Below are 57032 nucleotides of genomic sequence, written 5' to 3'. Positions count from 1 at the left end.
ACGTGCTCGAAGTGCGGGCGGAGATAGGCGTTGACGGGGTTCATCTTCGCGACGACGACCCGGCCCTCGACGATCAGCTTGTGCAGGATGTCGAGCGCGGTGATCGCCGCGACGTTCCCGGCGCCCAGCACCAGGGCGACGCCGGGGCGGCCCGGGCGGCCGCGGTACTCCCCCGCCGCCCGGTCCAGCACCTGGCGCGGCGTGGTGCCCGGCCGCGTCCACACCTGGGCCGTGAACCCGTTCAGCAGCAGCCGGTCCCACCCCGTGGCGGGGAAGACGTCGACGAGGGTGCGTCCGTCCCGCTCGTGCACCGCGCGCGCCTCGACGGGGTCCTTGCCGGCGGCGATCCGGCGCAGGACGTGCAGGTACGCGCCGGTCCCCTGGGCCAGCGCCCAGGGGGCGCCGATCCAGTCCTCCGCCGCCCACGGCGACGTGGCGTCGTACCCCTTGGCCGCGGCGGCGTCCGCCGCCATGGCCGCCGCCCGGTCGGCGATCCGCGGCAGCAGCCGCTCCAGCAGCGCGATCCGCTCGGCGAGCGGGGTGCGGGTCCACGACTCGGCGCCGTCGCGCAGCTCGGTGACGGTGCGGTCGAGCGCCGCGGTGTCGACGGTGGGGGTGGCGGTCATGGGGTCGTCTCCTGATGTCGGCTGCGGTGGCGGGGCGTTCGGGCGGGCGCGGCGGTGTCAGGCGTTCAGCCCGGGCGCGTCGGCGTTCAGGCGTTCAGTTTCGCGCGGTCGCGGGCCGGGTTGACCAGCGTGGTGGAGACGAGACCGCCGACGACCAGCAGGACGCCGGTGGCGATGATGGCGTTCTGGTAGCCGGTGTCGCCCTGCTTGTCGACCATGACGCCGACGACGGCGGGGGCGATCAGACCCGCGGTGGTCGTCACGGCGTTCATCACGCCGAGGGCGCCGCCGGCCCGGCGCGCCGGGGCCAGCTCGGAGATCGTGGTGACCGCGACGGCCGCGTACGAACCGCCGAACCCGAGACCGAGCGACAGGGCCGCCACCTTGGCGCCGGCGCCGTCCACCAGGGGCACGCACAGACAGCAGACGGCACCGATGAGCAGCATCGCGCCGCCGACACCGCCGCGCGCCCAGCGGGTGTCGACACCGCGGCGCATCAGCCGCCCGGTGACACCTGCCTGGGCCATCAGGACCACCGCGCCGACGGCCCAGGGGATCACCACGAGCCGGCCGGCCTCGGCGGAGGAGTAGTCGAGGGCGTTCTTCAGGTACGACGGCAGCCACACCAGCATCAGCGCCACGGCCCAGTAGCCGGTGAAGTAGGCGCCGGTGACGGCCAGCCAGGTGCGGGTGCGGAAGATCCGGCGGTACGTGACGTCCGCGGCGGCCGGCTCCTCGGTGACGGCAGGCGCCCGGTCGTCGGTCCGGTACGCACCGTGCCCGCCGAGGAAGTGCCAGGCCACCGCCCACACCGCGCCGAGGACGGCGAGCACCCACAGGGCGGTGCGCCAGCCGTGGTTGTCGATGACCCAGGTGAGCCCGGGAGCCGCGGTGATCACGCCGAGCGTGATGCCGAGGGTCACCAGGGCGCCGGGCAGGTTGCGGCGGTGGTCCGGGAACCAGCTGAGCGCGGTGTTCTGGGCGACCGGGAAGGCGGGCCCCTCCGCGGCGCCGAGCAGGATCCGCGAGCCGACCAGGACCCCGAGTCCGCCGCCGACGGCGGGCGGCACCTGGGCCACCGACCACAGGACGGCCATCATGAGGATGACCGTGGCGGGCCGCACCTTGTCGGCGTACATGCTGACCACGATCGCGGCGACGGAGAAGAGCAGGAAGAACGCGCTGTTGGCGAGGCCGAACTGGGTGGCGCTCAGGTCCAGATCGGCGCGGATCTCGTCAGCCGCCAGGCCGAGGACGGACTTGTCCGCGAAGTTGACCATCATGAAGACGACCAGCAGGACGACGACGGTCCAGGCGCGGGTCCGGTGGGTGCGGTCCGGTGACGTGGCTGCGGCGGGCTTCGCCGGCGCGGTGTCTGCGGCGGTCACAGCGGGACGCCCGCGATCGCGATGCGCTCCATGACGCGGCGCTGCGGGAAGTAGTCGTTGATCGCGTAGTGCTGGGTGGCGATGTTGTCCCAGATGGCGATCGAGTCCGGCCGCCAGTGGAAGCGGATCTGGAACTCGGGGATGCGCGCCTGCAGCACCAGGATGTCCAGCAGGTCGCGGTTCTCCGCCTCGGACAGGCCCTTGATGAAGCGGGTGAACGGCTCGTTGACGTACAGCGTCCTGCGGCCGCTGCGCGGGTGCCGCACCACGACGGGGTGTTCGACCTGCGGCCAGTTCTTGCGGAACGCGGCCTTCTGCTCGTCGTTCATCAGCGCGCCCCAGCTGGCCTCCCAGTCGTGGACGGCGACGAGGTCCTCGATGCGCTCCTTGATGTCCTCGGGCAGGTTGTCGTAGGCGGCGCCCATGTCCGCCCACATCGTGTCGCCGCCCGCGGCGGGCACCTCGACGGCGCGCAGTACGGAGCCGAGGGCCGGGTTGACCATGAAGGAGTGGTCGCTGTGCCAGATGTTCTTGTTGCCGGACGCCTTGGCGTCCTTGGCGAGGCGCGAGACGCCGACGTGCTCGGTCTTCGGGAAGAAGGGGTTGGGCTCCGGCGGGCCCCAGACGCCGGCCAGCTCGAGCTGGTGCTCCGCGGTGAAGCCGGTCTGCTCCCGGAAGAAGACCACCTTCCACTCCAGGAGCGCCTGGCGGAGCTCCTCGGCGAGGTCCTCCCCGATCGGCTGCGTGAGGTCCACGCCGCTGATCTCGGCGCCGAAGTGCGGGGTCAGCGGGGTGATGCCGAGGATCTTGTACGCGGGCTGCTCCGCACCCGGCGCCATACGGTCAAGCGTGCGGCGCCCGTAGTGCATCAGCGGCTTGTCGAGTACGGGCTTCGGGTCGGCGACGACGGTGTCGGACATGGTTCCCTCCGGCGACGAGCGTTTTCGTTACCGGCAGTATCGATATGCGGTCGCACCTCTGGCAAGGGGGTTCGGCCCTCAATTTCAAAACCGTCGGTAACGTATTGCCGTCGGGCCCAGGAATCCCGGGAACGCCCAGGTCAGGGCTGTGCGGCGACGGCGCGGCCGACCAGCTCGACGACGGATTCCACGAGCCGCGGATCGGGCTGGCGCTGCTCGCCGACCATGCGGAACACCAGGGAGGCGGCGACCAGGGTCACCGCCGCGTCGACGTCGACGTCCGCGCGCACGTCGCCCCGCGCGATGCCGCGCTCCAGGATGTGCCGCGTCTCGGAGGTGACGCGGGCGGTGTACGCCCCGTAGGTGCCGCGCTCCGCGCCGGGCTCGGCCGCGGCGGCCATCACGCCGGCCAGCAGCCTGTCGACGCCGGGCGTGCGGTACGCCTCCATACGGGCGGTGAGCACCGCGCGCAGCTCGGCGCGGAAGTCGCCCATGTCGGGCACGGACAGCGCGCCGACGCGCGATTCGGCGGCGGCGATGACCAGGTCCCGCTTGGTGGCCCAGCGCCGGTACATCGACGGCTTGCTGACGCCCGCCCGGGCGGCCACGGCGTCCATGGTGACGGCGCCCATGCCCTGCTCGGCGACCAGCTCCACCACGGCGTCCAGCACCGCGCGGGTGACGCGCTCCTCCCGGGGCCGCCCGGGCCCCCGCCCGTTGCCCCGGCCCACCTGCTCCACCGTCATGCCCCTGACCCTACGGGGCCAGGGGGACGGGGCTCCACCTCGGGGGCTCGGGGCACGGCGGGCGTGGACTCCCCCGGATCCGCCGGGCGTGACGACTTCCGAGGTGTAAGGCCCCGCCGTGCGTGACGGCCTTGGAGGTGTAAGGCCCGCCACCCACGGACAGCGGGCCTTACACCTCCGGTGGAGCCGCGGGAACCTCTCAGCTCCGGCCGAACAGCCCGTCCACCCACGGGGTGACGTCCGGCAGCGAAGCCGCGAGCACGCCCCGGTGGTCGGTCCCCGGGTAGGTGAGGTACGTGACGTCCACCCCGTTCGCCGTGAGCTGCTCGTTCAGCTGGTCGGTCCACGCCGGCTGGATGACCGCGTCCGCCCCGCCCTGCGCGAGCAGCACCGGCACACGGGGGGCCAGCGTGCCGGGCTCGTTGTCGGCGAGGACCTGGTCGAACGCCGAGAGGTCGACGTCCTTGCGGAAGATCTCGTCGGTCTTCAGCGACCCCCACGACTGAGCGTCGCGCAGCTGCCCGATGCAGAGCGTGTCCGCGTCGTCCATCAGCTCCTGGGCGCGCGGAGTGAGCAGCTCCTCGTCCGTCAGCCCGCTCGCGGTCTCCGCACCGCGCACGATCAGGGGCATGAACGAGCTGATGCCCGCGACCGGCACGTTTCGCAGGGCCGGTACGGCGGTGCTGAGCTGGGAGCCCGGCGCCAGGGCGACCGCGCCGAGCAGCCGCAGCTCCGGCGTCCACCGCGCGGCGAGCTGCGCCGTGTAGATCGCCGCGTGACCGCCCTGGGAGTGGCCGTAGGCCACCCACCGATCGCTCAGCGCGCCGGAGAGCTGGTGCGCCGCCCGGGTCAGGTCCGCCGCGGCCCGCGCCTCGGCCTCGCCGATCAGATAGCTGTGCTCGCCGTCCGTGCCGAGCCCCTGGTAGTCGGTCTTGGTCACCGCGTACCCGCGTCGGACCCAGGGCGCCAGGGTCTGCTGCATGGCCTGCAGATAGTCGTGGGTGGGGTTGTCGGCCGAGTCGAGGGACGGGGCGCAGGCGTCCGCGACGCCGGTCGTGCCGTGCAGCCAGGACAGCACCGGCCAGCCGCCCTTCGGCGGCTTCCCGTGCGGGACGGCGACCGTGCCCGAGACCGCGACGGTCCTCCCCTGCGGCGTGACCGAGCGGTACACGACCCGCCAGTTGTCGGCGCCCTCGAACGCCGCGTCACCGGTGAGGCGTTGCGCCCAGATCAGGCTGCCGTGGTCGCCGCGCTCGGCGAGGGCGCGGGGCGGGTGGTAGAAGGCCGCGCCCTGCGGGCCGACGGGTATGCCGGTCACGTCGCCGGCCGCCGCAGGGGACGCGGTCGCGAGGAGCGCGGCGAGCGCCGAGGCGGCGCAACAGGCGGCGATTCCCTTGCCGTACCGCGCGAGCGGACGTCGAACAGTCATGGTGTGCGTGGTTCCTTTCCTGGGACGAGCGGCTGCCTGAGACGGGACCTCAGCCCGCGAACTCCGCCCGCAGCACGTGCTTGGTGATCTTCCCCGACGCCGTACGCGGCAGCTGCGGCCGCAGCACCAGCTCGCGCGGGATCTTGTAGCGGGCGATCCGGGTCTCCAGCCACGCCCGGATCTCCTCGAGCGTCGGCTCCGCGCCCGCGCGCGGCACCACGACGGCCACGACGGTCTCGCCCCACTGCGGGTGCGGGCGGCCGACGACCGCGACGTCGAGGACGTCCGCGTGGCCGCGCAGCGCCCCCTCCACCTCCTGGGAGGCGACGTTCTCGCCGCCGGTGATGATGATGTCCTGCATCCGGTCGACGATGGTGACGAAGCCGTCCTCGTCGGTCCGGCCGAGGTCGCCGCTGCGGTACCAGTCGCCCGCGAACGCCTGCGCCGTGGCCTCCTCGTTGTCGAGGTAGCCCACCATCCGGGTGTCGGAGCGCAGCCAGATCTCGCCGGTCTCGCCCGGTGCGGCGTCCGCGCCGTCGGTCCGTACCACCCGCAGATCGACGCCCGGCATGCCGCCGCGGCCGATCGAACCGGCCTTCTCCACCTGCTCGTCGGGCGACAGCGAGGAGCCCACCGGGCCCATCTCGCTCATCCCGTACACCTGGTGGAAGTCGTCCGAGCCGTACGCCTTCATCAGCCGGCGCGCGGTGTCCGCGTCCAGCGGCCCGGCGCCGTAGATCCACGACCGCACGGAGGTCAGGTCGTACGAGGCGAAGTCGGGCACCGCCTGCAGCGGGGCGATGAACGCGATCGGCGCCCCGAACACCGCGGTGACGCGCTCCCGCCGGATGATCTCGAGCATGCCGCGCGGCTCGTACTCGTGCTGCAGCACCACCGTGCCGCCGAGGAACACCGTGCCCAGCGCCCAGTTGTTGAGCGGGGAGGCGTGCCAGATCGGCATGCAGACCAGGAACCGCTCGTCGCGCCGGAGCGGGACGGCGGCCGCGGTGTAGGCGGCGGTCAGGGCGATGTTGCGGTGGGTGTGCACGCAGCCCTTGGGGGTGCCGGAGGTGCCCGAGGTGTACAGGATCTGGGCGATGTCGGAGTCCGCCCCGCGGGCGCCCTCCCACTCCCCGGCGGCCTCCACCAGCGCCTCGAAGGAGCCGGCCGCGCGCTCGCCCGGCCGGCTGACCAGCAGCGGTACGCCGGTGCCGGCACCGCGCACGACGTCGGCGAGCGCCACGTCGGCCAGCACGAGGGTCGCGCCGCTGTGGGTCAGCAGCCGCTCGACCTCCGCGCTCTGCAGCTTGTGGTTGACCGGTACCAGCGTCGCCCCCGCGTGCCAGGCCGCGAAGGCCCCGATGACGAAGGCGGGGGTGTTGTACGTCATGACCGCGAGCCGGCCGCCCGGGCCGAGCCCCGCGTCGCGCAGCACGGCCGCGGCCCGTCGTACGTCGGCTGCCAGCCGGGCGTACGTCCAGCGCTGGTCGCCGTAGACGAGCGCTTCCTTCCCGGGGGCCTTGCGGACCGCGCTGTCCAGCATGGCGCTGAGGTGCATCCCGTACTCCTGATCGTTCGAGGGCCAGTGCGTCGGCGCTCTGGCGTGAAGCTCTGAACGATGATTCACTGCTTCCATGGCATACCGCAAGACCCCCGCCGAGCTGGAACGCCTCTCGGGCGCCCGGGAGCATCTGGTGGAGCAGGCCACCAACGTGGTGGCGGAGGTGGGCTGGGCCCAGGCGTCCGTGAACGCCGTCGCCGCCGCGGCCGGCATCGCGGCCGGCTCGGTGTACCAGCACTTCCCGTCCAAGGCGGCGCTGGCCGTCGAGGTCTTCCGGCGCGCGTCCGGCCGGGAGGTCGAGGTGATCGGCGAGGTGCTGCGCAGCCCCGGGGACCCGGTGGAGCGCCTCGCCCGCGGCGTGGAGGTGTTCGCCCGGCGCTCCTTCGAGCGGCGGGGCCTGGCGTACGCGCTGCTCGCCGCGCCCGCCGAGCCGGCCGTGGGCGCCGAACGGCTGGAGTTCCGCCACCGCTACCGCGAGGTGTTCGCCGAGGTGGTCCGCGAGGGAGTCGCCTCGGGCGCGCTGCCGGCGCAGGACGCGCAGGTCACCGCCGCCGCGCTGACCGGTGCCATCGGCGAGGTGCTGGTGGACCCGCTGGGCGCGCCGGACGGGGACTCCGTCGAGCAGCTGATCGCCGAGCTGATCGCGATGTCCCTGCGCTGCGCGGGCGCCTCCCCCGAGTTTTCGACGACTGCGTTTTCGACGACGACGATGACCCCGAAGGACCGAGCATGACGATCACCGACGGCCCCACCCCGCACAGCAACCCCACCGCCCGCACCCACGAGGTGACCAACCAGGCGCCCCCGCTCACCGGCCACGACCCGGCCGACGACGCGGTGCTCCTGGAGGGCGTACGGCGGGAGGGTGCCGCATGGCACCTGGACGACCTGCACCGCCTCGGCCGCGTCGCGGGCAGCGAGGAGGCCCGCCGGTGGGCCGACCAGGCCAACCGGTACGAGCCCGAGCTGCGCACCCACGACCGCTACGGCAACCGCATCGACGAGGTCGACTTCCACCCGGCGTACCACTCGCTGATGTCGACCACGGTCGCCGCGGGCGCCGCCGGCTCCGCCTGGGCCGACGACCGGCCCGGCGCCCATGTGGCGCGCGCGGCGACCTTCATGGTCGCGACGATGCTGGAGCAGGGCCATATGTGCCCGGTCTCCATGACGTACGCCGTCGTCCCGGCGCTGCGCCACTCCCCCGAGCTCGCCAAGGAGTACGAGCCGCTGCTCACCAGCCGGGTCTACGACCCCGGGCTGCGCGCCCCGCACACCAAGCGCGGTCTGCTCGCGGGGATGGGCATGACGGAGAAGCAGGGCGGCACGGACGTACGCGCGAACACCACGACCGCCGTGGAGCAGCCGGACGGGACCTGGCGGCTGCGCGGCCACAAATGGTTCACCAGCGCGCCGATGAACGACCTCTTCCTGGTCCTCGCGCAAACGCCTGGCGGGTTGTCCTGCTTCATGGTGCCGCGCGTCCTGCCGGACGGCAGCCGCAACACCTTCCGCATCCAGCGGCTGAAGGACAAGCTCGGCAACCGCTCGAACGCCTCCAGCGAGCCGGAGTTCGACGACACGGTGGGCTGGCTCGTCGGCGCCGAGGGCAAGGGCGTGCGCACGATCATCGAGATGGTGACGATGACGCGCCTGGACTGCGTGCTCGGCTCCGCCGGCCATATCCGCGAGGCGCTCGCGCAGGCCGCCCACCACACCCGCTACCGCTCGGTGTTCGGCGCCAAGCTCATCGACCAGCCGCTGATGCGCAACGTGCTGGCCGACCTAGCGCTGGAGTCCGAGGCCGCGACCACCGTCGGCCTGCGCCTGGCGGGCGCCGCGGACCGGGCGCAGCGCGGCGACGCGGGTGAGCGGGCGTTCCTGCGGCTGGCCACGGCCGTCTCCAAGTACTGGGTCTGCAAGCGCCAGCCCGCGGTGGTCGCCGAGGCCCTGGAGTGCCTGGGCGGCAACGGCTACGACGAGGCGTCGGGCATGCCGCGGCTCTACCGCGAGGCCCCGCTGAACGGCATCTGGGAGGGCTCCGGCAACGTCAACGCCCTCGACGTGCTGCGGGCGATGGCGCGCGAGCCCGAGTCGTTCGACGCGTTCCGCGCGGAGGTGGAGGCCGCCGCGGGCGCGGACTCCCGGCTGGACGCAGCATGGCGGGAGGTAGCGGGCGAGCTGATGCGCCCAGAGGACGCGCAGCTGCGGGCCCGGCGGGTGGTGGAGCGCCTGGCCCTGGTGCTGCAGGGCTCCCTGCTGGTGCGCCACGCCCCGGCCGCGGTGGCGGACGCGTTCTGCGCCTCGCGCCTGGCGGGCGACGCGGGCCTGGCCTTCGGCACGCTGCCGCCGTCCACGGACTTCGCGGGGGTGCTCGAGCGGCTGCCGGCTGGGCTGGAGTGATCGGGGACGGCTGAGCGGGCACTCCTGATCGGGCGGCCGGGGGCTACCCTCGGGACGGTGGAGAACGAACACCGCCCCGAGGGCGGCGACCCGGCCTGCTGGCTCGGCCTGCTCTGCCCCGACTGCGGCCGCGTCCGCGAGGACCGCACCGCGGACCACTGCCCCGGCTGCGGGGCGTCGCTCGACGAGCACGCCGGGGAGTCCTGAGGACCGCCCCGGGTAAACCCTCCACCGCCCTCCCGCAACCCATCAGCACACGGCGCCCCGCACACGGGCGCGTCCACGTGCTGATGCGCGCAGGAGGAAGCGAATGCAGACCTCGAATCCACTCCGGCCCGGGAACCGGCACCGGCGGACCCTGGGGGCCGTCGCCGCGGCCGCCCTGCTGGTCGTCGGTGTCGGCGGTGCCTCCGCCGTCGCCGATCAGGGCGACAGGCACCGGGTCATCGCGACACCCGACGCACCCGCCGCCATCGGGCCCTACTCACAAGGGATCTCCGCCGGGAGCCTGACGTTCGTCTCGGGTCAGCTCCCCCTCGATCCGAAGACCGGGTCCATCCCGGCCGGTGCCTCCATCGAGGACCAGACGCGGCTGGTGCTGCGCAACGTCGAGGCCGTGCTCAGGGCGGACGGGATGTCCCTGAGCAACGTCGTCTCCACCACCGTCTACCTCGCGGACCTCGACGACTTCGCCCGCTTCAACACCGCCTACGCCGAGTTCTTCGGCTCCGCCGCACCCCCCGCACGAGCCACGGTCGAGGTCGCGCGTGTGCCGCGTGACGCCAAGGTCGAAATTTCGGCAATCTCCGTTCGATGAAGGGATATGACATGGTGATACCGGGACTCAGCACCCGTGGGGAGACCGGCGTCTCCCGACGCACGTTCGCCGGCCTCATAGGCGGCGGCGCCGCGAGCGTGGGACTGGGGCTGGCCGCGCCCTCCGCCCAGGCCGCCACACCCACCGCGGCGGGCTCCGCCGCCCTCCCGCCGGCGTCGTCGCCGGGCTACTGGGACGCCGTGCGACGGCTGTTCGCCCTGGACAAGGACGTGCTCTTCATGAACGTCGGCACCGTCGGGTCGCCGCCGCTCGAGGTGCTCGACACCGTGGACCGGGTGCATCGGGAGGTGGCCGCCGGGGCGATCTCCGCGTACAGCAACTTCGCGGACGTACGCGCGGTGGCGGCCCGCGGATACGGCTGCGATCCGGACGAGCTCGTCATCTCGCACAACACCAGTGACGGAATGTCGAAGATCCTGGCCGGCCTCGCCCTGCGGGAGGGCGACGAGATCCTCACCACCAACCACGAGCACTCCGGCGGGAACGTGCCGATGGCGCTGGCCCGCGACCGCCACGGTGTGGTGGTCAGACGGGTGGCGCTGCCCGTCGGCAACGACCAGCGTGCCGAGGACTACGTGGAGCTGTTCCGGCGGGCCATCACCTCGCGCACCAAGGTGCTGCTGTTCTCCGCCCCCACCTACAAGACCGGCACCATGCTGCCGATCCGGATGCTGGCCCGGCTCGCACAGCAGCACGGGCTGACCACCGTCGTGGACGGCGCGCACATCCCCGGCATGATGGCGTACGACTTCCACGAGCTGGGCGTGGACTTCCTCGCCGGCTCGGCGGCGAAGTGGCAGTGCGGACCCGGCGGCACCGGCATCCTCTACGTCCGCAACAAGGTGATCTCGCGCTTCAACCCCAACCCGCTCCCGGTGTTCTGGCCCGTGGTGTCCAGCGGCTACCCCGCCGAGGGCGGCCGGCCGTCCCGCTCGGACGGGCCCACGGAGAGCTACGACATCGCGGCCGACCTGCAGTCCGTCGGCAACGGCAGCCTCGCGGTCATGGCCGGTGTACGCAACGTCTGCGAGGTCTGGGACCGGATCGGCCGCGAGCGGATCCAGAGCCACGTCCTCGGGCTCTCCGGCTATCTCAAGGAGCTCATCGCCGAGCGGTGGGGCGTGAACTCCCTGTACTCGCCCAAGGACGACCCCCGGCTGGTGTGCGCACTCACCTCCTTCGCCCCGTTCCGCGACCCCGGCGACGTCTACGACGCGGCCAAGACCACGGCGTTCGTCGCCCGACTCAAGGACGAGTACGGCATCGTGATCCGCACCAGCGACTTCCCCGTCATCGGTTCCTCCAGGAACCACCAGACGGTACGGGTCTCCACGCACCTCTTCCACCAGAAGGAGGACGTGGAGCGGGTGGCCGACGCGATGTGGCAGCTGTCCGGCGAGATGAGCTGACGGATTCGTCGCGACAGGAGACGTCAAGGGCCGCGGAGTCGGACTCCGCGGCCCTTGGCCGTGCTCAGGGCTGGACGACCACGTCGATCCGGTCCTTGCGCGGCGGCGCGTCCGGTTCGGCGAAGGAGTGCAGGGCCCACAGACCCACGATGTCGGCGACGACCACGATCAGCACCGCGAGCGCCAGCATGACCAGCCGCCGGCGCCGGTCCCGCCGCTGCCACTCCGCACGGGCCCGCACATAGGCGTCGGGCGACGGATTCGTCGTCGACGCCAGCGAGTCGAGCGTGTCGCGCAGCAGGTTCTCGGGGTCGTCCACACTCATCGCTGGGTCTCCATGGCACGCGACAGGGCGTGCATCCCGCGGGAGATGTGCGACTTCACCGCACCCGGGCTGATGCCCATCGCCTCGGCTATCTCCCTCTCCTTGAGGTCCATCCAGTAGCGGAGGACCAGCGCCTCCCGCTGGCGGGTCGACAGGTTCTTCAGCGCCTGGACGACCTGCCGCTGGTCCTCGTGCAGCAGCGCCGTCGACTCCGCCGAGGCGATGTCGGACACCTCCACGCCGGCATGGCGGCGCGAGACCTGCAGGCGCCGTATCCGCATCCGCACGAGGTTGCACACCACAGAACGAAGATAGGCGGGTGCGGCCTCCGGCGCACGGAGTCGGTACCAACGGCGGTGCAGTTCGCAGAACGCCTCGGCGACCAGGTCCTCGGCGTCCTGCTCGGCGCCCAGGAGGGCGGCGAGGCGTACGAGTTTGGCGTGATGGCCGTCGAAGAGCCGGATCAGGGCCGTCTCGCGCTCCACGTCCCGCAGATCGACGCCGGGTTCGGTCCCGGCCGCAGCCGGGGCGGGGGCAGCGGACGGCGGCGCCGCCGTGGTGTCGTCGACCGTGGTTCCGGGGCCGGTACGGCGCCAGGGCTGGTCCGTCCGCCTCACGACACCACCTCGCCGCTGCGCGCGGATCCGTCGGGTCTCAACACCCCGGACAGGCCGCGCGGTACGCCGACCCGGTCCAGCAGCGGGCTGGTCAGCGCGACCACGGCGAGGTTGACGGCGAGCCCGATCACGCCGGCGTAGACCTGGGTGTCCACCGGGCCGACCGAGACGCGTACCAGCGAGGAGAACTCACCCGCGTTGACCAGCGCGGTGCCGGTCACCATGCCCAGCAGCCAGCCGGCGAGCAGGGACACCCGGTGGGGTGTCCGGTGCAGCAGCCCCAGTGCGATGGCCGGCAGGATCTGCAGCACCCATACGGCGCCCAGCAGATGGAGGTTGATCGCGGCCTGGTCGCGCAGCGCGAGCGCGAAGACGAGTGCGCCGAGCTTCACGATCAGGGACATGAGCCGGGCGATCCTGGTCACCTGGGCCGCCGTCGCCGTCGGGTTGACGAACTCCAGGTACACGTTCCGTGCGAACAGGGTCGCCGCGCCGATGGACATCACCGCGGCCGGCACGAGCGCCGCCACGACGATCGCGCCGAGCACGAGACCGGCGCCCCAGTCCGGCGCGAGGTCGAGGACGAGCAGGGGTATCGCCAGCTCGCTCCGGCCCGGTGGCGGATGGACGCGCCCCGCGAGTGCCGCGATGCCGAACAGCGCGAACAGGCCGAGCATCGCCGTCCAGCCGAGGAGGGTGACGGAGGACCGGCGCAGCACTCCCTCGGTACGGGCGGAGAACGCCACCATCAGGACGTGGGGGAAGGCGAACAGTGCCAGCGCCGATCCGACGGCCAGCGACATGTACGCCGGTGCCAGGTCCGTGGCCGGCACCAGGGTGGAGATCCCGTCGCGGGCCACCAGCGCGGCGTCCGCGCGGGCGAAGAGGGTGGCGGGTGACCCCAGCCGGCTCAGGACCAGGCCGGCCAGGGCGAGCGTGGAGCCCACGATGACCACGGCCTTGACGACGGAGACCACGGTGGGCGCCCGCAGCCCGTACCGGTAGGTGGAGACGGCGAGCACCGCGAACACGGCCGTCAGCGCGGCGTCGCCGGCCAGTCCGTCCGACTGGATGCCCAGCACGCTGAGCACGGCCCGCAGGCCGAGCAACTGCAGCGCGACGTACGGCATCGTGGCGAAGATGCCGGTGAGCGACACGGCCAGCGCCAGCAGCGGCGACCCGTAGCGCTCGCGTACGAAGTCGGCCACCGTGATGTGCCCGTGGGCCCGTGCGGTGGCTGCCAGGCGCGGCAGCAGCACGAAGGCGATCACGCAGATGAGGACCGTGTACGGCAGGGCGTAGAACCCGATGCCGCCGGAGCTGAAGACCGCACCCGGCACGGCGGTGAAGGTGTACGCGGTGTAGATGGTGCCCCCGAGAAGGCACCAGATGAGGGCGCCGTCATGCCGGCGGTCGGCCAGCGCCCAGTCCTCCAGGTCCGCCCTGACCCCGGCGCCGGCCGAGGCGAACCGGGCACCCCTCAGCGCGACGACCGAGGCCACCAGCACCACGGCCGCACAAGTGATCACAGGGACGACGTTGTTCATGACTCCTCCGCGCTCGTCGTGGCTGACGTCCGGCCGACGGAGCCGTGATCCCCACCGGGCGGTGACGGCGCGGAGCACCGTCGTCGGTGGAAATCCGGCCACGGCGCGGTAAACCCTCGCGGGTTCACCGGCAACTACCGGACGCAGACCCCATGCCGGGAGGCCGTCGCGAGGCCGGACCTGTCACGTAAGCGGAGGGAGGAAGTCCCGACAGTCCAGGAGTGAACCACTCATTCGAGCCAATTAACAGACCTGAAACGCCGGGAAGAATTACCCGCGAGGTGGTCTTCCACCTGCGCAGATGTCCGTTCCGGCGTCGGTCGGGAGGTGCCGACGCATGTCCGAACTACGACGTTCGGCGGTCAGGACGAGGGCCCGTCGTACGGCGTGCCGGATCTGTCTGGCGGCCGCGGTCGCCGGTCCGCTGCTCACGCCCGTGTTCATGCGGGAGGAGCCGCGACTGTTCGGCTGGCCCCTCTTCTACTGGTACCAGTTCCTCTGGGTGCCGCTCGGAGCCGCGCTGCTGACCTGCGCCTACCTCCTACGGCGACGGGCAGAGGGCGCGGCCGGCACCGGTTGAGCCCGCCGCGTTCTCCGCCGGATCCCTGTCATCCGCCGGACCCCTGTCAACCGAACCGCGGACGACGGCAACACCTTCACGCAGCGAATCCCCGATCCCTGGAGCAACCGTGTCGCTCAACGGCGCCCTCAGCGCGAGACCCTCTCCGAAGTCGATCCTGATCTGGACCCTTGTCGCCGTCGTCGGCGCCATCGGCTGGACCGTTCTCGCCCTGTCCCGGGATGAGGAGGTGTCCGCCGCGTGGATGGTCGCCGCCGCGCTCGGTTCGTACGCGATCGCCTACCGGTTCTACTCGAAGTTCATCGCCCGGAAGGTGCTGAAGGCCGACCGGACGAGGGCCACCCCGGCGGAACTGCTGGACAACGGCGTCGACTACCACCCGACGGACCGCCGGGTGCTGCTCGGGCACCATTTCGCGGCCATCTCCGGCGCCGGTCCGCTGGTCGGCCCGGTACTCGCCGCGCAGATGGGCTATCTGCCGGGCACCATCTGGATCGTCGCCGGCGTGATCTTCGCCGGTGCCGTGCAGGACATGGTGGTGCTGTTCTTCTCCACCCGCCGGGGCGGCCGTTCGCTCGGCCAGATGGCCCGTGAGGAGATCGGCCCGGTCGGCGGCGCCGCGGCGCTCGTCGCCGTGTTCGCCATCATGATCATCCTGCTGGCCGTGCTGGCGCTGGTGATCGTGAACGCTCTGGCGGCGTCGCCGTGGGGCACCTTCTCCATCGGCATGACCATCCCGATCGCCCTGTTCATGGGCTTCTATCTGCGCGTCCTGCGGCCCGGCCGGGTCGCCGAGGTCTCGCTCATCGGTGTCGCCCTGCTGCTGCTCGCGCTGGTCGCGGGCCGCTGGGTGGCCGAGTCCTCGCTCGCCGGCACCTTCACGCTGAGCAAGGAGGCACTGGTCATCTGGATGGTGATCTACGCCTTCGTCGCCTCGGTGCTCCCGGTGTGGATGCTCCTCGCCCCGCGCGACTACCTCTCCACCTTCATGAAGATCGGCACCATCGCGCTGCTGTTCGTCGGCGTCGTCGTGGCCGCCCCCACGCTCAAGATGGAGGGCGTCACGGACTTCGCCACCGCCGGCACCGGGCCGGTCTTCGCGGGCTCGCTCTTCCCGTTCGTCTTCATCACCATCGCCTGCGGAGCGCTGTCCGGCTTCCACGCGCTGATCTCCTCCGGCACGACGCCGAAGATGGTGGAGAAGGAGACCCAGATCCGGATGATCGGGTACGGCTCCATGCTGATGGAGTCCTCGGTGGCCATCATGGCGATCATCGCCGCGTGCGTGCTCGATCCGGGGCTGTACTTCGCCATGAACTCGGCGCCCACGATCATCGGTGACACCGCGCAGTCGGCGTCCGAGGCCATCCGCGACCTGGGCTTCACGATCACGCCCGACGCCCTGGCCGCCGCCGCGGCGTCCGTCGAGGAGCCGTCACTGCTGTCCCGTACCGGTGGCGCGCCGACCTTCGCCCTCGGGGTCGCGCACGTCTTCTCCGATGTGACCGGGGACGGCATGAAGGCGTTCTGGTACCACTTCGCGATCATGTTCGAGGCGCTGTTCATCCTCACCGCGGTCGACGCCGGCACCCGGGTGGGCCGCTTCATGCTCCAGGACACCCTCGGCAACCTCTACAAGCCGCTCAAGCGGGTCAGCTGGTGGCCCGGCCTGCTCGGCACCAGCGCTGTCGTCGTGGCGCTGTGGGGCTACTTCCTGTGGGTGGGCGTGCGCGACCCGCTGGGCGGCATCAACCAGCTCTTCCCGCTGTTCGGCATCTCCAACCAGCTGCTCGGCGCGGTGGCGCTGACGGTGTGCACCACGCTGCTCATCAAGTCCGGCCGGCTCAAGTGGGCCTGGGTCACGGGCATCCCGCTGGCCTGGGTCGCCGTCGTCACCCTCACCGCCAGCTGGCAGAAGGTGTTCTCCGACGACCCGCGGGTCGGCTTCTTCGCCCAGCGCGACGCGGCACAGGCGAGCATCGACTCCGGTGAGCTGACGGGCAAGGCGCTGGACGACGCCCACACCATCGTCACCAACACCACGGTCGACGGCGTGCTGTCCGCGGTCTTCGCCCTGCTGGTGGTCGTCGTCATCGTCGACGCGGCGCGGGTCTGCGCCAACGCGCTCCGCCACCCGGAGTCGGTGGTCAGCCACGAGGAGCCGTACGTGGAGTCGAGGTACGTCGCCCCCGCGCAGCTCTTCCCGACGAAGGAGGAGAAGGCGGAACTGGAGGCGGCCGGCCTCGGTTCGGGCGGCGGCCGGATCCGCGAGGAGGTGACGACACCGTGACCGCGTTGGCGACGGCCGGGCGGAAGGTCTGGCGGTATCTGCGGGAGCTGACGGACGAGACGGCGTACGAACGCTATGTCGAGCACGCCCGCGCCCACGACACCGGCAGGCCGGTCATGACACGCCGGGACTTCGAACGCTGCCGCACGGACGCCCGCGAAGCCGACCCCAAGGAGGGCTTCCGCTGCTGCTGACCGGACGTCGCGCTCTGATGCGGCGGCCGGCGGCAGCACCCGCCGGCGCCCTGTGACGTTTTCGGCCCCGCCGACGCTGAAGGAGACAGGTCGACTGGTCATCGGCCCCGCGAAGCTCATGGGCTCTCCCCCCTGCCCGGCGCTTCGCCTCCCGGCGCGGGCGAGGACATCTGCCACCCGTCTCTCGCCCGCGCCGACGTCTCCCCTCCCCCTCAGGCGCTCACCGGCCCGCCGCCCTTGCGATCGGTATTACGATTTCGTACTATCCGAAATCGTGAAGCCTGACGACTCCGTACTCCTCGAACTGCAGCGCGCCACCCATGCGACCCTGCACACCATCGGCACCGAGCTGGCCGGGCTGGGGCTCACCGCCGCCGAGATCAACGCGCTCGCCAACCTCGCCGACGGGCGCGCGCGGACCATGTCCGAACTGGCCGCCGCGGTGGGCACCCGCCCCTCCACGCTGACCAGCGTGCTCGACCGGCTCGAGCGACGCGGGCTGGTCGTCCGCGGCAAGCGGCCCGGGGACCGCCGGGCCGTCAGCGTCGAGCTGACGCCGGACGGGCAGGACGCGGCCCGGACCGTCGCGCGCACCTTCACCGGCCTGGAACGCCGCGCGCTCGCGGGGCTGCCGCCGGGCGCGGTCGACGGCTTCCGGGCCGTGCTGCGGGCGCTGGCGGAGGCGGGGCGGTGAGCGGCGATCCCCGCTTCGACGCGCTGCTGGGCGAGGCGATGGCCGGCGCCGAGCGCTTCGGCCACCGGCAGCACGTCCGGCTGACCTGGCTGGCCGTCCGGCGCTACGGCGTCCCCGCGGCCGTCCTCCTGGTCAGCGACGGCATCCGGCGCACCGCCCGGTACGCGGGCGCGCCGCAGAAGTACCACGCGACGGTGAGCCGGGCCTGGGTGGAACTCGTCGGCCATCACGCGGCCGGGCACGACACCGACGACTTCGACGACTTCGCCGCCGGTGCACCCGCCCTGCTCGACAAGCGGCTGCTCACCCGCTTCTACCGTTCCGCGACCCTGGCGAGCGCGGCGGCCCGCACCGGCTGGGTGGAGCCCGACCTCAGCCCGTTCCCGTGGCAGGGCTGACGCCCGTCCCCGGCGGGGCCGATCCCCTCAGTCCTCCTCGCCGTACAGCGCATGCCGCAGGAAGGCGTTGCGGAACTTCCCGCGCGGATCGAGGGCGGCCGCCAGGGCCAGGAAGTCGTCCATCCGCGGATAGCGGGCGCGCAGTTGCCGCGGGGTGGCGGAGAACAGCTTGCCCCAGTGCGGGCGCGGGCCGAACCGGGCCAGCCGGGACTCGATCAGGTCGATCACCGGCCGCACCGCGGGCGCGTCCGGCCGCCAGGTGAAGTGCAGGGCCACCGTGTCCCGTTCGTAGGCGGGGCTCAGCCAGAGCCGGTCGGGGGCGACCGTGCGCACCTCCGCGATCTGCAGCACGGGCGCGATCGCCTCGCCCAGCCGGGCGAGTTCGCGCAGCGCGTCGGGCGCAGCCGAGCGCGCGACGAGCAGCTCCGACTGCAGTTCGGCGCCGCTGCTCGGCATGAACTCGGCGCGGAAGTGCGGCAGCCGCTCGTGCCACGGCCCCGGCACGCCCAGCTGGTCCGTGCAGTTCGCCGCGGGCATGCCCGGCACCGGGTGCACCTGCTCCTCGGCGGGCTTGGCCCAGGGGAAGTAGGGGCGGCCCGGCGGCTGGTACTTGATCCACACCTGGCCGAAGCGCGGGGCGCTCCAGTCCGTGAAGAGGCTCACGCTGTACCCGGCCGAGGTGATCGTGTCGAAGTGGCGCAGCAGGATGTCCAGCGACAGGTCCGTGTACACGTACTGCGCCAGGTCGTACGACGGCACCACGTCGAGGGTGAGCGCCGTCACCACGCCGAGCGCGCCGAGCCCGACCACCGCCCCCTCGAACCGCGTCGAGTCCTCCACCCGGCGCAGCGTCTGCCGGCCGCCGTCGGCGGTGACCAGTTCCAGGGCGCGTACGGCGGTGGCCAGGGAGCCGTTGGCGTCCCCCGAGCCGTGGGTGCCGGTGGCCACGGAACCGGCCACCGTGATGTGCGGCAGGGACGCCATGTTGGGCAGCGCCAGGCCGGACGCGTGCAGCCGCCGGGCCAGTTCGGCGTAGCGCACCCCGGCGGCGACGCGGACGGTGCGGGCCGTGCGGTTGATCTCGACGGTCTGCGGCATCGCGTCGAGGGAGACCAGGTCGCCGTCCGTGTCGGCGATGCGGTTGAACGAATGCCCGGTGCCCAGCACCCGCAGCCGGCGGCTGCGGGCGACGATCCGGCTCAGCTCGTCGACCGAGCTCGGGCGGTGCACCTGCTCCGGGGAGAAGGTGACGTTCCCCGCCCAGTTGGCCAAGACTCCCCTGTCGCTCACGGCTCCCCCTCATCCGTAGCGCGTGGACGGCGGGCGCGAGCCGCCTGCCATCGCCGATCTTGCGCCATTCGGCGAGTGGTGGGAAGAGGCGCACCGGTTCCGAAAGCACGGCGTGCACCGGCCGGCCGTGCGCCGGTGCGACTTCCCCCCGTATGGGCTGATCGGACCGTCGGCTAAGATCCCTTCCGGACGGCACCGTGACGCTTCGCCAAGTCAACGGCAGCGGTGGTCCCTTCGGCGCCGGCGGCAGAGGTGGTGTGGCTGGATGACTCTCACGGACGCGCAGCACCTCCCGCCCGGGGAGAACGCCTCGCGAGTGCTGTCCCTGACCGGGGTCGGCATGACCTTCCCCGACGGCACCCACGCCCTGGACGGGATCGATCTGGCCGTCGCGCCGGGCGAGTTCGTCTCCGTGGTGGGTCCCTCCGGCTGCGGCAAGTCCACGCTGCTGCGCATCGCCGCCGGGCTGACGCGGCCCAGCGCCGGCGGGGTCAGCACGCCGGACCAGCCCATCGGCTACGTCTTCCAGGACCCCACCCTGCTGCCCTGGCGCACGGTGCTCGCGAACGTCGAGCTCTTCGGCGAACTGCGCCGGCTGCCCCGCCGGACCCGCCGGCAGCGCGCCGAGGAGGCCCTGGACCTGGTCGGCCTCGGCGACTTCACCGGCCACCGGCCACGGGCGCTGTCCGGCGGCATGCGGATGCGGGTGTCGCTGGCCCGCTCCCTGACGCTGCGGCCCGACCTCTTCCTCCTCGACGAGCCCTTCGGCACCCAGGACGAGATCACCCGCGAGCGGCTGGACGACGATCTGCTGCGGCTGTACGACTCCCAGCGCTTCGCCGCCCTGCTGGTCACCCACTCCGTCATGGAGGCGGTGTACCTGTCCTCCCGGGTGGTCGTCCTCACGCCCCGGCCGGGCCGGATAGCCGGGGAGTTCGCGGTGCCGTTCGGCTACCCCCGGCCCGGGCGCCTGCGCTTCGATCCGGAGCTGACGGCGCTCGCGGCCCAGGTGTCCGCGTGCATGAGGGACGCCGCCCTGTGAAGCCCTGGAAGCCCGTGGCGCGCGTGAAGCCCGTGAGGCTCGTGAAGCCCTGGAAGACCGTGAACCCCGCCGTGCGCGCCCGCCTCGCGCGCTTGCTCCCGCCCCTGCTGTTCCTCGGCGCCGCGATCGGCGTCTGGTACGTCGTGAGCACCGTCGTCCTCGACCCCGAGCGGCAGTTCCTCTTCCCCCCGCCCCACGACGTGGTGCGCGTCGGCTACCTCGACGGCGACAACCGCGCCGAACTGCTGGACGGCCTGTGGCACTCGGCGGAGGTCGCCTCCCTGGGGCTCGGGGCCGCGACCGCCGCCGGTCTCCTCCTGGCCGTGCTGATGAGCCAGGCGCGGTGGCTGGAGCGTTCCCTCTTCCCGTATCTGGTGGTCCTGCAGGCGACACCGATCCTCGCGCTGGTGCCGCTCTTCGGGTTCTGGTTCGAGTACGGCTTCGGCACGCGCGTGCTGGTGTGCGCGCTGATCGCGCTCTTCCCGGTCGTGGCCAGCACTCTGTTCGGGCTGCGCTCGGTGGACGGCGCGCACCACGACCTGTTCACGCTGCACGGCGCGGGCCGGGCCGTACGGCTGTGGAAGCTCCAGCTGCCGGCCGCGCTGCCCAGCATCTTCACGGGGCTGCGGATCTCCGCGGGGCTGTCCGTGATCGGCGCCATCGTGGGCGACTTCTTCTTCCGCCAGGGTGAGCCCGGGATCGGCGTGCTGATCGACCGCTACCAGTCGCGGCTGCAGTCCGAGCAGCTGCTCGCCGCGGTGATCCTGTCGTCGCTCTTCGGGCTGGCGGTCTTCTGGCTGTTCGGCGCGCTGGCCCGCTGGGTGGTCGGCGGCTGGCACGAGTCGGCGCGGGAGCCCGGGGCGCTGTAGGCGTACAGCGCGCCTGCCGCAGAGCCCGTCTCTCAGAGTTCGTCGCGCAGCTGCCGCAGGAAGCGCATGCTCCCGGCGCGGGACTCGGCCATGGTGCTCAGCCGGTCCATGACCAGCTGGTACGTGTCCACGTCCTCGCGCTTGTCGAGGTAGAGGGCGCTGGCGACCTGCTCCAGATAGACGATGTCCGGCAGATCCGGCTCGGTGAAGCGCAGCAGCGAGATCGGGGCGCCCGCGGCGGCGTGCCCGCCGGTCGAGAAGGGCGCCACCTGGATCGTGACGTTCGGCAGCTCCGCCATCTCCAGGATGTGGTCGATCTGCCCGCGCATCACGGTGGAACCGCCCAGCGGCCGGCGCAGCACGGCCTCGTCCAGCACCACCCACAGCTTCGGCGCGTCCGGCCGGGTGATCAGCTCCTGCCGGCGCAGCCGCAGCTCCACGCGGCGCCGCAGCTCGGCGGTCGGGGTGTCGAGCCGGTCCAGCAGGGAGACCGCACGCGCGTAGTCGGCGGTCTGCAGCAGACCCGGCACGAACTGCACCTGGTAGGTACGGATGACGGAGGCCGCCTCCTCCAGTCCGAGCAGCGGCTCGAACCAGCTGGGCAGCAGATCGCCGTACTGGTGCCACCAGCCCGGCGAGTTGGCCCGTCGGGCCAGGGTGAGCCACTCCTCGCGCTCGGCGGGGTCGACGACCCGGTAGAGCGTGAGCAGGTCGGCGACGTCGCGCTCCTTGTAGCCCACCCGGCCCAGCTCCAGGCGGCTTATCTTGGCCTGGGACCCGCGGATGGCGTCGGCGGCCGCGTCCCGCGAGACTCCCCGCGACTCCCGCAGGCGACGCAGCTGGGTGCCCAGCAGGATGCGCAGCACCGTGGGTCCGCCACGGGGCTGCTCGAGCATGCGCGGCTGTGCGCCGGACTCATCCGGTCCGGTGCCCTGCTCGGCGGCGCGCGACGGCCAATCGCCGTGCGCACTGCCCGACACTGCTGACGGCACGCCCATCACTGCTCACCGATTCCTCACGCCAGTAGATCAGTGTTCCATCCTAGCGGGCGGTACGCCCAACTCGTCCACCCTTCAACGACGTTGCTCTTGTCACTCGCGCAACAGATCGTCGAAGTCACCGTCCTTCACCCCGAGCAGGAACGCCGATATCTCGGAGCCGGTATACACGAGCGCCGCTCCGTGCGGGTCACGCGAGTTGCGCAGGGCGGCACCGCCGTCGGGGAGGGCGGCGACCTCGACGCAGTCTCCCGTCGCGTTGCTCCGACGGCTCTTGCGCCACGTCACACCCAGCAGGCTTCTGGCGCCAACTCCGTTGTCGATCTGCATGTTCTCACCCTTCCGTGATCTCTGACTGCACTGTACGTGCATCGGTGCGTGCCGATGAATGTTCAGATGAAATTTCACATGCACTTGCAGAAGCAAGCTCGAATGCATCACGATGCTGGTGGGACATGAGCGACGGACGTACCAACGGACTGACGAGCACCTGGAGTTGGCATGACGGCACCGCTGCAGGAGTGGCTGAGGGCCCCCGGGTCAGCGACCTGTGAGCTACCGGCCGACCCCCGCTCGATCGCCGTGGCCCGGAGTGTGGTCCGCTCGGTCCTGTGCGAGTGGGACCTCGAACCGCTCGCCGACAACGTCGTCACCGCGACGTCCGAGCTGGTCACCAACGCCTTACGGCACGGCATGCCCATCGGTCCCGGTCCCGACGCCCACCCGCTCACCCTGGGCCTGATGCGCCGCGGCAGCTCCGTCGTCTGCGCGGTGTTCGACCGCGGGACCGAGATCCCGCAGCTGTCCGAGCCCGATCCGCTGGCCGAGTCCGGCCGCGGCCTGCACATCGTCGCCTCGGTGAGCGACGTGTGGGGCTGGAGCCGGCCGACCCCGTCCGGGAAGGCGGTCTGGGCGATATTCTCCGCGGCCGCCGACGCCGCTCCGGCGGCCGCGGTCGCCTCGCGTCCGGGCCCGTCGCACGGCGGGCCCGGACAGCAGAACTGCACCTGCTGCCCGCCCGGGCTGCACGGCTACGACTGGAAGCTCACCGGCTGAGCCGCCACCACAGACCTCCTCGGTGCCGCGGGCTTGCCGCTCCCCCGCACAGGCAACTCCCGGCACCGAGGAGCCGCCGAGCCAACTGTCCGGGGCCGCGGCCCCGCGGGGGCGCCACGCAGCCCCCGCGGGGCAACGCGGGACGCCGTCCGCGCCGCGGGACTACTCGAACCGGGACACGTCCCCCGCGCCCTCACGGATGATCTCGGCCTCGCCGCCGGAGAAGTCCACGACCGTCGTCGGCTCGGTGCCGCAGTCGCCCGAGTCGACCACGATGTCCACGACGTGGTCGAGCCGGTCCTTGATCTCCCAGCCCTGCGTCAGCGGTTCGTCCTCGCCCGGCAGCAGCAGCGTGCTGGAGACCAGCGGCTCCCCCAGCTCCTCCAGCAGCGCCTGGGTGACGGTGTGGTCGGGGATGCGCACGCCCACCGTCTTCTTCCGCGGGTGCTGCAGCTGGCGCGGCACCTCCTTGGTCGCGGTGAGGATGAAGGTGTAACTGCCGGGCGTGGCGGCCTTGATGGCGCGGAACACGTCGTTGTCGACGTACACGAACTGGCCGAGCTGGGCGAAGTTCTGGCACACCAGCGTGAAGTGGTGGCGGTCGTCCAGATCGCGGATCTGCCGCATGCGTTCGATGCCCTCACGGTTGCCGAGCTGGCAGCCGAGGGCGTAGCAGGAGTCCGTCGGGTACGCCACGAGCGCGCCGGCGCGGATGTCGTCCGCCACGGTCGTGATCGTGCGTCGCTGCGGATTGTCGGGGTGCACGTCGAAGTACTTCGCCACACCGGGAGTGTAGGGGGCGCGCGGCTCCGGGGGCGTCGAAGACACCGCGGGCGTCCCGAAGCGGCGGTCTCAACGTGAGTCGGTCGTGCCGGGATCGTCGAGGGCCGCTCGCGCCGCCCGCTGCTCGTGTTCCATCAGCGCGTTCCAGGCGGGCAGGACGTCCGGGTTACGGGCGAGCCACTGCCGCTGCAGAGCGGCGAGCCGGGTGTAGGCGGTCCGCAGATACCCGGTGCGGGCCTTGCAGTCCAGGTCCGCGACGATGGCGGGGTGGGAGTCGCGGCGTTCGGCCTCGGGCACGGCCCGGAGCAGGTCCGCGGGGTCGTGGGCGGTCACGCCGGCCTCGTCCATACAGGCCCGCCAGGCCGCTGTCGCGGCGTCGAACTCCTCGTCCCGCGAGAGCCGGTCGAGGGCGGCGCGCTCACCCTCCCCCAGCCGCATCCGCAGCTCCAGCCGGCGCAGCCGCCCGTCGCCCTGGAGCGCCCACTCGGCCTCGGCCTGGCACCCCTCGGCGGGCACGACGACGTCCATGTCCCCGGTGGCCGCCTTGAGCTGCTTGTCGGGGTCGCCGAGGAGCGCCCGGCCGTAGGCCTCGCCCTGCGGGCGCTCGGCCGGCACGGTCTGCTCCATCATGGCGGCGATCTGGCCGCGCTCCTCGATACCGAAGGGCGTCGGCCGGGACAGGGTGCGGTCGCCGGCCCTGGCCACGGGAGGGGGGTGGTAGGTGAAGCCCTGCCGGGCCATGCAGCGCACGATCAGCCGCTGCTGCGCGGTGCCGGTCCGCTCGTCCGCCTCGGTGCGGACGTACAGGGCGGCGTAGAGCGGAGGCAGCGCGTCCCATTCGGCCACCCGGGCGGGATCGGGCGCGGCGGCCCGGACGGGGCCGGAGCCCTGCCCGATGGTCAGCGTCCAGGCGGCGGCGCCCGCCGCGACCAGCAGCGCGAGGGGCGGCAGGAGCAGGCGGGGCGGGTGGAACGGCACGCGGGACCTCCGGATGCGAGCGGGTGGCCTTCGGGTGCGGGCCCGGCGGGTTCGCCGGGCCCACGGAACGTCCGGGTCAGTAGCAGTCCTTCGTGGTCGTGCCCCGCAGGACCAGGGCGGAGGCGCGTTGGCGCAGGCTGTCCGGCAGCGGTCCGCCGTTCGGGCGCGCGGAGGTCTCCGCGTCGTCCCACGAGTGGGAGTTGGCGTAGTGGCCGGGGTTCACGCAGAACAGGTACGTGCCGCCGTACGTGTCGTAGTAGTGGCTCTCGTAGCCGCCGGTGCTGGAGTTGCTTGCGGACCAGACGTTGTTGTCCACGATCTGTCCCGAGCCCTCCTGGTTCGACGGGCCCTCCAGGAAGAAGTCGTCGTTGAAGTTGTGGTCGCTGTTGAAGAACGAGTGCTTCGGCGAGTAGATGTCCGTGTAGAACACGCAGTGGTTCCCGTTGGCGCAGTTCGGCCCCGCTGCCGCCGCCGGCGCAGCGGTGATCGCCGCCCCGCCCAGCGCGAGGGCGGCGGCGGCCGTCAGGATCCTCGCCCGTCGGCGCAGGCTGTGTGATGCGTGCTGTGGACGCATGCTGGTCGACCTCTCGTCGAGTGCTCCGGCCGGTGTCTCCGGCCACGACCACCCTCGGCGCCGGCAGTGCAGTCCTGGTGCAACACCGGTGCAGTCCTGGTGCAGCCGTGACCGAGTGGGAGGGAACGGGACACACCTGCCCATGGATGCCGTCTGGCGTCCCGCCGTCCATCCGGGCATGGTGTCCCGGAGACCGCTCCCGGGGGGAATCCGCTGCCGCGGCGGATCGGGACGGCGGCGAGGGGTGCTGCCATGGGGGAACGACTGGAATTCCGCCTGCTCGGCCCGGTGGAGGTGTGGTCCGGACGACGGCGGCTCGGGCCGATGGCCCGCAAACCCACCGAACTGCTCGCCGCGGGGCTCCTGGAGGCGGGCCGTATGGTGCCGGTGGCGCGCCTGGTCGACGCCGTGTGGGGGGACGATCCTCCGGCCACCGCCGCCAAGCTGGTACAGACCTATGTGGCCGCGTTACGCCGGGTGCTGCGCCATCCGGACGGCCAGTCCGTCATCGTGACCCGGCCGGGTGGCTATCTCTTCCAGCCTGGTCCGGACTGCCTGGACCTCCATCGCTTCGAGAACCTGCTGGACCGTGCGCTCGCGGAGTCGGAACGCGGGGCCCCGTCCGTGGCGGCGGAGCTGCTGGAGCAGGCGCTGGGGCTGTGGACCGGCCCCGCGCTGGGAGCGCCCGGCACGCCGCTGCTGCTGGCCGAGGCGAACCGGCTGGAGGAGCTGAGGGACACGGCCGCGGAGCACCTGTACGAGGCGCGGCTGGCCACCGGGCAGGGCACCCAGCTCGTGGGCGGGCTGGCGGCCCTGGTCGCGGCCCAGCCCCTGCGGGAGCGGCCGCGTGCGCTGCTGATGCGCGCGCTGTACGAATCGGGCCGCAGGGCTGAGGCTTTGGCCTGCTACGGGGAGGGATACCGCTTGCTGCGGGACGAACTCGGGGTGGCACCGGGCCCCGAGTTGGCCGCGCTGCACGCCCGGATGCTGACGGACGGACCGCCGGGCGGGCGCGCGCGGGGCGGTGCCGCGGACCGGGCCGCGCACCGTGTGCCCGCGCAGCTGCCCTGGGGGCCGGCCGAACTGGTCGGGCGGGACGCGGAGTCGGCGGCGGTGCTGGCCGCCCTCGATGGTGCGGCGAAGGGCCGTGGCACCGTCTGCGTCGTGCACGGTATGGGCGGCGTCGGCAAGACCGCTCTCACCCTGCACGTGGCCCATCTGGCCGCCTCCCGGTTCCCCGACGGGCAGCTGCACGTCGATCTGCGCGGCGCCGATCCACGGCAGGCCGCCGACCCCCGGGAGGTGCTGGGGAGGTTTCTGCGGGCCCTCGGGGTACGGCCCGGGGATGTGCCCGACTCGGTGGCGGAGCGGGCGGCGGCCTACCGCAGCGAGCTGGCCGTCCGCCAGGTGCTGGTGGTGCTCGACGACGCGGCCGACGAGGGACAGGTGGCGCCGCTGCTGCCCGGCGCGGGCGGCAGCGCCGGGCTGGTCACCGGCCGGCGCGGGCTGCCCGGGGTCGAGGCGGACCTGCGGCTGCGCCTGAGGGTGCTGGACGTACGCGACGCCGCACGCCTGCTGGGCCGGGTCGCGGGGGCGGACGCCGTCTGCACGGAGCCCGCCGCCGCGGACCGGGTGGCCCGGCTGTGCGGCGGGTTGCCGCTGGCCCTGCGCATCGTGGGTACCCGGCTCGCGGGGCTGGGCGGAACGCCGATGCGGGTACTGGCCGAGCGGCTTGCGGACGAGCGGCGCCGGCTGGACGAGATGAGGGTCGGCTCGCTCGACGTACGCGCGGGCATCGCGCTGACCTGCGGCACGCTGCCGGAGACAGAGCGCCTGGCCTTCCGGCTGCTCGGTCTGCTCGGGCCGGTCGACTTCCCCGGCTGGACCGCCGCCCCGCTGCTCCAGGTGCCCGTGCCCGTCGCCGAGCGGCTGGTGGAGCGGCTTGTCGAGGCCCATCTGCTGGACGCCGTCGGGGCGGACGGCACGGGGCAGATCCGCTATCGCTTCCATGATCTGGTCCGACTGCACGCCGAGGAGCTGGCCCGGACCGGGATCCCCGCGGCGGAGCGGCGGGCCGCGGTGGACCGGCTGCTGGGCCTGTGGCTCGAGCTGCTCGACGCGTGTGCGACGCCGGGACGGCCGACGCCGACGAGGCCGGCGGTGCCCGATGTGCTGGACCGGCCCGCCGCATGGCTCGCCGCGGACCGGACGCTGCACGTGGCGGGTGTGGAGCTCGCCTGCCGCGAAGGGCTGGACTCCTCGGCCTGCGCCCTGGCCAAGGCGCTGGCCGAGCACTGGTATCGCGACGCCAACCGGTTCGAGGAGTGGTGGCGCACCCAGGAGGCCGCTCTCGCGGCCGCACGGGCGTCGGGCAACCGACGGGGGGAGGCGGAGATGTATCTGGGCCTCGCGCAACTGCGCTACAAGCAGGACCGGTTCGCCGACGCCACGCGGCACTTCCACCAGGCGGGCGACTGCTTCGACGCGCTGGACCTGCCCGCGGAGGCGTCCCGGGCACGCTACGGCCTGGCCCTCGCCCTCAGCGACCAGGGCTTCTTCGCCGAGGCCCTGGCCCATGCCCGGGCAGCGGGCGCGGGCTTCAGGGCGACGGGTGACGTGCGGGGGGAGGCTGACGCCCGGTACGCGGCCGGGTTCGTCCTGCGCGACCTGGGACGCTTCGCCGAGGCCATGGAGGAGCTGCGGGCGGCGCTGGACACCTATCGCACGGTGGGCGACCGGCGGGCCGAGGCGCTGGCTCTGCGCTCCGTCGGCCTGGTGCACCGCGCGCGGGGGGAGTTCGACCCGGCCGAGGAGCACTGCGCCGAGGCGCTGCGCCTGCTGGGTGAGGCCGGCGACCGGCACATGACGGCGTACGCGGTTCAGGCGCACGCCAAGGCGTGCTTCCGCCGCAGCCCGGGCTCGGTCGCCCCTGACGCCCTGCTCGAGGCGCTGCGTGTCTGCCACGAGCTCGACGACCGGTTCGGCCAGGCCCTGATGGTGCGCACCCTCGGCGAACTGCACCTGGCGGCCGGCCGGCTGGCGGACGCCGAGGTCTGCCTGGGCCACGCGCTGCTGCAGTGGAAGGAGTTGAGCATGCCCGTCTTCCAGGCCCGCACCCAGCGCGACCTGGCCGTCCTGCACGAGCGCCGCGGCGAGCACGAGGCCGGACAGGCGCTGCGGCTGGAGGCCCTGGAGGTGTTCCGGCTGTACGGCACCCACGAACGGGGCGAGCTCCCCTCCGGGTCGTGACCGGGATCTCAGCGCGCCCGCATCACCGCGTGCACCTTGAGTGCCAGATGGACCTGCAGGGCCTGGTCGCTGTGCCGCCAGTGCGGGCCCAGCAGCGCGGTGACGCGGTCCATGCGCTGGTAGAGCGTGTTGATGTGGATGTACAGGGCCGCGGCGGTGCGGGTGAGGCTCGTGTCGTTGGCGAAGTACGTCAGCAGGGTGCGGGTCAGCTCGCCGCCGCGCTGGGCGTCGTAGTCCAGCACCGGGCCGAGCGTGCGCTGCACGAAGCGGTGCAGCTCGTCGCGGCCCGTCTGGTGGAACAGCAGCCCGTACACACCCAGTTCGCCGGGTGCGGCGCCCTCGCCGTCGCGGTCCAGGGCCAGCAGGACGTCGAGGCAGCGGGTGGCGTCCCGGTGGGCCTCGACCACCGCCTCGGTGCCCGGGGCCGCGGCCGCCGCTCCGACGGTCACCGGCACCTCCAGCGCCTGCGTGAGGTGCTCGGCCAGCGCGCCCGCCGCCGTACCGGGGTCCAGGTGCTGGTCGCCCGGCAGCAGGATCACCACGTCGCCCCGGTACTCCCCGGCCAGACCGCCCGCCCGCGCCGCGTACGGGGCCGCGGCGTCCGCGATACGGCGGCGGTGGCGGCCCTCGCGGGTGCGGGCCGCCAGCACCGTGTGCGGGTGGCCCAGGGCCACGCCCATCAGCGCGGCGCGGCGGCGCAGGCCCTCCGGGTCGCGGTGCGGATTGCCCAGGAGGTCCTCCAGCAGCTCGCCGTGCAGCCGGTGCTCGGCCTCGGTGACGGCCCGTTCGCTCAGCAGCATCAGCGCGGTCACGAGCGCCGCGCGCTCCAGCGAGCGGATGTCGTTGCCGTCGGGCCGCTCCCGCAGGAGCAGCAGGGCGCCCAGGGGTTCGCCGCCCGCCACGATGGGCGTGGCGCACGCGGCCGGTCCGCCGTCGGCGGCGGGCACCTTGCGGGTGCGGCGGGCCTCGGTGGACAGCACCCCGGCCTCGCGCACCGCCTGCGCGGCCGGGCCGCTCTCCGGCAGCGTCCCCGTCGTACGGACCTGCTCCACCAGCGCGTCGCTGCCGGCGGCGGCGAGCATGCGGCGCTGGGCGTCCAGCACCAGGATGCTGCCGCCCAGCACGTCGGCCAGGGTCGCGGCGACGTCGGGCAGCCCGGCGCCGTCGAGGACGATGCCGATGAGCCGTTCGTGCAGGGCGGCGGCCTGTTCGATGGACTCGCTGTGGGCCTGGATCAGGGTGTTGGCCTCGGTCAGCTCCTCGACGGCGCGGCGGACGTCCTGGAACAGGGTGGCGTTCTCGATCGCGATCGCCGCGTGGTTCGCCAGCGACACCAGCAGCGCCACCTCGTGGTCGGCGAACGGCCGGCTGCGCCGGTTGGCGGCCATCAGCACGCCGATGACCCGGTCGCCGAGGGTCAGCGGCACGCCCTGGATGGAGACGATGCCCTCGCCGCGCACGATGTCGTCGATGATGTGCTCGAAGCGCGCGTCGGCGAAGTAGTCGGCGGTGGCGTACGGCACGGCGTCGCGGGCCACCAGACCGCCGAGCCCCGCGCCCAGCGGCAGCCGGGTCCGTTTGAAGTCGTCGGTGCGGATGCCGTCGGTGACCCGCATGTACGTGTCGTTGTGCCGCGGGTCGTTGAGCATGAGGTACGCCACGTCGGTGCCCAGCAGCGCCCGGGCCCGGCGCACGATGGCCTGCAGCACGGCCTCCAGGTCGCGCAGCGAGGACAGGTCGCCGGCCGTCTCGTACAGCGCGGCCAGCTCGCTCTCGTGCCGGCTCTGCTCCTCCAGCCGCGCCCGTACCCGCAGCGCGTCCTCCACCAGCGGCGCCAGCCACTCGCGGTCCGTCCCGGCGGCCTGGTCGAGCAGGGCTCCGAAGCGCTCCGCCGGCGCGTCCTCGCGCAGCAGGCGCAGTAGTTCGCCGGCCGGTCCGGCACCGGCGCGGGCCTGGGTCACGGTCGGCAGCACGGTGCCCCTTCCGGTCGTGGGTCGCGGGTCGTCGCCGGGCGGTACGCGGCCGTGAACGACCCGTTCCGCCTGTGATGCTGGCAGCCGGGAGCCGGGGCGGCCAGGGGGCGGCACGGGGCATTCGCCGCGGGCCCGTCACGGCGCGACCGGCTGCGTCGTCTCCTCGTGGTCGGGTACGGGCCCGGGCTCGGGAACGGCCTCCGGCTCGGTACCGCGCGGGCGCAGCAGATGGGTGAGCGTGCCCCACACGCCGCGCCGGAACAGCAGCACCACGACGATGAAGATGCTCCCGGTGACCAGGCCCGTCTCCTCGAAGCCCGAGGTGGACAGCCAGTCCTCCAGCCGGACGATCGCCGCCGCGCCGACCAGGCTGCCCCACAGCGTGCCGATGCCGCCGAGCACGGTCATCACGACGACCTTCCCGGAGGTCGTCCAGTACACCTCCTGCAGCGAGGCGAAGCCGTGGTTCACGGCGTACAGGCCGCCCGCCAGGCCCGACAGGAAGGCGGACACCACGAACACGACGACCTTGTAGCGGTCCGCCGGATAGCCCAGCGCCCGGGCGCGGGCGGGGTTGTCGCGGATCGCGGCGGTCACCCGGCCGAACGGCGAGTGCACGATCCGCCAGGCGGCCAGCAGGCCGAGCAGGACGACCGGGAGGGCGGCGTAGTAGTAGACGAAGGAGTCCGTGAGGTCGACGCCGGGCAGTTCGCGGGGGATGTTCTGCAGGCCGTTCTCGCCGCCGGTGACGTCCCCCCACTGGTTGGCGATGAAGTAGATCATCTGGGCGAAGGCCAGGGTGACCATGGCGAAGTAGATACCGGTGCGGCGCACCGCCAGCCAGCCGATGGGCAGCGCGATCACCGCCGCGGCCAGGGCACCGCCCAGGACGCCGACGTAGAACGGCATCCCGCTGTGGATCGCGATCAGGCCCGTGGCGTACGCCGAGGTCCCCCAGAACGCCGCGTGCCCGAAGGACAGCAGCCCGGCATGGCCCAGCAGCAGGTCGAAGGCCACGGCGAACAGCCCCCAGCACAGGATGTCCGCCGCCACCGGCGGGTACAGCACCCAGGGCAGCACGAACGCGGCCGTGAGGCCCGCCGCGAGCAGTGCGGCGCGCACCCACAGGGGGCGGCCGTGCAGCCGGCCGAGGAGAGAGATGATCACGCGTGTTCCTCCTTGCCGAACAGCCCGGCGGGCCGGACCAGCAGCACGACGGCCATCAGCAGGAAGACCGAGGTCTGCGACAGGACGGGGACGTAGAGGTTGCCGAGGGCCTGGAGCATGCCGATGGTGAAGCCGGCGAGCACGGAGCCGAAGACCGAGCCGAGGCCGCCGATGACGACGACCGCGAAGACCACGATGATCAGGTCCGCGCCCATCCCGGGGTTGACCGCCCGCATGGGCGCGGCCAGCACCCCGGCCAGTCCCGCCAGCGCGATGCCGAAGGCGAACACCGGGGTGATCCAGCGGCCGGTGTTGATGCCGAAGGCGCGGGTGAGCTCGGGGCGTTCGGTCGCCGCCCGCACGACGGTGCCCGTGCGGGTTCGGGTGAGCAGCAGCCATACGGCGGTGCACACGGCGAGGGAGACGGCCAGGGCGAAGACCTGGTAGCGGGGGAAGTCGAACAGGCCCAGGTCCACCGAGCCGGCGAAGGGGGCGCTCTCGTACGGCTGGGAGTGTGAGCCGTACTTCATGCGCAGCAGGTCCTGCGCGACGAGGGCGACGCCGAAGGTGAGCAGGAAGTTGTAGAGCGGGTCGAGGGCGGTGAGCCGGTGGATGAACAGCCGCTCCAGCACCGCACCCCCGGCGCCGAGCGCCAGGGGTACGAGCACCAGCGCCCACCAGAAACCGAGCCCGGCGCTGTCGGACAGGACGACCGCGCCGAAGGCGCCGAGGGTGTACACGGCGCCGTGGGCGAAGTTGACCACGCGCAGCATCCCGAAGATCACCGCGAGGCCGAGCGCCAGCAGCGCGTAGAAGCTGCCGCTGACCAGGCCGTTGAAGGCCTGCTGGAGGAAGGAGGTCATATGCCGCGTCAGCCCATCGAGCAGGCCGGGGAGGGCTTGTCGAACGCCTCGGCCGCCGGGATCGTCTCCACGAGTTCCGTGTAGTCCTCCGTCTCGCTCGCCGTCGCCGGGTCCTTCACCCGCACCAGGTACGCGTCGTGCGCGACCCGGTGGTCCTGTGCGCGCACCGTGGCGTTGCGGGCGAAGAAGTCGTTGAACGTCATCCCGTCCAGCTCCTTCGACACCTCCTCCGCCTTGTCCGTGCCCGCCTTCTGCACGGCCTCCAGGTACTGCGTCGCCGCCGAGTAGTCCGCCGCCTGGACGAACGTCGGCCGCACCCCGGTCTTCTCCTTGAACCGGTCGGCCCAGGCCCGCGACTCGTCGTCCAGGTTCCAGAACCACGCCGCCGTGAACGTCGTCCCGGCGAGCTTGTCCGCGCCGATGGCCTTGATGTCGGAGTCGAAGAGCAGCCCGATCGCCAGCCCGATGCCCGCGTCCTTCAGCTTGAACTGCTCGTACTGCTTGACGACGTTGGCCAGGTCCCCGCCCGCCTGCAGGGCGCCCAGCACGTCCGGCTTGGGGTTCATGCCCTTCGCCTTGAGCAGGAAGGTGGAGTAGTTGTCGTTGGGGAACGGCGTCGGGTCGCTCGCCGTGATCTTCCCGCCCGCGCCGGAGACCGCGGCGGAGAACTTCTTCTGCATGTCCTGCCCGAAGGCGTAGTCCGGGTAGATCGTGTACCAGTTCTTACTGCCCTGCGTGGTCACCGCGGAGCCCGTGCCGTGCGCGAGCATGTACGCGTCGTACGCCCACTCGTAGGTGTACGGGTTGCAGGTCTTGCCGGCCAGCTCCGTGGTCGCGGCACCGGTGTTGAAGTACAGCTTCTTCGCCTGACCGGCGACCGTCTGCACGGCCAGCGCCGCCGAGGAGGTCGGCACGTCGAAGAGCGCGTCCGCCTTCTTGCGCTCGTACATCTCCTTGGCCTGGGTGTTGGCGACCTCCGGCTTGTTCTGGTGGTCGGCCTTGATGACCTCGATGTCCTCGGCCACGGCCTTGTCGCCGTACTTCTTCTTGTAGTCGTCGACGGCCATCTCGACCGCGGCCACCGAGTTGGGCCCGGCGAGGTCCGCGTAGATGTCGGAGAGGTCGGTCAGCACGCCCAGCACGACCTTGTCGTCACTGATCTTGCCGCCTCCCCCGCTGGGCCCGCCTCCCCCGCAGCCCGCGAGCAGTGTGCCCGCCGCTACGGCGGCGAGCGTCGATGCGAACCTGCGCTTCATGTGTCGTGCCTCCTGATCGATGGGTCCCGCGGAGTGCCGGGAGCGGGGACGGCGGTGCGGGCCGGGTCACAGCCCCAGATGGGCGAGCAGCTCGTCCTCACGGCTGCGTACGCCCGCGTTGTCCAGGGAGAGGGCGATCCGGCCCTGGGCCAGCAGGTAGTGCCGGTCGGCGACGGTGGCGGCGAAGCGCAGGTTCTGCTCGACCAGCAGCACCGCCACGCCGTGTGCCTTGGCCTCGCGGAGGATCTCGCCGATACGCCGCACGATGACGGGGGCGAGACCCTCGGTCGGCTCGTCGCACAGCAGGAGGCGGGAGCCGCTGCGCAGCACCCGGGCGAGGGCGAGCATCTGCTGCTCGCCGCCGGAGAGTTTGCTGCCCGGGGAGCGGCGGCGCTGCGCCAGCACGGGGAAGGTGTCGTAGATCCGCTCCATCGGCCAGGGCTCGGCGCCCTGGACGGCGGGGGCTGGCAGGGTCAGGTTCTCGTGCACGGTGAGGCTCGCGTAGATGCCCCGGTCGTCGGGTACGTAGCCGAGGCCCAGCCGGGCGCGGCGGTGGGCGGGGGTGCGGGTGATGTCGCGGCCGTCCAGGAGGACCGTGCCCGTCATCCGCGGGTGCAGGCCCATCAGGCAGCGCAGCAGGGTGGTCTTCCCGGCGCCGTTGCGGCCGACGAGGGTGACGACCTCGCCGGCGCCGACGGTCAGGTCCACCTCGTGCAGCACGGCCGCCTCGCCGTAGCGGGCGCTGACGCCCTTGATCTCAAGCACCTTCGGCTCCCCTGGTCTCAAGCACCCTCGGCTCCTTCGCTCTCAAGCGACCTCGGCCCCCAAATACGCCTCGATGACCTGCGGATCGGCCTTGACCTGCGCGTACGGCCCCTCGGCCAGCACCTCGCCGCGCTGCAGGACGGTGACCGTGTCGGCGAGCGAGCCGACGACGCTCATGTTGTGCTCAACCATCACGACGGTCCGGCCCTCGCGGATCCGGCCGATCAGGGCCACGGTGCGTTCCACGTCCTCCAGCCCCATGCCGGCGGTGGGCTCGTCGAGCAGCAGCAGCCGCGGATCGAGGGCGAGGGACAGGGCCAGCTCCAGGGAGCGCTTCTGCCCGTACGGCAGGCTGCCGGCCGCGCGTTCGGCGAGCCGGCCCAGGCCCACCTCGTCGAGCAGTTCCAGGGCGCGGCCGGTGAAGGCGCGCATGCGCTTGTCCGACACCCACAGGCGCCGGCCGCCGCCGGTGCCGGCCTGCAGCGCCAGCTCCAGGTGCTCACGCGCCGTCATCTGCGGGAAGAGGCTGGTGACCTGGAAGGAGCGGGCGACGCCCAGCCGGGCGATGCGTTCGGGCGGGAAGCCGGTGACGTCCCGCCCGTCGAGCTCCATCCGGCCCGAGGTGGGCGCGAGGAACCCGGTGAGCAGGTTGAACAGGGTGGTCTTACCGGCCCCGTTGGGACCGACGAGCGCGTGCACGGTACCCTCGGCCACGCTCAGGTCCACGCCGGACACGGCGCGGAAACCGCGGAACTCCTTGACGAGCCCGTGCGTACGCAGCAGGGCGTTGCGACGTGTCATGGTGGTGGCCTCACGCTGACCGGCGGGGGGACGGGGCCGACGGACGTCGACGTGTCGCTGACGTTAAGGTCGGGTGACGGCGGGGGCTACGGAGGAGAACTCCACAAGGCGCCCGCGCCGGATGGGTGTTTGCTCCATGCCCGGCCGCCGCACCCGCCCCTGGCCGGTGGATGTCTGCTCCATCGCGGCGGGCACGGGACTGTGGTTCCTCTCCGTGGCCGGGGCGCCGCGGACACGCTGACGATGTGCCGCATGGCAATGATGGACACCCCGCTCAACGCCTGGCTCCTCTTCCCGCACGCGGCGCGGCACTTCCACGGCACCGAGGTCGTGACGCGGTTCGCCGACGGCCGCGTGCACCGGTACACGTATGCGGACTTCGGCCGGCGCGCCCAGCAGCTGATGCACGCGCTGGACGCGCTGGGCGTCGCCCCGGACGCGCGGGTGGCGACGCTGGCGTGGAACAGCTACCGGCATCTGGAGGCGTACTGGGCGGTGCCCTGCACCGGCCGGGTGCTGCACACCCTGAACCTCCGGCTGTCCGCCGACGACCTGGCGTACGTCGTCGGTCACGCCGGCGACGAGGCGGTGCTGGCCGACGCGGATCTGCTGCCGCTGCTGGAGAAGGTGCGGGCGCGGGGCGGGCTGCGCACGGTGAAGCACATCGTGGTGCTGGCCGAGGAGGTACCGGAGACGTCGCTGCCGGGGGTCGTGTCGTACGAGGAGCTGATCCGCGATCAGCCCGTGGCGTACGAACCGCGTCCGATCGACGAGCGCGCCCCGCTCGGCCTGTGCTACACCTCCGGCACCACCGGGCGCCCCAAAGGGGTGCAGTACACGCATCGTTCGACGGTGCTGCACGCGCTGGTCGGCTCCTCGCACGCGGCGATGTCCGTGGGCCCCGGCGACTGCGTCCTGCCGGTGGTGCCGATGTTCCACGCCAACGCGTGGGGGCTGCCGTACACGGCGACGCCGTTCGGCGCGAAGCAGGTCTTCGCCGCCGGGCCGCTCGATCCGGCCGCGCTGGTGGAGCTGATGCGGGCGGAGCGGGTGACGGTGTCGGCCGGGGTGCCGACGGTGTGGATGCAGGTGGCCGAGGAGATCGCCCGCCGCGGCGGTCTGCCGGAGCTGCGCCATCTGCTGTGTGGCGGGGCGCGCCCGCCGGCGGCGCTGATCGAGCGCTACCGCGACGAGCTCGGCATCCCCCTGGTGCAGATCTGGGGGATGACGGAGACGTCGCCGCTGGCCAGTCTCGCCTGGCCCAAGCACCATATGCGCGACTGGGACGAGGACCGGCTCGGTGAGGCGGTGCGGACCCGGGCCGGACTGCCGCTGCCCGGGGTGGAGATGGACATCCGCGACGAGTCCGGCCGGTCGCTGCCATGGGACGACGAGGCGATGGGCGATCTGGTGGTCCGCGGGCCGTGGATCGCCGACGCGTATCTGGGGGACGAGGGTTCGGACGCGTTCACCGAGGACGGCTGGTTCCGCACCGGTGACATCGCGGTCGGCTCCCCGGAGGGGTACGTCGTGATCGCCGACCGGGCGAAGGACCTGATCAAGTCGGGCGGCGAGTGGATCTCCTCCGTGGACATGGAGTCGGCGGTGATGGCCATGCCCGAGGTGAGGGAGGCGGCGGTGGTCGCCGTGCCCGATCCCCGGTGGCAGGAGCGGCCGCTGGTCTGCGTCGCCGCGCGGCCGGGCGCCACGGTGACCCTGGAGCGGGTGCGGGCGCATCTGGAGGCCAGCGGGTTCGCGCGCTGGCAGCTGCCGGACCGGATCGAGGTCGTGGAGGCCGTCCCGCGCACCGGCACCGGCAAGTTCGACAAGAAGGCCCTGCGGTCGCGCTACGACGGCTGAACCGCTTCCCCGATCCGGAAGGACTCCCATGCGTTCCAGAGCCGGCCTCGCCCTGCTGAGCGCCGCCCTGCTGGCCCTCACCGCGACGGCCTCGGCCCCCGCCATCGGCGCCTCGCCGGGGTGCGCCGGCGAGGACCGGGTCCACGTGCCGGGGGCCGAGCTGCAGACCACGGCGTGCCTCGCGGACCTGACGACGTCGGCGCTGGCCGGCACGCCGTACACCGACGTGGCGGACTGGGCCTCGCTCGCCGCCCGGGACACGGTGCGTCCGTCGGGCGTGCCGGGTATCCAGGTCGACGGGTACTTCCCCGACACCTCACGCCTGAACAGGACGCACGGCTGGGACCACGACGCCCAGTTCGTGATCCGGCTGCCGGCGCGCTGGAACGGCAAGCTGGTGGTCACCGGCGCGCCGGGGGTGCGCAAGCAGTACTCCCTCGACGGGATCATCTCCGACCAGGTGCTGGCCCGCGGCTACGCCTTCGCGTCGACGGACAAGGGCAACAGCAGCGCCGACTTCTACACCGACGGCCGCCGGCCGGGCGACGCGGTGGCCGAGTGGAACCGGCGTACGACGGAGCTCGCCGTCGCGGCGAAGGCGGTCGTCCGGCAGGTGTACGGGCGCTCGGCGCAGCGGACGTACATGACGGGCATCTCCAACGGCGGCTATCTGACCCGGTGGCAGCTGGAGAACCATCCGGAGCTGTACGACGGCGGCGTCGACTGGGAGGGCGCGCTGTGGACGGCCGGCGGGCCGAACCTCTTCACGTATCTGCCGACGGCGGTGGCCCGGCAGTCCGGTTCGGCCACGGACGCCGACATGTACGCCGCGGGCTTCGCGCCCGGCAGCGAGTTCCTGTGGCCGTACCACCAGACTGTGTACTGGGGCCTGACGCAGAAGATCTACCGGGCGGAGTTCGACCCGTCGTACGACCCGGCCTGCCCGGGCGCGTCCGCCGGGTCCACCACGGCGGAGATCCTCGCGCCGTGCGCCTCGGACGCCTCGTACGACTACGCCGCGCGGCCGAAGGAGGTCCGCCAGGCCGTGGAACGGGTGGCGCTCACCGGGCGGATCGGCAGGCCGATGCTCACCCTGCACGGGACGCTGGACACGCTGCTGCCGATCGCCACGGACTCCGACGTGTACGCGTCGATGGTCGCGGACCGGCACCGCTCCGCGCTGCACCGGTACTACCTCGTCGCGGACGGCACACACGTCGACAGCCTGTACGACACGTACCCGGACCGACTCCGCCCGATCCTCCCGTGCTACCTCACGGCCTTCGACACCCTGACCTCCTGGGTCGAGCACCACACCCCACCCCCACCAAGCGGCGTGGTCGCACACCCCACCACGGGTGACGTGGTCAACACCTGCCCCCTGACCTGACCCGGCGCGCCCGGCCGGGCGGCCTACCCCCGAACCGCGCCCGACATGAAGCCGCGGACGTAGCTGCGTTGGAGGACGAGGAACAGGAGGAGGCAGGGGACTGCCATGACCACCACGCCTGCTTCGAGCATGCCGTAGTCGATCGCGCCGAAGGTGCGTTGCGTCATGCTCACCACCGCCACCGGGAGCGTGAACTTCTCGCCGTCGTTCAGCAGGATCAGCGGGGCGAAGAAGTCGTTCCAGGAGGCGAGGAAGGCGAAGAGGGCGACCGTGGTGAGGCCGGGGCGGACCGCGTGGATCAGGACGCGGGTGAGCGTGCGGAACGTGCCGCAGCCGTCGACCAGGGCCGCCTCCTCCAGCTCGCGCGGGATCGCCTCGAAGGAGTTGCGCATCATGAACAGCGCGAACGGCAGCTGGAACATCACGAAGACCAGGCTGAGGCCGACGAGGGTGTTCTGCAGGCCCAGATAGCCGAGGAACACGTACAGCGGGATGAGGATCGTCGCGTACGGGACCATCAGGATCGCCAGCGTGGCGAGGAACAGCGCGTCCTTGCCGGGGAAGCGGAAGCGGGCGAAGGCGTAGCCGCCGAGGGTCGACACGGCGAGGGTGCCGGCGACGGTCATCGCGGAGACGGCGGCCGTGTTCGCGAGGTACGTGCCGATGCCCTCGCCGAAGTCCGCCATCCGGCGGTAGTTGCCGAGACCGTAGCCGGACGCCTGGCCGGATCCCGGCTGGCCCTTCACGGACGACCAGCCGCTCCACAGCAGCGGAAAGAGGAAGAGCACCGCCAGGGCCGTGGCGGTCGAGTGGTAGCCGCCGCGGGCCGCGGCCCCGCGCATCCCGTGTGCCGTCCGCATCAGTCGTCTCCCCTGCGTAGGACGCGTAGCTGCAGAGCGTTCAGGCCCACCAGGACCACCAGGAGGACCACGGAGAGGGCCGCCGCCCCGCCCAGGTCGAAGCGGAAGAACGCGTTGCGGTAGATCACCATGACGAGGGTGGTCGTGCTGTTGTCCGGACCGCCGTTCGTCAGGATGAAGAACTGGTCGAAGGCGAGCAGCGATCCCGTGATGCTGAGGATCAGCATCAGCGCGATCGTCGGGCGCAGCAGCGGCAGCGTGATCCGGCGGAACATCTGCCACCGCGACGCCCCGTCCACCCGCGCCGCCTCGTACAGCTCCCCGGGGATCGACTGCAGCCCGGTGAGCAGGATCAGCATGTTGAAGCCCGCGAAGCGCCAGATCACCAGGGCGATGGTGGAGAACAGCGCCCCGTTCGGCGTGCCGATCCACTGCACCGGCTCGTCGGTGATCCGCAGACGCTGGAGGATCGTGTCCAGCGGGCCGAACTCGTTGCTGTACAGGCCGTAGAAGAGCAGCGAGGCGGCGGCGAAGCCGACGGCCCCCGGCAGGAAGTACGCCGTACGGAAGAAACCCGTGCCGCGCCGCCGCTCCTGCACCAGCAGCGCGAGCCCCAGCGCGGCGGCGGAGAGCAGCACCGTGACCAGGACCGTGTATTTCAGCGTGAAGACCGCCGCGTCCAGGAACAGCGGGTCGTCCCGCACCTTCTCGTAGTTGGCGGGCGCGTTGAACTCCGCGTCGCCGAGCAGCGGCCAGCGGTTCAGGGACATCCACCCCACGAGCCCCAGCGGGGCCAGGAACAGCAGCCCCACCACGACGGCCGTGGGCGCGGCGTAGGCGAGCCCGGCCGCGGTGCGCGTCCGCCACCAGGGGCGGCGCGCCACCGCGGCCGGCCTGGCCGGCGAGGTGCGGATGCGGGTCGTCGTGGTCACTGCTTCAGGGAGGAGTCGACGGCCTTGTTCAGCTCGGGCAGCTTGCCGGTGTCGCCGAAGAGCGCCTCACGGGCGTACCGCAGCCACGGCCCCTGCGGGTCGTTGAACGTCTGGCCGAAGCGCAGGGCGTAGGGCGTGCGGCCCTTGGCCACCAGTGAGTTGATCAGGACGATGCGCGGGTCGGCGGCCGAGTACTTGTTGTCGGCGAGGTCCGTACGGGCCAGCACGTCCTTGTTCTTCGCCATGACCTCGGTCTGCGCCTCGTCCGAGACCGTCCAGGAGATGAAGTTCCAGGCGGCGTCGGTGTGGTCGCTGGTGGCGGAGATGCCGATGGAGTCGCCGCCGACGAACGTCGACTCCCCGCCGTCGGGGCCGGGGATGGGGGTGACGCCGATGTCCATGGACGGCGGCATCAGGCCGAGGGTGGTCGAGGGCATCGGCATCACGCCGACGGTCCCCTTGGGGAAGAACCCGGTCCAGGTCGGGCCCTGTTCCGTCTTGGTGGTGGGGCCGGTGACCCCGTTCTCGTACAGGCCGCGCCAGATGTCGAAGACCTCGGTCATCGGGGCCTGGTCGACCTGGGACCGGGTGCCGTCGTCGTTCATGATCTCGCCGCCCGCGGCCCAAACGGAGGGCCAGAAGGTGAAGACGAAGCAGCCGCCGCAGTTGCCGCCGAAGAACGTGCCGTTGACCTTGCCGTCCCGGCCGAGCTTCTGGTCGATGGTGGTCGCCTGCTGGGCGAGTTCCTTCAGGGTCTTCGGGGGCTTCTCCGGGTCCAGGCCCGCCTTGCGGTACAGGTCCTTGTTGTAGAAGATCACCGACAGGTCGAGCGTGTGCGGCAGGGTGTAGAGCCGGTCCTCGTAGGTGCCGAGTTCCATGTGGGACGGGGCGAGGGCGTCCTTGAAGGGGAGCCGGGAGATCCGGTCGGTGAGGTCCTTGAAGAGGCCCTGCGAGGTGTAGTTGGGTACGAAGATCACGTCGGCGGCGAAGACGTCCGGGAGCTGTTTCGCGCCGGCCGCCGCGGCGATGCGCGGCTGGTAGTTGTCCGTCGGGATGACGGTCAGCTTGACCTGGTTCTTGTGCGTGGCGTTGTACTGCTTGACCAGGCGTTCGCTCTGCGTCTGGGTGGCGGCGCGGGTCCACATGGTGATGGTCGTGCCGTCGTCCGTCCCGTTGACGCCGGCGGCTTCCTTGCCGTCGCCGCCGGTGTCGTCGCTGCAGGCGGTGAGGGCGCCGGCCAGCAGCACCCCCGCGGCCAGGAGTTGTGCTCCGAGGCGTCTGCCCCGGAGCGGTCGTGTGGTCACGGCTCCTCCTTCCGGACTGCCGGGACGGCGGTCACGGGTCCCGGGTCACAGGGTGGGTATCCATACGCGCATGGCGCCCGGGGCGCGGTTCGCCCAGGCGTGGTACGGGACGGCGCGCAGCGGCGCCGGGCGGGTCGTGGCGGGGGCGGCGGCGGGCGATGCGTACGGCCACCATCCGGTGCCGTCGGTGGCGGGGGCGTCTCCCCGGGTGGCGCGGGCGTCTCCCCCGCCCTCGCGGACGGCGCCGCGCGCCTCGATCACGGTGAGCCCGCCGAGCAGACCGGGGTGGAACGTCTCGGTGAGCCCGGCCGCCGGGTCGATCAGCAGGTCGTCGGGGAGGGCGCCCTGCTGGTCCGCCTCCTCCAGGCAGTACACGAGCGGCCCGCGCTCGATCGCCACGCAGCCGCGCACCGCGTCCGCCCGCGGATGGGCGGCCGTCAGCCGGGGCCGTACGCCGAGGTCGAGGCGGATCTCCTCGCCCGGCCGCCAGACCCGGGTCGACCGCCACCACCCCTCCTCGATGGTGCCGTCGACGCTGACGGAGGCGTCCGACCAGCCGGGGATGCGCAGGGTCAGCCGGGCGGGCGCGGCCGGTGCCGCGGTGACGGTGACGCGTACCGCGCCGGACCACGGGTAGTCGGTGTCGACGCGGACGGCGAGGGGTCCGGCGGCGTACTCCCCCGTCATGTACTGGTGCAGCACCAGCCCCTCGCCGTCCCCCGCCGCAGCGTAGTGCGGCAGGGAGGCAAGCAGCCGCATCACGTTGGGCGGGCAGCAGGCGCACCGGAACCACCGGGTCCGGCGCGCCCCCTGGTCGTGGCCGGGGTCCGCATAACCCGCGCGGACCTGCAGCGGGTTGATGTAGAGGTACTCCAGGCCGTCCATCGACACACCCGCCAGGAAGCCGTTGTACAGGGTGCGTTCGATCAGGTCGGCGTAGCGGGCGCGGCCGGTCGCCAGCAGCAGCCGCCAGCTCGCCTGCACGGACGCGATGGCGGCGCAGGTCTCCGCGTACGCGCGCTCGGCCGGCAGTTCGTACGGGTCGCCGAACTCCTCACCCGAGTGGTGCGCGCCGATCCCGCCGGTGAGATACGTCCGGGTGGCGGCCATGTCCGACCACAGCCGCTCGGCGGCCTCCAGGAGGCCGGCGTCGCCTGTCTCGGCGTACAGGTCGACCACCCCCGCCAGCAGGTAGACCTGGCGGACGGCGTGCCCGGCGACGGTGCGGGCCTCGCGGACCGGCACATGGTCCTGCCAGTAGCGGGCGCCGAACCGCTCGCCGCCCAGCAGCCCGTGGCCGCGCCGGTCGGTGAGATGGGCGGCCAGGCGCAGATAGCGCTCCTCGCCGGTCTCCCGGTACAGCTCGACCAGGGCCGTCTCGATCTCGGGGTGGCCGCAGACACCGTCGCGGCGCCCGGGCCCGAAGGTGTCGTCGAGGTGGTCGGCGAACCGGGTGGCCACCGCGAGCAGCGCGGTGCCGCCGGTGGCGCGCTTGTGGGCGACGGCGGCCTGGATCAGATGGCCCGCGCAGTACATCTCGTGGCCCCAGCGCAGGTCGGTGAAGTGGTCGTCGGGGCGGACGACCTGGAAGTACGACTGGAGGTAGCCGCTGGGCTCCTGGGCCTTGGCCAGCAGCTCGGCGGCCTGCTCGATCTGCTCCGTGAGCGCGGCGGCGGCTTCGGGCGCGGTGGCCTCGTCGGCGAGCTGCCAGGAGGCGGCCTCCAGCCATTTGTAGAGGTCGGAGTCGAGGAAGGGGTAGTCCCCCGCGTACGGACCGGTCCCGTGGCCCGCCGCGAGCCGGAGGTTCTCCAGGTTCCCGGCCTGCTCGAGCCGGCGGAAGCCGTCGGGAATGCTCACCGTCGCGTTGGTGGTACGCCGGGTGTGCCACAGTCCGCCGGTGATCCGGGCGCGGTCGGCGGGGCGCAGGGCGCCGGCGGTGCGGGCGGTGGGCGCGATCGGCCCGTTCCTCGTTGCTGCCACGGTGCACTCCAGGCGGTGGGCAAAGGATTTCCCACGCGGAACGTACTCATGGCGGAGTGAACGGTCAAGGGATGCTGCGCAGTTGGGTTTTCCTCGATACTCTCGACGCGGAACACCGCACGGAGCTGAGGCAAAGGATTGCTCGTGGCCGCATCCGACGGGCGCCCCCGGCGCACCACCATCCACGATGTGGCGGCCCTGGCCGGAGTGTCGCCGGGCACCGCCTCCAAGGCCCTCAACGGCCGCGGCAGGCTGCGCGACGACACCCGGGAGCGGGTGCTGGACGCGGCCCGCAAGCTCAACTTCCACCCCAACGAGCTCGCCCGCGGGCTGCTCTCCGGCCGCACCTTCACCGTGGGCCTGATCACCACCGACAGCATCGGCCGGTTCAGCCTGCCGGTGCTGCTCGGCGCGGAGGACGCGCTGGGCGCGGGCGAGATGGCGGTGTTCCTGTGCGACACCCGCGGCGACGCGATCCGCGAGCGGCATCACATCCGGGCGCTGGCGTCCCGCCGTATCGACGGCCTGATCGTCACGGGCCGGCGCACCGACCCCCGCCCGCCGCTCGCCGACCGGCTGCAGGTCCCGGTGGTGTACGCGATGGCGCCGTCGACGGATCCGGCGGACATGTCGGTGGTGCCCGACGAGACGGGCGGGGCGGTGCTGGCGATCGACCATCTGCTGGCCACGGGCCGCCGCCGGATCGCCCATGTCACGGGCCCGGCCCACCACCACTCGGCGCAGGCGCGCGCCGAGGCCGCGCGCGGCGCGCTGGCGGCCGCCGGCCTGGACTTCGCCGGCGGGCGGGCGCTGTACGGCGAGTGGAGCGAGCAGTGGGGGCGGCAGGCGGCACACATCGTGCTGCGCGCGGAGCCGGGGTGCGACGCGGTGTTCTGCGGCAACGACCAGATAGCGCGCGGCGTCGCGGACAGCCTGCGGGAGGCCGGGCGCCGGGTGCCGCAGGACGTGGCGCTGATCGGCTTCGACAACTGGGACGCGATGGCGACGGCCTGCCGCCCGCCCCTGACGACGGTGGACATGCAGCTCGGGGAGCTGGGCAAGGCGGCCGCGGCCCGCCTGCTGGAGGCCATCGAGGGCCGCGCAAGGGCGGGCGTCCAGGCGCGCCCGTGCCGGCTGGTGCTGCGGGACTCCACGGGGGCGCCGGAGGGGGACGGGTGATCGGTCCTGCCGAAGGCGCCGCGCGGAACGGCCCGCGCCAGGTGATCGGTTGACCGTCAGGTCCGGGGCAAGGGTATGGGCTTGACTGGCGCCCACGAGGGCGGATGCAATGTCCGGCATGATCACCCAGGTGCCCACGCCACGGCAGGATGAGACGCCCGTCCGGATCGGCGCCCTCGCGCCACTCACCCGGCCCGGCTGGACGGAGGCGGGCACGCACCTGCTCGCCGGCATGGAGCTGGCCGTCCGCGAGGTCAACGCCGCCGGCGGGATCGACGGTCGGCCGCTCGAGCTGGTGGTCCGCGACACGGCGGCCGATCCGCACAAGGCCGAGGCGGCCGTCGACGAACTCGTCGGCCTCGGGGTGGCCGCCCTCGCCGGGGAGTACCACAGCGTCGTCGCGCGCGCCGCCGCCGCCCGGGCCGACGCGCTGGGCCTGCCGTTCCTGTGCTCGTCGGCGGTGCTCGCCGCACTCACCGACGAGCCGACGGACCTGGTCGCACGCATCGCCCCGCCGCAGTCCCGCGGCTGGCGGATCTACGCGGACTACCTCCTCGGCGCCGGCCACAGCCGGATCGCCGTGGCGACGCAGCCGAGCGTCTACTGGGCGACCGGTACCGGCATCCTGCGCGACCACCTCGCGGCACGCGGGGGCAGCGTCACGGAACTCGACATGACCGCCCTCACCCCGGCGGACGTGTGCGACGCGCTCGTCGACCTGCGCGCGACGGCCCTGCTGCTCCTGGTCGGCCACCCCGAACCGGCGGTGCCGGTCGTGCAGTCCGTCCGCGCCGACCGGCGCACCGCCGGGGTCATGATCGGCGCGCCGGCCGGACAGCCGGAGTTCGACGGGTTCGCCGCGCTGCTGGGCGGCGACGGCGCCGGCATCCCGTTCCTGCGCTACCTGCCCGAGAGCCTCGGCCCTCTCGGCGCGCGGGTCGGGAAGGCCCTGCGCGAGGAGCTGGCCGCGGCGCCTTCCTTCGTCGGGTACGAGGGCTACGACACGGTCGCCGTCCTCGCCGAGGTGCTGCGTACGCACGGCACGGACCGGTCCGGGACGGCCGCGGCGTGGCCGCAGGTCGCGGTCGAAGGCACCCGTGGCACGATCCGGTTCTCCCGGGTGCCGGGCATCAGCGTGTGGCAGTGGGCGTCCGCGCCGGTCCAGGTCGTCGACCGGGATCCGGCGGAACCCGGGAGCTTCCGGGTCCTGTACGCCGGTTGAGGGGCCCGGGTCAGCCCGCCGTGCCCGGAGTGGCGGGCAGCAGGTCCGGGTGCCAGGTCTGGAGCCGGTAGAAGTCCAGGACCTCCAGCAGGAGTTCGTCCAGCTCACCGTGAGGGCCGGGCTCGTCCGCGTCGGAGACGATCACCCGCGGCGGGGCGGTGAGCCGGGCGTGGACGGCCAGCCGCAGGGCCGGCGCGTCGTCGATGTCGATGTCCTCGTCGAGCACCCAGACCTGGCCCGGGGCGGCCAGCAGCAGCGGATCACCGGCGCAGGCACGTGCGCACACCAGGGCGCGGGCCCGCTCGGGCAGCAGCCGGTCGGAGGCGACCAGCTCGTCGGCGAGCCGGCGCAGCACCATGGCGGCCCGGCCGGCGCCCAGCAGCCGGACCAGCGCCGGACAGGGGGTCGTCGCGGCGCTCACGCGGCACCGCCGGCTGGAAACGGCGTGCACGGCACGGCCCCGGTGGGGTCCGGGCTCACCCCGTCCCGACTGTCTGGTGTGATCATGAACGCTACTTTCGGTGCTCTCCTCCGGGCTCGCGGACCGACCCCGCGTCCCCCGCGGCAGTCCACACCCTAGCGGTAGCCGTCCCGGCGGCGGGCGTGACGCCCATGTTGAACGGAGCACAGTGACCGCCACCTGCGGCTCTCCTGTCACCCTGGCCTCACGGTGACGCGCACGTGACACGCCCGCGGCCCCGGTGGGCGGTGAAGCCCACCGGGGCCGGGCCCGCGGCGGCGGTCCGCGGAGTCCTCGGTGCCGGGTGCGTTCAGGTGACGGGTGGCGCCTCCGCGACCGGCTCCGCCGCGGTACGGGGTGGCACGACGAGCGGCGCCGGTGCGGTCGGGGCGGGTTCCGCGGACGCGGCGGCGGTGGTGTGACGGCGGCGGGCGCGCAGGGCCTGCGCCCCGTCCAGGAGCAGGGAGAGCGGCAGCAGGACCACGAGCAGGACCACGATCGCCCACACCACCGCGTGCTCGTCCAGATACGGGACCGCGGTCTCCAGCAGCCAGGGGAAGACCTCCCGGTCCACGGCGGGGATGAACCCCGCAAGGGCGATCACCGCGATCCCCGCCAGCACGACGGCGCCGGCGAACATGGTCAGCGCCGCCCGGACGCGACGGCCCGCGCCGACCGCGATCAACGCGATGCCCGCCAGGACGGCCAGCAGCCCCAGGTAACCCATCTCGCGGACCGAGCTGGTCGCGGCGGCGACCCCGGCGGTCACCGCTGCCAGTCCGTACCCGACCGGCTTACGAGCGGCCTTCTCGGAGGCGAACATCCGGACGGCGAGAAGCAGCGCGCGACGGACCGTACGCAACACCGTCCGCAAGGTGCGCAGCCGCCGTCCCACGACGCCCACGGCGGCACCGGAGCCCACGGCGGCGGCCGTGACGGCCGTACGCCGGAACAGGGGCGTCTCACGCTCGCCGGAGAAGCGCTCCTCCGACACCCGGCAGGCCGCCAGCACGTCCTGGACGTCTCGGGCGGGCAACCGCTCCGCCTGGTCCAGTCTGCCCACGCGGTCCTCGACAGCCGCGACGAACGCGTCCCTGGCCTCCCCGAACTCGGTGTTGGGATCCTCCGTCTCCGCGTGCCGGGCGACGTGCACCAGTTCCTCGGCGCCGATCAGCCGCTGGAGGCCGGCCGCCACCCACATCGCCGTGGTCGGCAGCGCGGCGGCAGGCGGTTCGACGTCCGCGTCCAGGAAGTCGAGTTCGGCCGCTGTCCCGTCCTCGAAGCGCTCGAAGACGCCGTGCGGGGGCGGCTCTCCCGCGATCTCCTCCAGTGTGCCGCGCAGGTCCTCCCGGAAGGCCGTACGGCTGTCCGCCTCGCGGGCGAGACGGGCCAGGTGCCGCGGTGACAGCAGCACGTGGACGAGCCAGCCCGCGCCGTCGAGGCGGCCCCACATCCAGTCGTTCGCGCGCCAGGAGTGCTTGTAGAAGGCGCCGAAGTGGTGCAGCTGCAGGCCGGTGAGCTTGTCGGAGGCCAGGCTGCGCGGGTCCAGGAGGGTGCGGGTGTCGGCGCTCATCTGGACGAGCTCGACGGTCTGGCGGGCGGCCTGTTCATCCGGATAGATGACGCGCAGGGCGGCCTGGAGGTCGAAGAGACGCCCGGCGATGTCGCGGGTGGCGACGGCCCCGTCGAGGTACGCGAAGACGTCGGCCGCCTCGGCGCGGGCGATGTCATCGGCGGAGGGCGTGCCGTCCGGCGCGGGCGAATCGGGCGGAGTGAAGTACCGGCGGGCCTGCCCCGCCACACGTGCCAGCTCCACCCATGCGGCGCGAAGCTCGTCGCGTTCGTTCGACTGCTCGTCCTGCTTCGGGAGCTGGCTGAGCACCGCGTCGTGCCACGGCCCGGACCCGGCCAGCCGGGTCACGGCGCCCGGCCGGGTGAGGTCGCAGGCGTCGAGCGCGTCGGTGACGCCCTCGGCCAGCCGGGAGTCCACCCGTTTCGGCATGGCCTGGTGCAGCGAGTCGGCGAGCGCTCCGATGTCCGCGCGCTCCTGCGGGCCGGGCCTGCTCGCGAAGCAGGCGTTCAGCAGTTCCAGGACGGTGGCCTTGGCCCCGTCGAGCGGCTGGCGGCCGTACGCCGTCATCCGCGCGTACGGATCGGGGTCGGCGGGATTCAGCGGCAGCTTCTGGAGCAGCACATCGCGCGCCGCGGCGGTCAGGATCTCGAGGTCGCTGCCGAAACCGGCGGGCCGCGGTCCCGCCCCGTCGGCGACGATGCGGCCGGGTGCCGCCAGCTGCCGCATCGTCTCCTGCGCCGCTGCCTCGGCCCAGGCGCCGACGCGCCGTTCGCGGTAGTCGTCGGCCAGGCGAACCGGGTCCGGCCTGACGGCCGCCCCGAGCAGCCGGGCGAGCTGGACCTCGCCGCGGCGCCGGGCCCTGGCCCGGCTGTTGTGGGCGGCCAGGGCGGCGAGATCGGCGGTGATGGTCTGCGACAGGGCGGCGTTGAGGTCGGCGACCAGCGCCGACGCCAGCGAGTGCGGGCGGTGCTCGTCGCGCCGCTGCCTGTGCGCGTCGGGGACGGCGCCGGGTGACGGTACGACGTACGCGAGGACCCGCCGTACCTGCCGGTGCGCGGGACGGTCGAAGATCGCCTGGAGCGCGGGGCCGACGGGGCGGTTGGCGAGGAGTCCGCCGTCCGCGCAGTACTGGCTCGCCCTGTGGTCGCGTACATAGGGCTTCATGTCCGGGTGCTCGGCGTCGCCGCTCCTGCCCACGGGTACGAAGGCTGGTTCGAAGGCGCCGGGGAAGGACGCGCTGCTGCGGGCGGCGAGTGCGAGGGCCGCCGGGGCCCCGGGGGCGCGCAGCTGCTTACCGTCGAAGGTGAACAGGCCCAGATGGCTGGTGTCGCGGATCGTCGTGCCGTAGTCGTCGGGGAACGGGGTGGGCAGGCCGTCGAGGAGGGTGGTCGTGATGAGGACGCGCGTCGCGTCCTCATCCTCGTCATGGTCAGAGCCCGCGTCGTCGCCCGCCAGTTGGCGCATCGCCTCGTTCAGGCCCTTGAGGAGCACACCGTCCCCCTGGAGGAGAGAGGGCGGCTGCTCCTCGGCCGCCGGGTCGCGGAGCAGGACCTCCAGCTGTCCGTTGCGCAGCCACAGCTCGCGCAGGCCGCCCAGGTCGGTGCCCCGGGCGGTCGCCAGCCCGAGGCAGGCCGCGTTGATGCCGCCGGCGCTGGTGCCCGACAGGACGTCGACGCTCACGTCGAGGTCCAGCACGCGCAGCAGCTTCCGGTAGCACTCCCGCACCCTGCGGGCCGATTCCGTCGGACCGGCCGGCACCCGGCCCCCGCGCTTCTCCGCGGCGGCGGAGACGAGCAGGTTCATCTCGCGGCTCACGCCGCCCATCCACACGGCCAGGCTCACGCCGCCGGTGAAGGCCACCGCCAGCCGTAACTCCGCCGTACTCACTGCACTGTTGCCCCGTTCCACAATCGAGTCTGTACCTCACCGGGCGGCACGCTTCACACGGTCCGTTCGGGCAGTCGAGGGCCCCTCATGGCCCTTGCGCATCCGGCGCGCCCGGGCGTTGGGTTCGGCGCGGGCCGGGGGTCCCACAGGCGTAGAGTCGCGCCACGTCACACGTGCGGGAGGTCGTCATGGGCGTTCGCCGGTCAAGGAGATGGCACGCGGCGGCCGTCGTCCTGCTCGTGGCGGCCGCGCTCACCGGCTGCGAGGGCTCGGGTGGGGGTACGGCCCCGAGCGGTGCGGCGAGCACGACGCCCGGGGCGACGGCGAGCGCCACGCCGAGCACGCCCGCGGCCTCGTCCCCCGCGCCGTCGCCGACCGCGCCGCGCGAGGTGCGCACGGCGGTCTACTTCCTGCACGGCGGGAAGGTCTCCGCCGTACCCCGTACGGTGAAGTCCCCCTCCACCGCCGCCGAGGCGCTGCGCGCGCTGCTGGCCGGCCCCGACGCGCGTGAGCGCGGGTACGAGCGCACGACCGCCATCCCGGACGGGACCGCGCTGCGGTCCGTCGCGCTGCGCGCGCGGGTGGCCACCGTGGACCTCTCGGGCCGGTTCGACGACGGCGGCGGCGCGTCCTCGATGCGGGCCCGGCTGGCGCAGGTCGTCTACACGGCCACCCGCTTCCCGAGCATCGGCAAGGTCGCCTTCCGGCTGGACGGGAAGCCGGTCACCTCGTTTGGCGGCGAGGGTGTCACCCTCGACGGGCCCGTCGGGCGGGCCGACTTCGAGGAGGAGACCCCCGTCGTGCTCGTGGAGTCGCCGCTGCTGGGCGACACCGTGGACTCGCCGCTACGGGTCCGGGGCACCGCCAACACCTTCGAGGCGGAGTTCCGCCTGAAGCTGACCGACGCGGCGGGCAAGGTCGTGGCGGACGTCCTGGTGATGGCGACCTCGGGCAGCGGCACCCGCGGCACGTTCGACACGACCCTCACCTACCGGAGCGCGCGGGCCGGAAAGGGCGTCCTGACGGCGTACGTCATCTCGGCGGAGAACGGGCGCGTGGTGACGGTGGACACGGTCCCGCTCGATCTGAAGTCCTAGCCGGTCCCCGCCCGACGCCCCGGAATCCCAGGCAGTACACCAAGTTGACAAGCCGGGACTCAAGTTTTATGCAGGGAGTAGTGGCGCCGATTCCCTGCCGTGGCACGGCCCTTGGGAAAGCGGGGGCGTCGCGCAGCGCAGTGGCGGAGAGCGCAGGCGGAGGAGGCCGGGCATGGCTCGCGCGGTAGGCATCGATCTGGGAACGACCAACTCGGTGGTGAGTGTGCTGGAGGGCGGTGAACCCGCGGTCATCACCAACGCCGAGGGATCACGGACCACGCCCTCCGTGGTGGCGTTCGCGAAGACCGGCGAGGTGCTGGTCGGCGAGATCGCCAAGCGGCAGGCGGTGTCGAACGTCGACCGCACCGTGCGCTCGGTGAAGCGCCATGTGGGCGAGGGGGCCTGGCGGTTCCCGGACGACGGGAGCATCGACGGGAAGCGGTTCACCGCCCAGGAGATCTCCGCCCGGGTGCTGCAGAAGCTCAAGCGGGACGCCGAGTCGTACCTCGGCGACACGGTGAACGACGCGGTGATCACCGTGCCGGCGTACTTCAACGACTCGCAGCGCCAGGCCACCAAGGAGGCGGGCGAGATCGCCGGGCTGCGGGTGCTGCGCATCATCAACGAGCCGACCGCGGCCGCGCTGGCGTACGGGCTGGACAAGGAGAACGACCAGACGGTGCTGGTCTTCGACCTCGGCGGCGGCACCTTCGACGTCTCCCTGCTGGAGATCGGCGACGGGGTGGTGGAGGTCAAGTCCACCTCGGGCGACACCCGGCTGGGCGGTGACGACTGGGACCAGCGGATCGTCGAGTACCTGGTCAAGCAGTTCAAGAACGCGTACGGCGTCGACCTGTCGAAGGACAAGATGGCCGTGCAGCGGCTGCGCGAGGCCGCCGAGAAGGCGAAGGTGGAGCTGTCCTCGTCGACCGAGACCTCCGTCAACCTGCCGTACATCACGGCGTCCTCCTCCGGCCCGCTGCACCTGGACGAGAAGCTGACGCGGGCCCAGTTCCAGCAGCTCACCCAGGATCTGCTGGCCCGCTGCGAGGGCCCGTTCAAGCAGGCCGTCAAGGACGCCGGGATCAACGTGGCCGCCATCGACCACGTCATCCTCGTCGGCGGCTCCACCCGGATGCCGGCCGTGTCGGAGCTGGTGCGCCGGCTGACCGGCAAGGACCCGCACAAGGGCGTGAACCCGGACGAGGTGGTGGCTGTGGGCGCCGCCCTGCAGGCCGGGGTGATCAAGGGCGAGGTCAAGGACGTGCTGCTGCTGGACGTCACCCCGCTGTCCCTGGGCATCGAGACCAAGGACGGCATCATGACCCGGCTGATCGAGCGCAACACCACGATCCCGACCCGCCGTTCGGAGGTCTTCACCACCGCCGAGGACAACCAGCCCTCGGTGAACGTCCAGGTCTTCCAGGGCGAGCGGGAGATCGCGGCGTACAACAAGAAGCTCGGCATGTTCGAGCTGACCGGCCTGCCGCCCGCTCCCCGCAACGTGCCGCAGATCGAGGTCACCTTCGACATCGACGCCAACGGCATCATGCACGTCACCGCCAAGGACCTCGGCACGGGCCGCGAGCAGAAGATGACCGTCACGGGCGGGTCGGCACTCCCCAAACAGGACATCGACCGCATGGTGCGCGAGGCCGAGCAGTACGCCGACGAGGACCGGCGGCGGCGCGAGGCCGCCGAGACCCGCAACCAGGGCGAGCAGCTGGTGTACCAGACCGAGCAGCTGCTGCGCGAGCACGGCGAGAGCATCCCCGCCGCCGACAAGACCGAGGTGGAGTCGGCCATCGCCCAGCTGAAGGAGCAGCTGAAGGACACCTCCCCCGACAGCACGCCCGCGCTGCGCCGGGCGATCGAGAAGGCCGCCACCACCGCGCAGAAGATCGGCGCCGCGATGTACGCGCGCGCCCAGCAGGGCGCGGACTCCGGCGCCGGTGACACGGCCCCGGGGGCGTCGGACGAGTCCGGCCGGTCCGAGCCGGAGGACGTCGTGGACGCGGAGATCGTCGACGACGACACCCCGCGGGACGGGGCCGCCTGACCCGGCGGCCGGTGTCCGGACCGGGCAGGAGCCGATCACACACCACCGCGTACCCCGCCCCCGGCGCGTCGCGCCGGGGGCGGGGGCGCTTCCCGTGAGGATGCCGTTCATGCCCGAGCCGACGAACCGATGGCGCCGCCTGCTGCCCAGCCGCCCCCGCACGGGCCAGGACACCGGTACGCCGGACGGGAGCGGCCTGCTCGCACGCCGGCTCCCCGGACTCGTCGTACTGCGCCGCTACCGGCGCGCCTGGCTGCGCGGCGACCTGCTGGCGGGCGTGACCGTCGCGGCGTACCTGGTGCCGCAGGTGATGGCGTACGCCGGGCTCGCCGGGCTGCCGCCGGTCACCGGACTGTGGGCGATCCTGCTGCCGCTGGTGCTGTACGCGGTCCTCGGCTCCTCCCGGCAGCTGTCCGTGGGGCCCGAGTCGACGACCGCGCTGATGACCGCCGTGGCCGTGGCACCGCTCGCCCACGGGGACCCGCAGCGGTACGCCGGGCTGGCGATGAGCCTCGCCCTGCTGATCGGCGCGCTGTGCGTGGCGGCCTGGGCGCTGCGGCTCGGTTTCGTCGCCGACCTGCTGTCCCGGCCGGTGCTGGTCGGCTACATGACGGGCGTCGCCCTCATCATGATCGCCGACCAGCTGCCGCGGATCACCGGCGTGCCCGGCGCGGGCTCGACGTTCTTCCCGCAGGTGGGCCACTTCCTCGCCCATCTGGACGAGTCGCAGGGCGCGACCACCGTGCTCGCGGCCGTCGCCCTGGCGTTCCTCCTGGCCACCCGGAACCACCCCCGCAGCGTGCCGGGGCCGCTGCTCGTCGTCCTCGTCGGCACGGCGGCGGTCGCCCTGTTCGACCTGACGGACCACGGCATCCAGGTCATCGGCGAGATCCCCGGCGGGCTTCCCACCCCCGAGCTGCCGGACACCGGCTACTTCGCGGACCTCCTCGGGCCGGCGCTGGGCGTCCTGCTGGTGGGGTACACCGACGTGGTCCTCACCGCCCGCGCGTTCGCCCGGCGCGGCGGCGAGGCCCTGGACGCCAACCAGGAGTTGCTCGCCCTCGGCGCCGCGAACGCGGGCGCCGCCGTGCTGCAGGGCTTCCCCGTGAGCAGCAGCGCCAGCCGTACCGCGCTCGGCGACTCGGCGGGCAGCCGCACCCAGCTGCACTCGCTGGTCGCCTGCGCGTGCGTGGTGGCGGTGCTGCTCTTCCTCGGGCCCGTGCTCTCCCACACCCCGTCCGCGGCTCTGGGCGCGATCGTCGTGTACGCCGCGCTGCGGCTCATCGACGTGGCGGGCTTCCGCCGGCTGGCGGCGTTCCGGCGGCGGGAGCTGCTGCTGGCCGTGGGCTGTCTGCTCGGGGTGCTGGCGCTGGACATCCTGTACGGCGTGCTGGTCGCCGTGGCGCTGTCCGTCGCCGATCTGCTCGCCCGGGTGGCGCGCCCGCACGACGCGGTCCAGGGACTGGTCCCCGGGGTCGCCGGGATGCACGACATCGAGGACTACCCGCAGGCGCACACCATCCCGGGCCTGGTGGTCTACCGCTACGACTCGCCGCTGTTCTTCGCCAACGCGGAGGACTTCCGCCGCCGCGCCCTGGCGGCCGTCGCCCAGGAGCCGGAGCGGCCGGCCTGGTTCGTGCTGAACATGGAGGCCAACGTGGAGGTCGACATCACCGCCCTGGACGCGGTGGAGGCGCTGCGCGCGGAACTCGCCGAGCAGGGCACGGTGTTCTCGCTGGCCCGGGTCAAGCAGGATCTGCGGGAGGCGCTGGACGCGTACGGGCTCAGCGCGTCGGTGGGCGAGGACCGGATCTATCCGACGCTGCCGACGGCGCTGGACGGCTACCGGGAGTGGCGCGCGGCCCACGACGGCGGCTGAGGCCGCGAGGTCGTCACCTCATCCCGAGCCCCCGTGCCAGCAGTGCGTCGAACACCGGCGTGGGCAGGGCCTTCTTCAGCGCGACGAACATCCTCGCGTCCCCGCCGACCAGATACCGGCTGCGCGGCCGCGCCCGCGTCAGCGCCCGCTCGACGGCCTCCGCGACCAGGTCCACGGGCCGCGCCTGCTTCTGCAGCCGGGCCAGCAGGGCGCGCTCGCCGGTGAGGTGCGCGGCGTACAGCTCCCGGTGCGCGGGTGTCATCGCGCCCATGAACTCGTCGAAGGTCTCCAGCATCCGGCGCCACGGATCGGTGTCGATGCACCCGGGTTCGACGAGCACGACCCGGATGCCCCACGGCCGCAGCTCCACCCGCAGGTTGTCCGCCAGGCACTCCACCGCGTACTTGGAGGCGTTGTAGGCGCCCGACATGGGCACCGCGACCCGCCCGTTGAGGGAGGAGACGAACACCAGCCGGCCCCGGCTCTCCCGCAGCCGGGGCAGTACGGCCTGGGTCACCGCGATCTGGCCGAACACATTGACCTCGAACTGCCGCCGGACCTCGTCGACCGCGACCGACTCGACCGGTCCGCCGACCCCGATGCCGGCGTTGTTGACCAGGGCGTCCACCCGGGGCGGCAGCTGACCGGCCAGCTTGGCCACCTGACCGTCGTCCGTCACGTCCAGCTCCACCGCCGTGATGCGCGGCGACCGGCCGCACAGCTCCTCCCCCGCCGCCGGGTCGCGCACGCCGGCGACGACCTGCCAGCCGCGCCCGGCCAGGTGCAGCGCCGTGGCCCGGCCGATGCCCCGGCTCGCGCCGGTGATGAGGACCGTCCTGCCGTCGCCGGACATCAGCCGTCCGCCCCGTCCGCCGGGGCCGCGATGCTCACGCCGTGCCGCTGCGTCACGGCCAGAAGCTGCGGCAGGACCTCCTCGACGGGCTTGCCGGCCGGTACGTTCGCCGCGAAGTCCGCGAAGAACCTGCCCGCCCCGTCGCCCGTCGTGACGGCCAGGAAACGCGCGGCGGCGCCGTCGACCCAGAAGGTGAAGGCGGCCAGCGGCTCGATGACGAGCGTCGCGCCGACGGTCAGCTCGTACGTCGTCCCCTCCACCTGCGCCGACAGGGTGCCCTCCAGCACGTGCAGGGATCCGGACCAGGGTGAGCGGTGCGGTGGGGCGGCGGGGCCGGGGTGGGCGAGGACCTCGAACATCTCGAAGACACCGCAGGTGTCCTCCGCGGACGCCTTCACGATGTGGACGCCGTCGGTCATCTCGTACCGGACGCCGCCGCCCGGTGGTGTGTGGTGCGCTGTCGTCGGCATAATCGCTCCCCTTCCTGCACGGACTCCCATCGTGCGGCGGGTGCGCGGCGGCGACACGAGTAGTCGCCTACCCGATCTCCCCGGGTGGTACGGCGAGGCGCAGCAGGTCGGCGTACGCGGCGCGGTCGCTGACGCCGAGCTTGGCGCCGACGCGATACAGATGGCCCTCCACGGTCCGTACGGACACCACCAGCCGTTCCGCGATCTCCCGGTTCGTCAGCCCGCGGGCGGCGAGGGTGACGATCTCCCGCTCACGGTCGGTCAGCGGCAGCGGACGCGCCGCGGCCAGCAGCGCCGGTGTGCGCACGCCCTCGCACTGCCCGGGCGGCACCCTCGACCTCTCCGGCGGCCAGGTCAAACCGTATGTCGAGCTGCGCAACTGCCGCTTCCAGCACGAG

The 57032-nt window shown here is 72.8% G+C and carries 51 protein-coding genes (1 of these 51 running past the window's edge); 21 read left to right on the top strand and 30 right to left on the bottom strand.

The genetic code is table 11. From position 1 onward, the window contains the following. From AB0M28_RS15820 to AB0M28_RS15795, 6 genes are all read right to left on the bottom strand, one after another. A protein-coding gene (locus AB0M28_RS15820; protein ID WP_365403984.1) for an aldehyde dehydrogenase family protein crosses the window boundary here: on the bottom strand, positions 1–626 show its 5' end (the start). 1087 nt of this gene lie to the left of the window's left edge; 626 of the gene's 1713 nt are visible here — the first part of the coding sequence; it begins with the start codon at positions 624–626; the stop codon falls past the left edge of the window. Between the two features lie 86 nt (positions 627–712). Continuing rightward, complete coding sequence (locus AB0M28_RS15815) at positions 713–2014, bottom strand: MFS transporter (protein ID WP_365403981.1); 1302 nt, start codon at positions 2012–2014, stop codon at positions 713–715. After that, a complete protein-coding gene (locus tag AB0M28_RS15810; protein ID WP_365403978.1) occupies positions 2011–2934 on the bottom strand; it encodes a TauD/TfdA family dioxygenase in 924 nt (307 codons plus the stop codon). Before AB0M28_RS15810 ends, AB0M28_RS15815 begins: the two co-directional genes overlap by 4 nt. Positions 2935–3074: 140 nt before the next feature. After that, positions 3075–3680 carry a TetR/AcrR family transcriptional regulator gene (locus AB0M28_RS15805; RefSeq protein WP_365403975.1) on the bottom strand — a complete coding sequence of 202 codons (606 nt, stop codon included), beginning with the start codon at positions 3678–3680 and terminating at the stop codon, positions 3075–3077. 199 nt (positions 3681–3879) lie between these two features. Further along, on the bottom strand, positions 3880–5109 hold the full coding sequence (locus AB0M28_RS15800) for a lipase family protein (RefSeq protein ID WP_365403971.1): 1230 nt from the start codon (positions 5107–5109) through the stop codon (positions 3880–3882). 49 nt (positions 5110–5158) lie between these two features. Further along, positions 5159–6667, bottom strand: a complete 1509-nt coding sequence (locus AB0M28_RS15795) for an AMP-binding protein (RefSeq protein WP_365403968.1) — start codon at positions 6665–6667, stop codon at positions 5159–5161. Between the two features lie 76 nt (positions 6668–6743). On the opposite strand from AB0M28_RS15795, the gene AB0M28_RS15790 reads away from it, so the two are divergent. From AB0M28_RS15790 to AB0M28_RS15770, 5 genes are all read left to right on the top strand, one after another. After that, positions 6744–7403: a TetR family transcriptional regulator gene (locus AB0M28_RS15790; protein ID WP_365403965.1), complete on the top strand. Its 660-nt coding sequence runs from the start codon at positions 6744–6746 to the stop codon at positions 7401–7403. Further along, a complete protein-coding gene (locus AB0M28_RS15785) occupies positions 7400–9073 on the top strand; it encodes an acyl-CoA dehydrogenase family protein (RefSeq protein ID WP_365403962.1) in 1674 nt (557 codons plus the stop codon). Before AB0M28_RS15790 ends, AB0M28_RS15785 begins: the two co-directional genes overlap by 4 nt. Positions 9074–9130: 57 nt before the next feature. After that, complete coding sequence (locus AB0M28_RS15780) at positions 9131–9280, top strand: hypothetical protein (protein ID WP_365403959.1); 150 nt, start codon at positions 9131–9133, stop codon at positions 9278–9280. Between the two features lie 103 nt (positions 9281–9383). Beyond that, the gene (locus AB0M28_RS15775) at positions 9384–9890 is read left to right on the top strand and encodes a RidA family protein (protein ID WP_365403956.1); all 507 of its coding nucleotides are present in this window, start codon (positions 9384–9386) and stop codon (positions 9888–9890) included. An 11-nt stretch (positions 9891–9901) separates the two neighbouring features. Beyond that, positions 9902–11320, top strand: coding sequence for an aminotransferase class V-fold PLP-dependent enzyme (locus tag AB0M28_RS15770; protein WP_365403953.1), 1419 nt, complete (start codon positions 9902–9904; stop codon positions 11318–11320). Between the two features lie 64 nt (positions 11321–11384). On the opposite strand, the gene AB0M28_RS15765 is transcribed toward AB0M28_RS15770, so the two are convergent. From AB0M28_RS15765 to AB0M28_RS15755, 3 genes are read right to left on the bottom strand one after another with little or no spacing between them, the layout of a single operon-like run. Beyond that, positions 11385–11645, bottom strand: a complete 261-nt coding sequence (locus AB0M28_RS15765; RefSeq protein ID WP_365403950.1) for a hypothetical protein — start codon at positions 11643–11645, stop codon at positions 11385–11387. Next, positions 11642–12262, bottom strand: a complete 621-nt coding sequence (locus AB0M28_RS15760) for a sigma-70 family RNA polymerase sigma factor (protein WP_365403947.1) — start codon at positions 12260–12262, stop codon at positions 11642–11644. Before AB0M28_RS15760 ends, AB0M28_RS15765 begins: the two co-directional genes overlap by 4 nt. Beyond that, the gene (locus AB0M28_RS15755; protein WP_365403944.1) at positions 12259–13809 is read right to left on the bottom strand and encodes a sodium:solute symporter; all 1551 of its coding nucleotides are present in this window, start codon (positions 13807–13809) and stop codon (positions 12259–12261) included. The genes AB0M28_RS15760 and AB0M28_RS15755 overlap by 4 nt, the downstream gene beginning before the upstream one ends. A 337-nt stretch (positions 13810–14146) precedes the next feature. On the opposite strand from AB0M28_RS15755, the gene AB0M28_RS15750 reads away from it, so the two are divergent. The 5 genes from AB0M28_RS15750 (at position 14147) to AB0M28_RS15730 (ending at position 17965) form a co-directional block, all read left to right on the top strand. Further along, entirely contained in the window at positions 14147–14389 is a 243-nt protein-coding gene (locus tag AB0M28_RS15750; protein WP_365403941.1) for a DUF3311 domain-containing protein, read from the top strand. Positions 14390–14498: 109 nt separating this feature from the next. Further along, entirely contained in the window at positions 14499–16679 is a 2181-nt protein-coding gene (locus AB0M28_RS15745; RefSeq protein ID WP_365403938.1) for a carbon starvation CstA family protein, read from the top strand. Continuing rightward, on the top strand, positions 16676–16873 hold the full coding sequence (locus AB0M28_RS15740; RefSeq protein ID WP_365403935.1) for a YbdD/YjiX family protein: 198 nt from the start codon (positions 16676–16678) through the stop codon (positions 16871–16873). Before AB0M28_RS15745 ends, AB0M28_RS15740 begins: the two co-directional genes overlap by 4 nt. Before the next feature lie 274 nt (positions 16874–17147). After that, the gene (locus tag AB0M28_RS15735) at positions 17148–17567 is read left to right on the top strand and encodes a MarR family transcriptional regulator (protein ID WP_365403932.1); all 420 of its coding nucleotides are present in this window, start codon (positions 17148–17150) and stop codon (positions 17565–17567) included. Beyond that, positions 17564–17965, top strand: coding sequence for a hypothetical protein (locus AB0M28_RS15730; protein ID WP_365403929.1), 402 nt, complete (start codon positions 17564–17566; stop codon positions 17963–17965). The genes AB0M28_RS15735 and AB0M28_RS15730 overlap by 4 nt, the downstream gene beginning before the upstream one ends. Before the next feature lie 27 nt (positions 17966–17992). Here AB0M28_RS15730 and AB0M28_RS15725 read toward each other — a convergent pair whose 3' ends face one another. Beyond that, a complete protein-coding gene (locus AB0M28_RS15725; RefSeq protein WP_365403926.1) occupies positions 17993–19255 on the bottom strand; it encodes an FAD-binding protein in 1263 nt (420 codons plus the stop codon). A 265-nt stretch (positions 19256–19520) separates the two neighbouring features. Here AB0M28_RS15725 and AB0M28_RS15720 point away from each other — a divergent pair, with 265 nt between their 5' ends. Further along, complete coding sequence (locus AB0M28_RS15720) at positions 19521–20297, top strand: ABC transporter ATP-binding protein (RefSeq protein WP_365403923.1); 777 nt, start codon at positions 19521–19523, stop codon at positions 20295–20297. 32 nt (positions 20298–20329) lie between these two features. Next, a complete protein-coding gene (locus AB0M28_RS15715) occupies positions 20330–21166 on the top strand; it encodes an ABC transporter permease (RefSeq protein ID WP_365403920.1) in 837 nt (278 codons plus the stop codon). A 32-nt stretch (positions 21167–21198) separates the two neighbouring features. On the opposite strand, the gene AB0M28_RS15710 is transcribed toward AB0M28_RS15715, so the two are convergent. Both AB0M28_RS15710 and AB0M28_RS15705 read right to left on the bottom strand, forming a co-directional pair. Next, positions 21199–22062, bottom strand: a complete 864-nt coding sequence (locus tag AB0M28_RS15710) for a helix-turn-helix transcriptional regulator (protein WP_365403917.1) — start codon at positions 22060–22062, stop codon at positions 21199–21201. A 195-nt stretch (positions 22063–22257) separates the two neighbouring features. Beyond that, a complete protein-coding gene (locus AB0M28_RS15705) occupies positions 22258–22494 on the bottom strand; it encodes a DUF397 domain-containing protein (protein ID WP_365403914.1) in 237 nt (78 codons plus the stop codon). Between the two features lie 171 nt (positions 22495–22665). Here AB0M28_RS15705 and AB0M28_RS15700 point away from each other — a divergent pair, with 171 nt between their 5' ends. Then, positions 22666–23220: an ATP-binding protein gene (locus tag AB0M28_RS15700; RefSeq protein ID WP_365403911.1), complete on the top strand. Its 555-nt coding sequence runs from the start codon at positions 22666–22668 to the stop codon at positions 23218–23220. Between the two features lie 162 nt (positions 23221–23382). On the opposite strand, the gene AB0M28_RS15695 is transcribed toward AB0M28_RS15700, so the two are convergent. The 3 genes from AB0M28_RS15695 to AB0M28_RS15685 form a co-directional block, all read right to left on the bottom strand. Continuing rightward, positions 23383–24003: an L-threonylcarbamoyladenylate synthase gene (locus tag AB0M28_RS15695; RefSeq protein ID WP_365403908.1), complete on the bottom strand. Its 621-nt coding sequence runs from the start codon at positions 24001–24003 to the stop codon at positions 23383–23385. 69 nt (positions 24004–24072) lie between these two features. Continuing rightward, complete coding sequence (locus AB0M28_RS15690; RefSeq protein ID WP_365403905.1) at positions 24073–24981, bottom strand: hypothetical protein; 909 nt, start codon at positions 24979–24981, stop codon at positions 24073–24075. 76 nt (positions 24982–25057) lie between these two features. Then, on the bottom strand, positions 25058–25555 hold the full coding sequence (locus AB0M28_RS15685; RefSeq protein ID WP_365403902.1) for a hypothetical protein: 498 nt from the start codon (positions 25553–25555) through the stop codon (positions 25058–25060). Between the two features lie 252 nt (positions 25556–25807). On the opposite strand from AB0M28_RS15685, the gene AB0M28_RS15680 reads away from it, so the two are divergent. Next, on the top strand, positions 25808–28804 hold the full coding sequence (locus AB0M28_RS15680) for a BTAD domain-containing putative transcriptional regulator (RefSeq protein ID WP_365403899.1): 2997 nt from the start codon (positions 25808–25810) through the stop codon (positions 28802–28804). A gap of 8 nt (positions 28805–28812) precedes the next feature. Here the strand turns inward: AB0M28_RS15680 and AB0M28_RS15675 are convergent, their stop codons facing one another. From AB0M28_RS15675 to AB0M28_RS15650, 6 genes are all read right to left on the bottom strand, one after another. Next, positions 28813–30777: a GAF domain-containing protein gene (locus AB0M28_RS15675; protein WP_365403896.1), complete on the bottom strand. Its 1965-nt coding sequence runs from the start codon at positions 30775–30777 to the stop codon at positions 28813–28815. A 135-nt stretch (positions 30778–30912) separates the two neighbouring features. Further along, positions 30913–31944: a branched-chain amino acid ABC transporter permease gene (locus AB0M28_RS15670; RefSeq protein ID WP_365403893.1), complete on the bottom strand. Its 1032-nt coding sequence runs from the start codon at positions 31942–31944 to the stop codon at positions 30913–30915. Then, on the bottom strand, positions 31941–32807 hold the full coding sequence (locus tag AB0M28_RS15665; protein WP_365403890.1) for a branched-chain amino acid ABC transporter permease: 867 nt from the start codon (positions 32805–32807) through the stop codon (positions 31941–31943). Before AB0M28_RS15665 ends, AB0M28_RS15670 begins: the two co-directional genes overlap by 4 nt. A gap of 8 nt (positions 32808–32815) precedes the next feature. After that, positions 32816–34063: an ABC transporter substrate-binding protein gene (locus tag AB0M28_RS15660; RefSeq protein WP_365403887.1), complete on the bottom strand. Its 1248-nt coding sequence runs from the start codon at positions 34061–34063 to the stop codon at positions 32816–32818. 66 nt (positions 34064–34129) lie between these two features. Further along, complete coding sequence (locus tag AB0M28_RS15655) at positions 34130–34828, bottom strand: ABC transporter ATP-binding protein (RefSeq protein ID WP_365403884.1); 699 nt, start codon at positions 34826–34828, stop codon at positions 34130–34132. Between the two features lie 42 nt (positions 34829–34870). After that, positions 34871–35629, bottom strand: a complete 759-nt coding sequence (locus AB0M28_RS15650) for an ABC transporter ATP-binding protein (RefSeq protein WP_365403881.1) — start codon at positions 35627–35629, stop codon at positions 34871–34873. 252 nt (positions 35630–35881) lie between these two features. On the opposite strand from AB0M28_RS15650, the gene AB0M28_RS15645 reads away from it, so the two are divergent. Both AB0M28_RS15645 and AB0M28_RS15640 read left to right on the top strand, forming a co-directional pair. Continuing rightward, positions 35882–37489 (top strand): long-chain fatty acid--CoA ligase, encoded by a 1608-nt coding sequence (locus AB0M28_RS15645; RefSeq protein ID WP_365403878.1) that lies wholly within the window; start codon positions 35882–35884, stop codon positions 37487–37489. A 28-nt stretch (positions 37490–37517) separates the two neighbouring features. Further along, positions 37518–38879: a tannase/feruloyl esterase family alpha/beta hydrolase gene (locus AB0M28_RS15640; RefSeq protein WP_365403875.1), complete on the top strand. Its 1362-nt coding sequence runs from the start codon at positions 37518–37520 to the stop codon at positions 38877–38879. A 23-nt stretch (positions 38880–38902) separates the two neighbouring features. Here the strand turns inward: AB0M28_RS15640 and AB0M28_RS15635 are convergent, their stop codons facing one another. The 4 genes from AB0M28_RS15635 to AB0M28_RS15620 are packed head-to-tail and all read right to left on the bottom strand — an operon-like array spanning position 38903 to position 43955. Next, positions 38903–39739, bottom strand: coding sequence for a carbohydrate ABC transporter permease (locus AB0M28_RS15635; protein WP_365403872.1), 837 nt, complete (start codon positions 39737–39739; stop codon positions 38903–38905). Continuing rightward, entirely contained in the window at positions 39739–40671 is a 933-nt protein-coding gene (locus tag AB0M28_RS15630) for a sugar ABC transporter permease (protein WP_365403869.1), read from the bottom strand. The genes AB0M28_RS15635 and AB0M28_RS15630 overlap by 1 nt, the downstream gene beginning before the upstream one ends. Next, the gene (locus AB0M28_RS15625) at positions 40668–41975 is read right to left on the bottom strand and encodes a sugar ABC transporter substrate-binding protein (protein ID WP_365403866.1); all 1308 of its coding nucleotides are present in this window, start codon (positions 41973–41975) and stop codon (positions 40668–40670) included. The genes AB0M28_RS15630 and AB0M28_RS15625 overlap by 4 nt, the downstream gene beginning before the upstream one ends. A gap of 45 nt (positions 41976–42020) precedes the next feature. After that, positions 42021–43955, bottom strand: coding sequence for a beta-L-arabinofuranosidase domain-containing protein (locus tag AB0M28_RS15620; RefSeq protein ID WP_365403863.1), 1935 nt, complete (start codon positions 43953–43955; stop codon positions 42021–42023). A gap of 144 nt (positions 43956–44099) precedes the next feature. Between AB0M28_RS15620 and AB0M28_RS15615 the strand changes: the two genes are divergently transcribed. Together AB0M28_RS15615 and AB0M28_RS15610 are read left to right on the top strand one after the other, a co-directional pair. Then, on the top strand, positions 44100–45134 hold the full coding sequence (locus AB0M28_RS15615; protein WP_365403860.1) for a LacI family DNA-binding transcriptional regulator: 1035 nt from the start codon (positions 44100–44102) through the stop codon (positions 45132–45134). A gap of 109 nt (positions 45135–45243) precedes the next feature. Beyond that, entirely contained in the window at positions 45244–46356 is a 1113-nt protein-coding gene (locus tag AB0M28_RS15610) for an ABC transporter substrate-binding protein (protein WP_365403856.1), read from the top strand. Positions 46357–46366: 10 nt separating this feature from the next. Here AB0M28_RS15610 and AB0M28_RS15605 read toward each other — a convergent pair whose 3' ends face one another. After that, positions 46367–46777, bottom strand: coding sequence for a hypothetical protein (locus AB0M28_RS15605; RefSeq protein WP_365403853.1), 411 nt, complete (start codon positions 46775–46777; stop codon positions 46367–46369). A gap of 349 nt (positions 46778–47126) precedes the next feature. Further along, positions 47127–50276 carry a patatin-like protein gene (locus AB0M28_RS15600; protein WP_365403850.1) on the bottom strand — a complete coding sequence of 1050 codons (3150 nt, stop codon included), beginning with the start codon at positions 50274–50276 and terminating at the stop codon, positions 47127–47129. 188 nt (positions 50277–50464) lie between these two features. Between AB0M28_RS15600 and AB0M28_RS15595 the strand changes: the two genes are divergently transcribed. The 3 genes from AB0M28_RS15595 to sulP all read left to right on the top strand — a co-directional run bounded on the left by AB0M28_RS15595 (position 50465) and on the right by sulP (position 55311). Continuing rightward, a complete protein-coding gene (locus AB0M28_RS15595; protein ID WP_365403847.1) occupies positions 50465–51373 on the top strand; it encodes a Gmad2 immunoglobulin-like domain-containing protein in 909 nt (302 codons plus the stop codon). 172 nt (positions 51374–51545) lie between these two features. Next, positions 51546–53432 (top strand): molecular chaperone DnaK, encoded by a 1887-nt coding sequence (gene dnaK, locus AB0M28_RS15590; RefSeq protein WP_365403844.1) that lies wholly within the window; start codon positions 51546–51548, stop codon positions 53430–53432. 109 nt (positions 53433–53541) lie between these two features. Then, positions 53542–55311 carry a sulfate permease gene (sulP, locus tag AB0M28_RS15585; protein WP_365403841.1) on the top strand — a complete coding sequence of 590 codons (1770 nt, stop codon included), beginning with the start codon at positions 53542–53544 and terminating at the stop codon, positions 55309–55311. A gap of 13 nt (positions 55312–55324) precedes the next feature. Here sulP and AB0M28_RS15580 read toward each other — a convergent pair whose 3' ends face one another. The 3 genes from AB0M28_RS15580 to AB0M28_RS15570 all read right to left on the bottom strand — a co-directional run bounded on the left by AB0M28_RS15580 (position 55325) and on the right by AB0M28_RS15570 (position 56941). Then, the gene (locus AB0M28_RS15580) at positions 55325–56164 is read right to left on the bottom strand and encodes an SDR family oxidoreductase (RefSeq protein WP_365403838.1); all 840 of its coding nucleotides are present in this window, start codon (positions 56162–56164) and stop codon (positions 55325–55327) included. Next, positions 56164–56634: a cupin domain-containing protein gene (locus AB0M28_RS15575; protein ID WP_365403835.1), complete on the bottom strand. Its 471-nt coding sequence runs from the start codon at positions 56632–56634 to the stop codon at positions 56164–56166. Before AB0M28_RS15575 ends, AB0M28_RS15580 begins: the two co-directional genes overlap by 1 nt. A 67-nt stretch (positions 56635–56701) precedes the next feature. Then, entirely contained in the window at positions 56702–56941 is a 240-nt protein-coding gene (locus AB0M28_RS15570; protein WP_365403832.1) for a helix-turn-helix transcriptional regulator, read from the bottom strand. Positions 56942–57032 lie beyond the last annotated feature (91 nt).

The sequence above is a fragment of the Streptomyces sp. NPDC051940 genome, assembly GCF_040680895.1.
Taxonomy (GTDB): Bacteria; Actinomycetota; Actinomycetes; order Streptomycetales; family Streptomycetaceae; genus Streptomyces.
This window is presented reverse-complemented; position numbering and strand designations above follow the sequence as displayed.

What these genes read in the sequence shown, in the direction of transcription:
- AB0M28_RS15810 (WP_365403978.1), bottom strand. Translation starts at nt 2,934, where the DNA reads ATGTCCGACACCGTCGTCGCCGACCCGAAGCCCGTACTCGACAAGCCG.
- AB0M28_RS15805 (WP_365403975.1), bottom strand. Translation starts at nt 3,680, where the DNA reads ATGACGGTGGAGCAGGTGGGCCGGGGCAACGGGCGGGGGCCCGGGCGG.
- AB0M28_RS15800 (WP_365403971.1), bottom strand. Translation starts at nt 5,109, where the DNA reads ATGACTGTTCGACGTCCGCTCGCGCGGTACGGCAAGGGAATCGCCGCC.
- AB0M28_RS15795 (WP_365403968.1), bottom strand. Translation starts at nt 6,667, where the DNA reads ATGCACCTCAGCGCCATGCTGGACAGCGCGGTCCGCAAGGCCCCCGGG.
- AB0M28_RS15790 (WP_365403965.1), top strand. Translation starts at nt 6,744, where the DNA reads ATGGCATACCGCAAGACCCCCGCCGAGCTGGAACGCCTCTCGGGCGCC.
- AB0M28_RS15785 (WP_365403962.1), top strand. Translation starts at nt 7,400, where the DNA reads ATGACGATCACCGACGGCCCCACCCCGCACAGCAACCCCACCGCCCGC.
- AB0M28_RS15775 (WP_365403956.1), top strand. Translation starts at nt 9,384, where the DNA reads ATGCAGACCTCGAATCCACTCCGGCCCGGGAACCGGCACCGGCGGACC.
- AB0M28_RS15770 (WP_365403953.1), top strand. Translation starts at nt 9,902, where the DNA reads ATGGTGATACCGGGACTCAGCACCCGTGGGGAGACCGGCGTCTCCCGA.
- AB0M28_RS15765 (WP_365403950.1), bottom strand. Translation starts at nt 11,645, where the DNA reads ATGAGTGTGGACGACCCCGAGAACCTGCTGCGCGACACGCTCGACTCG.
- AB0M28_RS15755 (WP_365403944.1), bottom strand. Translation starts at nt 13,809, where the DNA reads ATGAACAACGTCGTCCCTGTGATCACTTGTGCGGCCGTGGTGCTGGTG.
- AB0M28_RS15750 (WP_365403941.1), top strand. Translation starts at nt 14,147, where the DNA reads ATGTCCGAACTACGACGTTCGGCGGTCAGGACGAGGGCCCGTCGTACG.
- AB0M28_RS15720 (WP_365403923.1), top strand. Translation starts at nt 19,521, where the DNA reads ATGACTCTCACGGACGCGCAGCACCTCCCGCCCGGGGAGAACGCCTCG.
- AB0M28_RS15710 (WP_365403917.1), bottom strand. Translation starts at nt 22,062, where the DNA reads ATGCTCGAGCAGCCCCGTGGCGGACCCACGGTGCTGCGCATCCTGCTG.
- AB0M28_RS15705 (WP_365403914.1), bottom strand. Translation starts at nt 22,494, where the DNA reads ATGCAGATCGACAACGGAGTTGGCGCCAGAAGCCTGCTGGGTGTGACG.
- AB0M28_RS15700 (WP_365403911.1), top strand. Translation starts at nt 22,666, where the DNA reads ATGACGGCACCGCTGCAGGAGTGGCTGAGGGCCCCCGGGTCAGCGACC.
- AB0M28_RS15685 (WP_365403902.1), bottom strand. Translation starts at nt 25,555, where the DNA reads ATGCGTCCACAGCACGCATCACACAGCCTGCGCCGACGGGCGAGGATC.
- AB0M28_RS15680 (WP_365403899.1), top strand. Translation starts at nt 25,808, where the DNA reads ATGGGGGAACGACTGGAATTCCGCCTGCTCGGCCCGGTGGAGGTGTGG.
- AB0M28_RS15665 (WP_365403890.1), bottom strand. Translation starts at nt 32,807, where the DNA reads ATGACCTCCTTCCTCCAGCAGGCCTTCAACGGCCTGGTCAGCGGCAGC.
- AB0M28_RS15660 (WP_365403887.1), bottom strand. Translation starts at nt 34,063, where the DNA reads ATGAAGCGCAGGTTCGCATCGACGCTCGCCGCCGTAGCGGCGGGCACA.
- AB0M28_RS15650 (WP_365403881.1), bottom strand. Translation starts at nt 35,629, where the DNA reads ATGACACGTCGCAACGCCCTGCTGCGTACGCACGGGCTCGTCAAGGAG.
- AB0M28_RS15645 (WP_365403878.1), top strand. Translation starts at nt 35,882, where the DNA reads ATGGCAATGATGGACACCCCGCTCAACGCCTGGCTCCTCTTCCCGCAC.
- AB0M28_RS15640 (WP_365403875.1), top strand. Translation starts at nt 37,518, where the DNA reads ATGCGTTCCAGAGCCGGCCTCGCCCTGCTGAGCGCCGCCCTGCTGGCC.
- AB0M28_RS15635 (WP_365403872.1), bottom strand. Translation starts at nt 39,739, where the DNA reads ATGCGGACGGCACACGGGATGCGCGGGGCCGCGGCCCGCGGCGGCTAC.
- AB0M28_RS15610 (WP_365403856.1), top strand. Translation starts at nt 45,244, where the DNA reads ATGTCCGGCATGATCACCCAGGTGCCCACGCCACGGCAGGATGAGACG.
- AB0M28_RS15595 (WP_365403847.1), top strand. Translation starts at nt 50,465, where the DNA reads ATGGGCGTTCGCCGGTCAAGGAGATGGCACGCGGCGGCCGTCGTCCTG.
- dnaK (WP_365403844.1), top strand. Translation starts at nt 51,546, where the DNA reads ATGGCTCGCGCGGTAGGCATCGATCTGGGAACGACCAACTCGGTGGTG.
- sulP (WP_365403841.1), top strand. Translation starts at nt 53,542, where the DNA reads ATGCCCGAGCCGACGAACCGATGGCGCCGCCTGCTGCCCAGCCGCCCC.
- AB0M28_RS15580 (WP_365403838.1), bottom strand. Translation starts at nt 56,164, where the DNA reads ATGTCCGGCGACGGCAGGACGGTCCTCATCACCGGCGCGAGCCGGGGC.
- AB0M28_RS15575 (WP_365403835.1), bottom strand. Translation starts at nt 56,634, where the DNA reads ATGCCGACGACAGCGCACCACACACCACCGGGCGGCGGCGTCCGGTAC.